Source organism: Pseudomonas sp. TMW22089 (genome assembly GCF_022496645.1).
Taxonomy (GTDB): domain Bacteria; phylum Pseudomonadota; class Gammaproteobacteria; order Pseudomonadales; family Pseudomonadaceae; genus Aquipseudomonas; species Aquipseudomonas paraversuta.
This window is the reverse complement of the sequence record NZ_SCFG01000030.1, coordinates 1-42,848: the sequence shown is the minus strand read 5'-3', so window position 1 is coordinate 42,848 and position 42,848 is coordinate 1. Positions and strand designations below refer to the sequence as shown.

General features: G+C 54.5%; 50 protein-coding genes, 4 tRNA genes and 1 pseudogene. 2 read left to right on the top strand and 53 right to left on the bottom strand.

From position 1 onward, the window contains the following. Window positions 1-268 precede the first annotated feature (268 nt). Window positions 269-388 (bottom strand): annotated as a pseudogene (locus EQV90_RS19890) (hypothetical protein); the annotation flags it as partial. A 124-nt stretch (window positions 389-512) separates the two neighbouring features. Between EQV90_RS19890 and EQV90_RS19885 the strand changes: the two are divergent. Continuing rightward, window positions 513-1,675, top strand: a protein-coding gene (locus tag EQV90_RS19885) for an IS3 family transposase (protein ID WP_240878566.1) whose coding sequence is annotated in 2 segments (ribosomal slippage) — window positions 513-765 and window positions 765-1,675 — 1,164 coding nt in all. Because the reading frame shifts where the segments join, the coding sequence is not laid out codon by codon here. Here the strand turns inward: EQV90_RS19885 and EQV90_RS19880 are convergent. The 3 genes from EQV90_RS19880 to EQV90_RS19870 form a co-directional block, all read right to left on the bottom strand. Then, window positions 1,633-1,914, bottom strand: coding sequence for a hypothetical protein (locus EQV90_RS19880; RefSeq protein WP_240878565.1), 282 nt, complete (start codon window positions 1,912-1,914; stop codon window positions 1,633-1,635). The genes EQV90_RS19885 and EQV90_RS19880 overlap by 43 nt on opposite strands. Before the next feature lie 156 nt (window positions 1,915-2,070). Beyond that, on the bottom strand, window positions 2,071-2,607 hold the full coding sequence (locus EQV90_RS19875; RefSeq protein ID WP_003444330.1) for a single-stranded DNA-binding protein: 537 nt from the start codon (window positions 2,605-2,607) through the stop codon (window positions 2,071-2,073). Between the two features lie 9 nt (window positions 2,608-2,616). Then, window positions 2,617-4,008 carry an MFS transporter gene (locus tag EQV90_RS19870; protein WP_003444333.1) on the bottom strand — a complete coding sequence of 464 codons (1,392 nt, stop codon included), beginning with the start codon at window positions 4,006-4,008 and terminating at the stop codon, window positions 2,617-2,619. 197 nt (window positions 4,009-4,205) lie between these two features. Here EQV90_RS19870 and uvrA point away from each other — a divergent pair, with 197 nt between their 5' ends. Then, window positions 4,206-7,040, top strand: coding sequence for an excinuclease ABC subunit UvrA (uvrA, locus tag EQV90_RS19865; RefSeq protein WP_003444334.1), 2,835 nt, complete (start codon window positions 4,206-4,208; stop codon window positions 7,038-7,040). 121 nt (window positions 7,041-7,161) lie between these two features. Here the strand turns inward: uvrA and bfr are convergent, their stop codons facing one another. From bfr to birA, 49 genes are all read right to left on the bottom strand, one after another. Beyond that, window positions 7,162-7,626: a bacterioferritin gene (bfr, locus tag EQV90_RS19860; RefSeq protein ID WP_003444336.1), complete on the bottom strand. Its 465-nt coding sequence runs from the start codon at window positions 7,624-7,626 to the stop codon at window positions 7,162-7,164. A gap of 155 nt (window positions 7,627-7,781) precedes the next feature. Then, the gene (locus EQV90_RS19855; protein ID WP_003444355.1) at window positions 7,782-9,230 is read right to left on the bottom strand and encodes a catalase; all 1,449 of its coding nucleotides are present in this window, start codon (window positions 9,228-9,230) and stop codon (window positions 7,782-7,784) included. A 173-nt stretch (window positions 9,231-9,403) separates the two neighbouring features. Then, window positions 9,404-9,790: a 50S ribosomal protein L17 gene (rplQ, locus tag EQV90_RS19850; protein ID WP_003444357.1), complete on the bottom strand. Its 387-nt coding sequence runs from the start codon at window positions 9,788-9,790 to the stop codon at window positions 9,404-9,406. 42 nt (window positions 9,791-9,832) lie between these two features. Continuing rightward, entirely contained in the window at window positions 9,833-10,834 is a 1,002-nt protein-coding gene (gene rpoA, locus EQV90_RS19845) for a DNA-directed RNA polymerase subunit alpha (protein WP_003176403.1), read from the bottom strand. 22 nt (window positions 10,835-10,856) lie between these two features. Beyond that, window positions 10,857-11,477, bottom strand: a complete 621-nt coding sequence (rpsD, locus tag EQV90_RS19840) for a 30S ribosomal protein S4 (RefSeq protein WP_003444359.1) — start codon at window positions 11,475-11,477, stop codon at window positions 10,857-10,859. Between the two features lie 18 nt (window positions 11,478-11,495). Next, window positions 11,496-11,885, bottom strand: a complete 390-nt coding sequence (rpsK, locus tag EQV90_RS19835) for a 30S ribosomal protein S11 (protein WP_002555466.1) — start codon at window positions 11,883-11,885, stop codon at window positions 11,496-11,498. Window positions 11,886-11,915: 30 nt separating this feature from the next. Then, the gene (gene rpsM, locus EQV90_RS19830; RefSeq protein ID WP_003444360.1) at window positions 11,916-12,272 is read right to left on the bottom strand and encodes a 30S ribosomal protein S13; all 357 of its coding nucleotides are present in this window, start codon (window positions 12,270-12,272) and stop codon (window positions 11,916-11,918) included. A 129-nt stretch (window positions 12,273-12,401) separates the two neighbouring features. Beyond that, window positions 12,402-12,518 (bottom strand): 50S ribosomal protein L36, encoded by a 117-nt coding sequence (gene rpmJ, locus EQV90_RS19825; RefSeq protein WP_002555468.1) that lies wholly within the window; start codon window positions 12,516-12,518, stop codon window positions 12,402-12,404. Window positions 12,519-12,546: 28 nt separating this feature from the next. Further along, a complete protein-coding gene (secY, locus tag EQV90_RS19820) occupies window positions 12,547-13,875 on the bottom strand; it encodes a preprotein translocase subunit SecY (RefSeq protein ID WP_003444361.1) in 1,329 nt (442 codons plus the stop codon). Then, entirely contained in the window at window positions 13,876-14,313 is a 438-nt protein-coding gene (rplO, locus tag EQV90_RS19815) for a 50S ribosomal protein L15 (RefSeq protein WP_003444362.1), read from the bottom strand. A gap of 3 nt (window positions 14,314-14,316) precedes the next feature. After that, entirely contained in the window at window positions 14,317-14,493 is a 177-nt protein-coding gene (rpmD, locus tag EQV90_RS19810) for a 50S ribosomal protein L30 (RefSeq protein WP_003444363.1), read from the bottom strand. A gap of 2 nt (window positions 14,494-14,495) precedes the next feature. Then, on the bottom strand, window positions 14,496-14,996 hold the full coding sequence (rpsE, locus tag EQV90_RS19805; protein WP_003186035.1) for a 30S ribosomal protein S5: 501 nt from the start codon (window positions 14,994-14,996) through the stop codon (window positions 14,496-14,498). 3 nt (window positions 14,997-14,999) lie between these two features. Further along, window positions 15,000-15,350 (bottom strand): 50S ribosomal protein L18, encoded by a 351-nt coding sequence (gene rplR, locus EQV90_RS19800; protein ID WP_003444364.1) that lies wholly within the window; start codon window positions 15,348-15,350, stop codon window positions 15,000-15,002. 10 nt (window positions 15,351-15,360) lie between these two features. Next, window positions 15,361-15,894: a 50S ribosomal protein L6 gene (gene rplF, locus EQV90_RS19795; RefSeq protein WP_003444365.1), complete on the bottom strand. Its 534-nt coding sequence runs from the start codon at window positions 15,892-15,894 to the stop codon at window positions 15,361-15,363. 12 nt (window positions 15,895-15,906) lie between these two features. Continuing rightward, the gene (gene rpsH, locus EQV90_RS19790) at window positions 15,907-16,299 is read right to left on the bottom strand and encodes a 30S ribosomal protein S8 (RefSeq protein ID WP_003444366.1); all 393 of its coding nucleotides are present in this window, start codon (window positions 16,297-16,299) and stop codon (window positions 15,907-15,909) included. Between the two features lie 212 nt (window positions 16,300-16,511). Continuing rightward, entirely contained in the window at window positions 16,512-16,817 is a 306-nt protein-coding gene (rpsN, locus tag EQV90_RS19785) for a 30S ribosomal protein S14 (RefSeq protein ID WP_003444367.1), read from the bottom strand. Between the two features lie 13 nt (window positions 16,818-16,830). Then, window positions 16,831-17,370, bottom strand: coding sequence for a 50S ribosomal protein L5 (rplE, locus tag EQV90_RS19780; RefSeq protein WP_003444368.1), 540 nt, complete (start codon window positions 17,368-17,370; stop codon window positions 16,831-16,833). 22 nt (window positions 17,371-17,392) lie between these two features. After that, entirely contained in the window at window positions 17,393-17,707 is a 315-nt protein-coding gene (rplX, locus tag EQV90_RS19775; protein WP_003444369.1) for a 50S ribosomal protein L24, read from the bottom strand. Between the two features lie 11 nt (window positions 17,708-17,718). Beyond that, the gene (gene rplN, locus EQV90_RS19770) at window positions 17,719-18,087 is read right to left on the bottom strand and encodes a 50S ribosomal protein L14 (RefSeq protein WP_002555479.1); all 369 of its coding nucleotides are present in this window, start codon (window positions 18,085-18,087) and stop codon (window positions 17,719-17,721) included. A 23-nt stretch (window positions 18,088-18,110) separates the two neighbouring features. Continuing rightward, entirely contained in the window at window positions 18,111-18,377 is a 267-nt protein-coding gene (gene rpsQ / locus EQV90_RS19765; protein WP_003444370.1) for a 30S ribosomal protein S17, read from the bottom strand. Window positions 18,378-18,379: 2 nt separating this feature from the next. Then, window positions 18,380-18,571, bottom strand: coding sequence for a 50S ribosomal protein L29 (gene rpmC / locus EQV90_RS19760; RefSeq protein ID WP_003444371.1), 192 nt, complete (start codon window positions 18,569-18,571; stop codon window positions 18,380-18,382). Beyond that, complete coding sequence (gene rplP / locus EQV90_RS19755) at window positions 18,571-18,984, bottom strand: 50S ribosomal protein L16 (RefSeq protein ID WP_003444372.1); 414 nt, start codon at window positions 18,982-18,984, stop codon at window positions 18,571-18,573. The genes rpmC and rplP overlap by 1 nt, the downstream gene beginning before the upstream one ends. A 12-nt stretch (window positions 18,985-18,996) precedes the next feature. Further along, a complete protein-coding gene (rpsC, locus tag EQV90_RS19750) occupies window positions 18,997-19,683 on the bottom strand; it encodes a 30S ribosomal protein S3 (RefSeq protein WP_003176422.1) in 687 nt (228 codons plus the stop codon). Window positions 19,684-19,696: 13 nt separating this feature from the next. Then, window positions 19,697-20,029 (bottom strand): 50S ribosomal protein L22, encoded by a 333-nt coding sequence (rplV, locus tag EQV90_RS19745; protein ID WP_003444373.1) that lies wholly within the window; start codon window positions 20,027-20,029, stop codon window positions 19,697-19,699. 13 nt (window positions 20,030-20,042) lie between these two features. Next, window positions 20,043-20,318 (bottom strand): 30S ribosomal protein S19, encoded by a 276-nt coding sequence (gene rpsS / locus EQV90_RS19740; protein WP_003232420.1) that lies wholly within the window; start codon window positions 20,316-20,318, stop codon window positions 20,043-20,045. 16 nt (window positions 20,319-20,334) lie between these two features. Further along, window positions 20,335-21,159, bottom strand: a complete 825-nt coding sequence (gene rplB / locus EQV90_RS19735; RefSeq protein WP_003444374.1) for a 50S ribosomal protein L2 — start codon at window positions 21,157-21,159, stop codon at window positions 20,335-20,337. Window positions 21,160-21,173: 14 nt separating this feature from the next. After that, complete coding sequence (gene rplW, locus EQV90_RS19730; protein WP_003444375.1) at window positions 21,174-21,473, bottom strand: 50S ribosomal protein L23; 300 nt, start codon at window positions 21,471-21,473, stop codon at window positions 21,174-21,176. Continuing rightward, complete coding sequence (rplD, locus tag EQV90_RS19725; RefSeq protein WP_003444376.1) at window positions 21,470-22,072, bottom strand: 50S ribosomal protein L4; 603 nt, start codon at window positions 22,070-22,072, stop codon at window positions 21,470-21,472. Before rplD ends, rplW begins: the two co-directional genes overlap by 4 nt. Window positions 22,073-22,084: 12 nt before the next feature. Continuing rightward, entirely contained in the window at window positions 22,085-22,720 is a 636-nt protein-coding gene (gene rplC, locus EQV90_RS19720; RefSeq protein ID WP_003444377.1) for a 50S ribosomal protein L3, read from the bottom strand. A gap of 81 nt (window positions 22,721-22,801) precedes the next feature. Further along, window positions 22,802-23,113 carry a 30S ribosomal protein S10 gene (rpsJ, locus tag EQV90_RS19715; protein ID WP_003186070.1) on the bottom strand — a complete coding sequence of 104 codons (312 nt, stop codon included), beginning with the start codon at window positions 23,111-23,113 and terminating at the stop codon, window positions 22,802-22,804. A gap of 143 nt (window positions 23,114-23,256) precedes the next feature. Then, the gene (tuf, locus tag EQV90_RS19710; protein WP_003444379.1) at window positions 23,257-24,450 is read right to left on the bottom strand and encodes an elongation factor Tu; all 1,194 of its coding nucleotides are present in this window, start codon (window positions 24,448-24,450) and stop codon (window positions 23,257-23,259) included. Window positions 24,451-24,485: 35 nt separating this feature from the next. Next, a complete protein-coding gene (fusA, locus tag EQV90_RS19705) occupies window positions 24,486-26,591 on the bottom strand; it encodes an elongation factor G (protein ID WP_003444381.1) in 2,106 nt (701 codons plus the stop codon). 30 nt (window positions 26,592-26,621) lie between these two features. After that, window positions 26,622-27,092 carry a 30S ribosomal protein S7 gene (gene rpsG, locus EQV90_RS19700; protein WP_003444383.1) on the bottom strand — a complete coding sequence of 157 codons (471 nt, stop codon included), beginning with the start codon at window positions 27,090-27,092 and terminating at the stop codon, window positions 26,622-26,624. 123 nt (window positions 27,093-27,215) lie between these two features. Further along, window positions 27,216-27,587, bottom strand: a complete 372-nt coding sequence (gene rpsL, locus EQV90_RS19695; RefSeq protein WP_002555494.1) for a 30S ribosomal protein S12 — start codon at window positions 27,585-27,587, stop codon at window positions 27,216-27,218. A gap of 216 nt (window positions 27,588-27,803) precedes the next feature. Beyond that, the gene (rpoC, locus tag EQV90_RS19690) at window positions 27,804-32,003 is read right to left on the bottom strand and encodes a DNA-directed RNA polymerase subunit beta' (protein ID WP_240878564.1); all 4,200 of its coding nucleotides are present in this window, start codon (window positions 32,001-32,003) and stop codon (window positions 27,804-27,806) included. 64 nt (window positions 32,004-32,067) lie between these two features. After that, window positions 32,068-36,141, bottom strand: coding sequence for a DNA-directed RNA polymerase subunit beta (rpoB, locus tag EQV90_RS19685; protein WP_003444388.1), 4,074 nt, complete (start codon window positions 36,139-36,141; stop codon window positions 32,068-32,070). Window positions 36,142-36,361: 220 nt separating this feature from the next. Beyond that, on the bottom strand, window positions 36,362-36,727 hold the full coding sequence (gene rplL / locus EQV90_RS19680; RefSeq protein ID WP_003444390.1) for a 50S ribosomal protein L7/L12: 366 nt from the start codon (window positions 36,725-36,727) through the stop codon (window positions 36,362-36,364). Window positions 36,728-36,807: 80 nt separating this feature from the next. Then, complete coding sequence (gene rplJ, locus EQV90_RS19675) at window positions 36,808-37,308, bottom strand: 50S ribosomal protein L10 (protein ID WP_003444392.1); 501 nt, start codon at window positions 37,306-37,308, stop codon at window positions 36,808-36,810. Window positions 37,309-37,503: 195 nt separating this feature from the next. Next, window positions 37,504-38,199 (bottom strand): 50S ribosomal protein L1, encoded by a 696-nt coding sequence (rplA, locus tag EQV90_RS19670; protein WP_003444394.1) that lies wholly within the window; start codon window positions 38,197-38,199, stop codon window positions 37,504-37,506. Beyond that, window positions 38,199-38,630, bottom strand: coding sequence for a 50S ribosomal protein L11 (rplK, locus tag EQV90_RS19665; RefSeq protein ID WP_003444395.1), 432 nt, complete (start codon window positions 38,628-38,630; stop codon window positions 38,199-38,201). The genes rplA and rplK overlap by 1 nt, the downstream gene beginning before the upstream one ends. A 116-nt stretch (window positions 38,631-38,746) precedes the next feature. Next, a complete protein-coding gene (gene nusG, locus EQV90_RS19660; RefSeq protein WP_003444397.1) occupies window positions 38,747-39,280 on the bottom strand; it encodes a transcription termination/antitermination protein NusG in 534 nt (177 codons plus the stop codon). 9 nt (window positions 39,281-39,289) lie between these two features. After that, window positions 39,290-39,658 (bottom strand): preprotein translocase subunit SecE, encoded by a 369-nt coding sequence (secE, locus tag EQV90_RS19655; RefSeq protein WP_003444399.1) that lies wholly within the window; start codon window positions 39,656-39,658, stop codon window positions 39,290-39,292. 45 nt (window positions 39,659-39,703) lie between these two features. After that, a tRNA-Trp gene (locus EQV90_RS19650) sits at window positions 39,704-39,779 on the bottom strand. 249 nt (window positions 39,780-40,028) lie between these two features. Continuing rightward, a tRNA-Thr gene (locus EQV90_RS19645) sits at window positions 40,029-40,104 on the bottom strand. A gap of 26 nt (window positions 40,105-40,130) precedes the next feature. Then, window positions 40,131-40,204, bottom strand: a tRNA-Gly gene (locus EQV90_RS19640). 25 nt (window positions 40,205-40,229) lie between these two features. Beyond that, window positions 40,230-40,314, bottom strand: a tRNA-Tyr gene (locus EQV90_RS19635). A 143-nt stretch (window positions 40,315-40,457) separates the two neighbouring features. Next, entirely contained in the window at window positions 40,458-40,901 is a 444-nt protein-coding gene (locus EQV90_RS19630) for a hypothetical protein (RefSeq protein WP_240878563.1), read from the bottom strand. A 7-nt stretch (window positions 40,902-40,908) separates the two neighbouring features. Continuing rightward, window positions 40,909-41,652 carry a pantothenate kinase gene (locus EQV90_RS19625; RefSeq protein ID WP_003444403.1) on the bottom strand — a complete coding sequence of 248 codons (744 nt, stop codon included), beginning with the start codon at window positions 41,650-41,652 and terminating at the stop codon, window positions 40,909-40,911. Further along, entirely contained in the window at window positions 41,642-42,589 is a 948-nt protein-coding gene (gene birA / locus EQV90_RS19620) for a bifunctional biotin--[acetyl-CoA-carboxylase] ligase/biotin operon repressor BirA (RefSeq protein WP_010655447.1), read from the bottom strand. The genes EQV90_RS19625 and birA overlap by 11 nt, the downstream gene beginning before the upstream one ends. Between the last annotated feature and the right edge of the window lie 259 nt (window positions 42,590-42,848).

The following is a 42,848-nucleotide window of genomic DNA, read 5'->3' as shown; positions in this document are numbered from 1 at the left end:
GCGGCGTCGGCGTTCCTGGCCGAGCAGCTCGCCACCCTTATCGTTGCTGTTAGTCATAAACATACCCGTTTGCCTATCCCTTATCTTAAGGGGGGAACGGTGTCCTGTCTTTCATGGGGCTCGTTCAGTCAGCACCCAAAATCTTCCCTCCTTACGCGCAAAGCGAATGTCGGACGTCCGTATGAGATGTCCATCTGCGAACCGCCCATAGCTTCTGTACCAGGCGATAGAAGGTCATGAGATCAAGCATCGAGGCCTCATCCACGACGATGATTGGCGCCGCCCCCATTTCCTTATCCGTCACCTTCCTCAAAAAGCCAGCAATTGTAGTTGCATCGCCACTGGTGGCTTCAATCATCCGTGCCGTCGCTCGACCTGACAGAGCCATCTGATACCGAGGACGACCCGTTGTGTCGAGTGCTTTGTACAGTGCCTTCAGGACGGTGGTTGTAGTGGTCTAATGAAACCGGACACTCATTTAGGCGAGAATGCTCGCCAGAACGAGGTGTCAGATGACCAAACAACGCCGTACCTTTTCCCCTGAATTCAAACGCGAGGCTGCCGACCTCGTTCTCAAGCAGGATTACAGCTTCATTGAGGCCAGCCGCTCGCTTGGTGTCGGCGAGTCGGCTTTGCGCCGATGGGTCGACCAGGTGCAGCAAGAACGCATGGGCGTCACCCCGCAGAGCAAAGCGCTGACCCCGGAGCAGCAGAAAATCCAAGAGCTGGAAGCCCGAATTACTCGCCTTGAGCGGGAAAAATCGATCTTAAAAAAGGCCACCGCGCTCTTGATGTCGGAAGATCTCGAGCGTTCGCGCTGATTGACCAGTTGAGCATCCACGAGCCGGTTGATTGGCTGTGCAAGGTGTTTGAAGTGACCCGCTCGTGCTACTACGCTCGGCGTCTCAGGCGCCGCACACCGGATGTAGAACGCCTTCGATTGCGCAGTCGGGTGAGCGAGTTGTTCACCCAAGGCCGCAGTGCTCCCGGTAGCCGTAGCATCATGGCCATGATGCAGGACGACGGCGAGCAGATCGGGCGATTCAAGGTACGCAGCCTGATGCGCGAGCTGGAGTTTGTCAGCAAACAACCGGGATCGCATGCTTACAAAAAGGCGACGGTCGAGCGGCCCGACATCCCTAATATTTTGAACCGAGAGTTTGATGTGCTCGCTCCTGACCACGTCTGGTGTGGCGATATCACTTACATCTGGGCTCAAGGGAAATGGCAGTATCTGGCGGTTGTGCTAGATCTTTTTGCCCGCCGTGTTGTGGGTTGGGCGTTGTCGGGAAAGCCGGATGCCGACTTGGTCATCAAGGCCTTGGACATGGCTTACGAGCAGCGAGGGAAGCCTCAGGTTTTGCTGTTCCACTCCGACCAGGGCTCGCAATATGGAAGCCGGAGTTTTCGCCAGCGCCTTTGGCGATATCGCATGCGTCAGAGCATGAGCCGGCGAGGAAATTGTTGGGATAATGCGCCGATGGAGCGGGTGTTCAGGAGCCTGAAAACTGAGTGGATACCGACCATGGGCTACGCGACAGTCCAACAAGCTCAGCGGGATATCAGCTATTTTTTGATGCACCGGTACAACTGGATTCGACCGCACCAATTTAATGGTGGGCTGCCACCGGCTCAGGCCGAGAAAAAACTTAACGTCGTGTCCGGGATTAGTTGACCACTACATCCTGACGAGAACAACACTTCAAGATTTATGCCTTGATCCGTCTGCCAGGCATACAGCACTTTGAGTGCCGTCAACGATGCCTGCACGGTCGATACCGAGGCACCGACGGCACGGACCTGGGTGGTGATAAACAGAGAGGGGTAGTACAGGGGAATGCCGGTCTGCGCATTGACCAACAGCTTGTGCCGCTCGCCTTGTCGAAACTGAAGGTGTCTAGTCGCTAATGTCATCAGGATCGCTCCTTGAAAACTTTACATTTCTCAAGGTAGTGCACAATCTTGAAAACCAGCAAATCAAGGATAAAAACTTTACGGCGAAAACCATAAAAAAAGCCCCTAAGGAGGGGCTTTTCAGCAGATTTTTTACATTAATGTCTCAGGTAATTCTCAGAACGGGATATCGTCATCAAAGCTGTCGAAGTCCGGTGCAGGTTGAGGTGCCTGCTGCTGCGGCGCTGGGCGCGACTGCTGCTGTTGAGGCTGTTGCTGCTGCGGCGCAGGGCGTTGAGCCTGCTGACGCGGTGCAGACTGCTGTGGCTGGTAGTTGTTACCACCGCCCTGGTTTTGTTGGTCGCCCTGCGGACGGCCGCCCAGCAGTTGCATGGTGCCTTGCATGTCGACCACGATTTCGGTGGTGTAACGCTTGATACCGTCTTTTTCCCACTCACGGGTTTGCAGCTTGCCTTCGATGTACACCTGCGAACCCTTGCGCAGGTATTCGCCAGCGATCTCGGCAACCTTGCCGAACATCGATACACGGTGCCATTCAGTCTTTTCGACTTTCTGGCCGGTTTGCTTGTCGGTCCACTGTTCGCTGGTTGCCAGACTCAGGTTGGTCACGGCATTACCGTTAGGCAAGTAGCGAACTTCGGGATCCTGGCCGCACGTGCCGACCAATATAACTTTGTTAACCCCACGGGCCATAACGTTCTCCTAGGCTTCGCACGTCGGCGCTGGGTTAACCAACTGCTCGAGTGTCGCGCGATCCAATAGTTCGGTGTCCAATTTGATATAAATGGCAGCCTCTTGTGCTACCACCACTGCATCTGTAACGCCTGTAACAGCCTTTAAACGCTCGGCCAGACCTGCTTCGCGAAGCGCTTCAGGCGATAGCGGCAAGCGCAAGCTTGTCACATAAGGCGGTTCACGCATGGTAACAGCAAAGACCAGCCAGAGTGCAGCCAGACCTGCGCATCCAAGGAACACAACCGACAAACCGCCATGCTGAAATAACCAGCCGCCGAGTATGCCGCCCAGTGCCGAACCGAGGAACTGGCTGGTGGAATAAACCCCCATCGCCGTACCCTTGCCACCCGCCGGAGATACCTTGCTGATCAACGAAGGCAATGAAGCTTCGAGCAGGTTGAACGCGGTGAAAAACACCACGGTACCTATCACCAACGCCCGCAAGCTGTCGCCGAACTTCCAGAAGAATAGCTCAGTGAGCATCAACGTCACGACGGCGCCGAGTAAAACTCGTTTCATTTTGCGTTTCTTTTCGCCGTAGATGATGAACGGAATCATGGCGAAGAAAGAAATCAGCAAGGCAGTCAGGTACACCCACCAATGTTGCTCTTTGGGCAGGCCGGCTTTTTCGACCAGCGCCAGCGGCAATGCGATGAAACTCGACATCAGCATGGCGTGCAGTACGAAAATTCCCAGGTCCAGACGCAGCAGGTCAGGGTGCCGCAAGGTCGGCAGCAATGCCTGCCTGGCAACCCCCGACTCGCGATGCTGCAAGGTACCGGTTGAGCGCGGCACCATGAACATGACGATGACGATCCCGACCAGCGCCATGCCGCCGGTGGCCAGGAACAGGCCCGACAACCCGAAGGCCCGGGTTAACAACGGGCCTACGACCATCGCCACCGCAAACGACAAGCCAATGGTCATGCCGATCATGGCCATGGCTTTGGTGCGGTGCTGTTCGCGAGTGAGGTCTGAAAGCAACGCCATTACGGCGGCAGAGATTGCGCCTGCACCCTGCAGGATCCGACCGGCAATGACGCCCCAGATCGAGTCCGAGTTGGCTGCCAGCACACTACCGAGGGCGAAGACGATCAACCCAAGGTAAATAACCGGACGCCGACCAATACGGTCAGAAATAACCCCGAAAGGAATCTGAAAAATTGCCTGAGTCAGGCCGTATGCGCCTATGGCCAGGCCGATCAGGGCTGGCGTCGCACCGGCGAGGTCCATCCCATAGGTCGCCAGAACCGGCAACACCATAAACATGCCAAGCATACGGAAGGCGAACACAAGGGCCAGACCGCTTGCTGCCCGGGTCTCGCTACCACTCATGCGGTCGCTGTGGGGATCGTGCATGGAATAACCTCATGTGAACCGGCGGCGATTCTACCAGTCCCATCGAGTAACAGCACACACACGAGAGAGGCGCGACGCTTTGTCACGTAAAAGTTATAAAGGCTCATTAATACCAACATGCCATTAAGAGCCTGCACAGCTTTCGTACAGATCCGTATACTCATTCGTTTACGTTATGCCCGCCAAGCGAGGCCGCAGTGGACAAGATCCTGATACGTGGGGCACGAACCCACAACCTGAAGAACATCGACCTGACCCTGCCCAGGGACAAGCTGATCGTCATCACCGGACTGTCTGGCTCCGGCAAATCATCCCTGGCGTTTGATACGCTGTACGCTGAAGGCCAACGCCGTTATGTCGAGTCGCTGTCGGCCTATGCCCGGCAGTTCTTGTCGATGATGGAAAAGCCTGACGTCGATACCATCGAAGGTCTGTCACCGGCGATATCCATCGAGCAGAAATCAACATCGCATAACCCGCGCTCCACTGTCGGCACCATCACCGAAATTTATGATTACCTGCGCCTGCTATATGCCCGCGTAGGCATCCCCCGCTGCCCCGATCACGACATCCCGCTTGAAGCCCAAACCGTCAGCCAAATGGTCGACCTGGTACTGGCGCAGCCGGAAGGCAGCAAGCTGATGCTCCTGGCCCCCGTGATTCGCGAGCGCAAAGGTGAACACCTTTCGGTTTTTGAAGAGCTGCGCGCTCAAGGTTTCGTGCGGGCCCGGGTCAATGGCAGACTCTGCGAACTGGACGAGCTGCCCAAGCTCGACAAGCAGAAGAAGCACACTATTGATGTAGTGGTTGACCGCTTCAAGGTTCGCCCTGACCTGCAACAGCGCCTGGCCGAGTCATTCGAGACCGCGCTGAAGCTGGCCGACGGCATTGCTCTGGTTGCACCTATGGACGACGAGCCGGGCGAAGAGATGATCTTCTCCGCGCGCTTCGCCTGCCCGATCTGCGGCCATGCCATCAGCGAACTTGAGCCCAAACTGTTTTCCTTCAACAACCCTGCCGGGGCGTGTCCGACCTGTGACGGTTTGGGGGTCAAGCAGTTTTTCGATATCAAACGCCTGGTCAATGGCGAGCTGACGCTGGCCGAAGGCGCCATACGCGGCTGGGACCGGCGTAACGTTTATTACTTCCAGATGCTCGGGGCGCTGGCCAAGCATTACGACTTCAGTCTGGAAGTGCCCTTCGGTGAACTGCCGGCCGACAAGCAAAAAGTCATTTTGTATGGCAGCGGCACCCATAACGTTGATTTCCGCTATCTGAATGATCGGGGCGATATCGTCAAGCGCTCGCACCCGTTTGAAGGCATCGTGCCCAACCTGGAGCGCCGCTATCGCGAAACCGAATCGGCCACTGTGCGCGAAGAGCTGGCCAAGTTCCTGAGCACTCAGTCTTGCCCGGATTGCCGCGGTACCCGCCTGCGTCGCGAAGCCCGTCACGTCTGGGTCGGCGAGAAAACCCTGCCGGCCGTGACCAATATGCCGATCGGGGATGCAACCGAGTATTTCAGCACCCTGAGCCTGACCGGGCGCCGCGGGGAAATCGCCGACAAGATCCTCAAGGAAATTCGCGAACGCCTGCAGTTTTTGGTGAACGTGGGCCTGGACTATCTGTCGCTGGATCGCAGTGCTGACACCCTGTCTGGCGGTGAGGCGCAACGTATCCGTCTGGCCAGCCAGATCGGCGCAGGTCTGGTCGGGGTGCTGTACATCCTCGACGAACCCTCCATCGGTCTGCATCAGCGCGATAACGATCGCCTGCTCGGCACCCTCAAGCATCTGCGCGACATCGGCAACACAGTGATTGTGGTGGAGCATGACGAGGATGCGATTCGTCTGGCGGACTATGTGGTTGATATCGGCCCGGGCGCCGGGGTGCATGGCGGACACATCGTTGCCCAAGGCACGCCTGCCGAGGTGATGGCGCATCCGGATTCGCTGACCGGCAAGTACCTGTCGGGCCGTGTGAAAATTCCCGTGCCGGCCAAGCGTACGCCGCGTAACAAGAAGATGACGCTGTCGCTCAAGGGCGCCCGCGGCAACAACTTGCGCAACGTGGATCTGGAAATCCCTCTGGGGCTGCTGACCTGTGTGACCGGGGTTTCGGGTTCGGGCAAGTCGACGCTGATCAACAACACGCTCTACCCGCTCAGTGCTACCGCCCTGAATGGCGCGACCACCCTGGAGGCCGCGGCGCACGACAGCATCAAAGGCCTTGAGCATCTGGACAAGGTGGTCGATATCGACCAGAGCCCGATCGGTCGTACCCCTCGTTCCAACCCGGCAACGTACACCGGGCTGTTCACGCCTATCCGCGAGTTGTTTTCCGGCGTACCGGAATCCCGCTCCCGGGGCTACGGGCCAGGGCGTTTCTCCTTCAACGTGAAGGGCGGACGCTGCGAGGCATGTCAGGGCGATGGCCTGATCAAGGTGGAAATGCACTTTCTGCCCGACATCTATGTTCCTTGTGACGTGTGCAAGAGCAAGCGCTACAACCGTGAAACCCTTGAAATCAAATACAAGGGCAAGAGCATTCACGAAGTGCTGGAGATGACGATCGAAGAAGCCCGTGTGTTCTTCGACGCGGTGCCTGCGCTGGCGCGCAAGCTGCAGACACTGATGGATGTAGGTCTGTCGTACATCAAGCTGGGGCAGTCCGCCACGACGCTGTCAGGCGGCGAGGCGCAACGGGTCAAACTGTCCCGCGAGCTGTCCAAGCGCGATACCGGCAAGACCCTGTATATCCTCGATGAACCTACAACAGGCCTGCACTTTGCTGACATCCAGCAATTGCTGGATGTGCTGCATCGACTACGAGACCACGGCAATACGGTGGTGGTGATCGAACACAACCTGGACGTCATCAAGACTGCTGACTGGCTGGTGGATCTTGGGCCAGAAGGCGGCTCCAAAGGTGGGCAGATCATAGCGGTCGGCACACCGGAAGACGTGGCTGAGATGGCGCAATCCCATACAGGCTTCTATTTGAAGCCGCTGCTGATCCGCGACAGGGATTAAATCCCGGGCATGAAAAAGCCCCTGCCATTGTGAAGTGGCAGGGGCTTTTTCATGGGTCAGACTTCTGCTCGCAATCTTTTAACGGCTCGCGGGCAAGTGCGCGCCTACAGATCGAGGTCGGTCAAAACTGCGATTGCAGGTAGTTCTGCAGGCCGATGGCCTTGATCAGGCCCAACTGCTTTTCCAGCCAGTAGGTGTGATCTTCTTCAGTGTCTGCCAGCTGAATGCGCAACATGTCGCGACTCACATAGTCCTTGTGCTGCTCGCACAGAGCGATGCCCTTACAGAGCGCTGCACGAACCTTGTACTCAAGACGCAAGTCGGCAGCAAACATCTCAGGCACTGTGGTACCGACATCCAGATCATCCGGGCGCATGCGCGGAGTGCCTTCGAGCATCAGAATCCGGCGCATCAACGCATCAGCGTGTTGTGCCTCTTCTTCCATTTCGTGGTTGATACGTTCGTACAGCTTGGCAAAGCCCCAGTCCTCGTACATACGGGAATGGACAAAGTATTGGTCACGTGCAGCCAGCTCGCCGGTGAGCAACGTGTTGAGATAATCGATTACGTCCGGGTGCCCTTGCATCGCCGCACATCTCCCTGCTTGAAAGACTGTAGTTTGAACCAAGCTGACCGGGAGGTCACGACTCAATCGCTATAAAATCCTGCATTTGTAGAGAAAACAGAGCTAAATAACGCAAAAACCGCCCAATTGAGGGCGGTTCTGCTTCTCACTTAGACTTACTTAGCCTTTACACCCAGTGCTTTGGCAACACCGTCACCGTAAGCCTGATCGGCGTTGTAGAAATGCTGCAGCTGACGCTGCACAACATCTGGCGTAACCCCGTCCATGGCGCCTGCAATATTGTTTATCAGCAGGGTTTTCTGCTGGTCATTCATCAGACGGAACAGCGCACCGGCATGGCTGTAGTAATCGCTGTCAACCCGATGATCGTAACGATCGGCCGCGCCACTCAGGGCCAAAGGCGGCTCTGCATACTGCGGCGCCTGCTTGGGTGCATCGGCATAGCTGTTGGGTTCATAGTTGGGTGCAGCGCCACCGTTGTTGCCAAAAGCCATCGAGCCATCGCGCTGGTAGTTATGCACAGGCACCCGCGCAGCGTTGATCGGCAAGTGCTGGTGGTTGGTGCCTATACGGTAACGATGGGCATCCGCGTAAGCGAACACACGGCCTTGCAGCATGCGATCTGGCGACAGACCGACACCCGGAACCATGTTGCTTGGACCAAATGCAGCCTGCTCCACCTCGGCAAAGTAGTTAAGCGGATTGCGATTCAACTCCAGCTCGCCAATTTCAATCAGCGGGAACTCTTTCTGCGACCAGGTTTTGGTCACGTCAAACGGGTTTTCGTAGTGGGCCGCAGCCTGGGCTTCAGTCATGACTTGCATGCATACGCGCCATTTCGGGAAGTCGCCCCGCTCGATTGCATCAAACAGATCACGCTGCGCGTAGTCCGGATCACTGCCTGCAAGACGCTCGGCTTCCGCTGGCGGCAGGTTCTTGATGCCTTGCATGGTTTTATAGTGCCATTTGACCCAGTGACGCTCACCGGCCGCATTGATCAGGCTGTAGGTGTGGCTGCCGAACCCGTGCATGTGGCGATAGCCATCCGGGATGCCACGATCGGAAAACAGGATGGTGACCTGGTGCAGGGATTCAGGGGAATGCGACCAGAAATCCCACATCATCTGTGCACTTTTCAGATTGCTCTGCGGAAGGCGTTTTTGGGTGTGGATAAAGTCAGGAAACTTCAACGGATCACGAATGAAGAATACCGGGGTGTTGTTACCCACGATGTCCCAGTTGCCTTCTTCGGTATAGAACTTGAGGGCAAAACCACGTGGATCACGGGCAGTGTCTGCCGAGCCGCGCTCGCCGCCTACGGTAGAGAAACGCAGAAAGGTCGGGGTTTGCTTGCCTACGGTATCGAACAGCTTGGCGCTGCTGAGTTGAGCCATGTCACGGGTCAGCGTGAAGGTGCCATGTGCACCCGAACCCTTGGCGTGGACACGACGCTCCGGAATGTTTTCACGGTTGAAGTGAGCAAGCTTTTCGATCAGATGAAAATCATCGAGCAACAATGGGCCACGGGGGCCAGCAGAACGAGAATTCTGGTTGTCAGCAACTGGAGCGCCGCTGGCGGTCGTAAGCGTTTTGGTCTGGCTCATGCTTTTGCTTCCTCAGTAAGTCTTTGTACTGCCGGCTAATCGGCTGAGGAGGAGTATTGACCATGAACTCTACGCGGGCAAATTCATTAATTGATCGCGATCAATAGAAAATAATAATTAATCAGACACAAAAAACCGGGCACTAGGCCCGGTTCTTTGTAGAGACTGACGTCTTACTCAGCGGATACAGCTTCACCGCCAACTGGACGATCAACCAACTCGACGTACGCCATAGGCGCGTTGTCGCCAGCACGGAAACCGCACTTGAGGATGCGCAGGTAGCCACCCTCACGAGTTGCATAACGCTTGCCCAGATCGTTGAACAGCTTACCAACGATGGCTTTCGAACGCGTACGGTCGAATGCCAGACGGCGGTTAGCCAGACAATCATTCTTGGCCAGAGTAATCAGCGGCTCAGCAACGCGACGCAATTCTTTGGCTTTCGGCAGAGTCGTTTTGATCAGCTCGTGCTCAAACAACGACACTGCCATGTTTTGAAACATAGCCTTGCGGTGGGAGCTAGTGCGGCTCAGGTGACGACCACTTTTACGATGACGCATGGTTCATTCCTTACCAAACACAACGTTCGGTGATTACGACGATCAGGCAGTCGCCTTGTCGTCCTTCTTAAGACTTGCAGGCGGCCAGTTGTCGAGGCGCATGCCGAGGGACAGACCACGGGAGGCCAGAACGTCCTTGATTTCAGTCAAGGATTTCTTGCCCAGGTTCGGAGTCTTCAACAGTTCTACTTCGGTGCGCTGAATCAGGTCACCGATGTAGTAAATGTTCTCCGCCTTAAGGCAGTTGGCCGAACGCACGGTCAGTTCCAGATCGTCAACCGGACGAAGCAGGATCGGATCGATCTCGTCTTCCTGTTCGATAACCACTGGTTCGCTGTCACCTTTGAGGTCGACGAATGCAGCCAACTGCTGTTGCAGGATGGTTGCAGCACGACGAATAGCCTCTTCAGGATCCAGTGTACCGTTGGTCTCCAGATCAATAACCAGCTTGTCCAGGTTAGTACGCTGTTCGACACGGGCGTTTTCCACCACGTATGCGATACGGCGAACCGGGCTGAACGAAGAGTCAAGCTGCAAGCGACCAATGCTGCGGCTTTCGTCTTCATCGCTCTGACGCGAGTCTGCTGGTTCATAACCACGACCACGAGCTACAGTGAGCTTCATGTTCAAGGCGCCGTTAGACGCCAGGTTGGCGATTACGTGATCGGGATTAACGATCTCGACATCATGATCCAGCTGAATATCGGCAGCGGTAACCACCCCCGAACCCTTCTTCGACAAGGTCAGCGTAACTTCGTCACGGCCGTGCAGCTTGATAGCCAGACCTTTAAGGTTCAACAGGATTTCAATTACGTCTTCCTGTACACCTTCGATGGCGCTGTACTCGTGGAGCACACCATCAATCTCGGCCTCGACTACTGCACAGCCTGGCATTGAGGACAACAGGATGCGTCGCAGCGCGTTGCCCAGGGTGTGGCCAAAACCACGCTCGAGAGGCTCGAGTGTGATTTTAGCGCGGGTTGGACTGACAACTTGCACATCAATATGGCGAGGTGTCAGGAACTCATTTACCGAAATCTGCATGGATGCACCTATTTTCTAGCCCTTACTTGGAGTAGAGCTCGACAATCAGGCTTTCGTTGATGTCGGCGGACAGATCACTGCGAGCAGGAACGTTCTTGAAAACGCCCGACTTCTTCTCAGTGTCTACTTCTACCCATTCTACGCGGCCACGTTGGGCACACAGATCGAGAGCTTGGACAATGCGAAGCTGGTTCTTTGCTTTCTCGCGGATAGCGACCACGTCACCAGCACGTACCTGGTAAGACGGAACGTTAACGGTCTGACCGTTTACGCTGATCGACTTGTGCGATACCAACTGACGGGATTCGGCACGAGTAGAACCGAAACCCATACGGTATACGACGTTATCCAGGCGGCATTCGAGCAGTTGCAACAGGTTTTCGCCAGTTGCACCTTTCTTGCCAGCAGCTTGTTTGTAGTAGCCGCTGAACTGACGCTCGAGAACGCCGTAGATACGACGGACCTTCTGCTTTTCACGCAGTTGGGTGCCGTAGTCGGATTGGCGACCGCGGCGTTGGCCGTGGATGCCTGGAGCAGCTTCAATATTGCACTTCGATTCGATAGCGCGCACACCACTCTTCAAGAAGAGATCGGTGCCTTCACGACGTGCCAGTTTGCATTTTGGACCAATGTAACGAGCCATTCTTTACAGTCTCCTGGATTACACGCGGCGCTTCTTCGGCGGACGGCACCCGTTGTGCGGGATTGGCGTCACGTCGGTGATGCTGGCGATCTTATAGCCACAGCCGTTCAAAGCACGGACAGCGGACTCACGACCTGGACCTGGACCTTTAACGTTAACGTCAAGGTTTTTCAGGCCATATTCCAGCGCAGCTTGACCAGCACGTTCAGCAGCTACTTGAGCAGCGAACGGGGTGGACTTGCGAGAACCGCGGAAACCCGAACCACCGGAGGTAGCCCAAGAAAGCGCGTTACCCTGACGGTCGGTGATGGTCACGATTGTGTTGTTGAAAGACGCGTGGATGTGGGCGATGCCATCAACCACTGTCTTTTTGACTTTTTTACGAGGACGAGCAGCAGGTTTTGCCATGACTAAATTCCTGTCGATTCGCTGGTGCGATTACTTGCGGATCGGCTTACGCGGACCTTTGCGAGTACGCGCGTTGGTCTTGGTACGCTGACCGCGTACTGGAAGACCACGACGATGGCGCAGACCGCGGTAGCAGCCCAAATCCATCAAGCGTTTGATTTTCATGTTGACTTCACGACGCAGGTCACCTTCAGTGGTGAACTTTGCCACTTCGCCACGCAGCAACTCAATCTGCTCGTCGCTCAGATCTTTGATCTTAGCGGCTGGGTTTACCCCAGTCTCTGCGCAAATTTTCTGCGCAGTAGTGCGACCAACACCAAAGATGTAGGTCAGCGAGATAACAGTGTGCTTGTTATCTGGAATGTTAACGCCTGCAATACGGGCCATTCAGTGGGACTCCAATTGACAGCTACCTACGCCCCGGAAGCCAAGAAATAGGGCGCGAGATAATATCGCTGTAATAACAAATAATCAACCCAGCAGCGCACTAGCTGCTGGGCTTCAAACAGATCACACTCAGCCTTGGCGCTGTTTGTGACGTGGTTCCGCGCTGCAAATTACCCGAACAACACCTTCGCGGCGAATAATCTTGCAGTTGCGGCACAGCTTTTTCACCGATGCACGAACTTTCATCACCAACTCCTCTCACCTTATGGGTACTTCAGCGAAGCATGCCGCTGCCGTAGCCCTTCAGGTTGGCTTTCTTCATCAGGGATTCGTACTGGTGCGAAACGAGGTGCGATTGTACTTGGGACATGAAGTCCATAACAACCACGACCACGATCAGCAACGAGGTCCCGCCAAGGTAGAACGGAACGTTTGCCGCAACCACCAGGAACTGGGGCAACAGACATACGGCCGTCATATAAAGAGCACCGAACAGAGTCAAACGAGTCAAAACGCCATCAATATAGCGCGCCGACTGCTCACCTGGACGGATACCCGGAATAAAGGCACCGGACTTCTTCAGGTTTTCCGCTACGTCTTTCGGATTGAACATCAACGCCGTATAGAAGAAGCAGAAGAAAATAATCCCTGCACTAAACAGCAGAATATTCAACGGCTGACCAGGAGCGATCGACTGCGAGATGTCCTGCAACCAGCCCATACCTTCAGACTGACCGAACCAGGCACCCAGCGAAGCCGGGAACAGCAAAATGCTGCTCGCAAAAATAGCCGGAATAACACCGGCCATATTCACTTTCAGCGGTAGGTGGCTAGTCTGCGCAGCAAACACCTTGCGGCCCTGCTGACGCTTGGCGTAGTGAACAGCAATACGACGCTGACCACGCTCAATGAACACCACGAAACCGATAATCGCTACTGCCAGCAAACCGATAGCAACCAGAGCGAAGATATTGATATCGCCCTGACGCGCAGACTCGAAAGACTGCCCAATTGCTCTCGGAAGACCGGCGACGATACCCGAAAAAATCAACATCGAGATACCGTTGCCAACACCACGCTCAGTAATCTGCTCACCCAGCCACATCATGAACATTGCACCAGCCACAAAAGTGGTTACTGCAACGAAATGGAAGCCCAGGTCACCAGTGAACGCTACGCCTTGCCCTGCCAGACCTATGGACATGCCAATAGCCTGAACAAGAGCAAGAGCGACAGTGAGGTAGCGGGTGTACTGGCTTATCTTGCGACGACCAGCTTCACCTTCCTTCTTCAACTGCTCCAGCTGCGGGCTGACAGCGGACATAAGCTGCATGATGATCGATGCCGAAATGTACGGCATGATCCCCAGCGCAAAAATACTCATCCGCTCCAGCGCGCCGCCGGAAAACATGTTGAACAAGCTAAGAATGGTCCCCTCATTCTGTCGAAACAGGTCCGCCAACCGGTCCGGGTTAATACCTGGAACTGGGATGTGTGCGCCTATTCGGTAGACGATAATCGCCAGGAATAGAAAACGCAGACGAGCCCAGAGCTCGGATAACCCGCCTTTGCTGAGCGCTGAGAGAGCACCTTGCTTAGCCATTTATTCCTCGAACTTGCCGCCAGCTGCTTCGATAGCCGAACGCGCACCTTTGGTGGCGCCGATTCCCTTGCCGATTGTGACAGCGCGAGTAACTTCACCGGACAGCATGATTTTCACACGCAGTACGTTGACGTTGATCACGTTGGCATCTTTCAGGGTCTGCACAGTAACGATGTCGCCTTCCACTTTAGCCAGCTCGGACAAACGCACTTCTGCGCGATCCATGGCTTTCAGGGAAACGAAACCGAACTTAGGCAGACGGCGATGCAGCGGCTGTTGACCGCCTTCAAAGCCTGGAGCAATTGTGCCACCGGAACGGGAGGACTGACCTTTGTGACCACGGCCACCAGTCTTACCCAAACCGCTACCGATACCACGGCCCGGACGATGCTTTTCGCGACGGGAACCCGGCGCTGGACTCAGATCATTGAGTTTCATCGATTAACCCTCTACACGCAGCATGTAGTAAGCCTTGTTGATCATCCCGCGATTCTCGGGAGTATCAAGTACTTCTACAGTGTGACCGATGCGACGCAGACCCAGACCCTTAATGCACAGTTTGTGATTAGGGATGCGGCCGGTCATGCTTTTGATCAGCGTTACTTTAACGGTAGCCATGATCAGAAGATCTCCTTAACGCTTTTGCCACGCTTAGCGGCAATAGACTCAGGAGACTGCATAGCCTTCAAACCCTTGAAAGTGGCGTGAACCACGTTTACCGGGTTAGTCGAGCCGTAGCACTTGGCCAGAACGTTCTGAACGCCAGCAACTTCGAGGACAGCACGCATAGCGCCGCCAGCGATGATACCGGTACCTTCAGAAGCAGGCTGCATGTACACCTTCGAAGCGCCATGAGCGGACTTCATTGCGTACTGCAGAGTTGTGCCGTTCAGGTCAACTTGGATCATGTTGCGGCGAGCAGCTTCCATTGCCTTCTGGATCGCAGCAGGCACTTCACGTGACTTGCCACGGCCGAAGCCAACGCGCCCTTTACCATCACCAACCACGGTCAACGCGGTGAAAGTGAAGATACGGCCGCCTTTAACGGTTTTGGCTACGCGGTTAACTTGAACCAGCTTCTCAATGTAGCCTTCGTCGCGCTTTTGGTCGTTATTTGACATAACTTAGAACTCCAGCCCAGCTTCACGAGCAGCCTCAGCCAGCGCTTTCACGCGGCCGTGGTACTTGAAGCCAGAGCGGTCGAAAGCCACCTGCGAGACGCCAGCGGCTTTTGCACGCGTAGCGACCAGCTGGCCAACCTTTGTGGCCGCGTCGATGTTGCCAGTAGCAGCATCACGCAGTTCTTTGTCCAAAGTCGAGGCACTTGCCAGGACTTTGCTGCCGTCGGCCGAGATGACCTGGGCGTATATATGCTGCGACGAGCGGAACACGCAGAGACGCACGACTTCGAGTTCGTGCATTTTCAGACGTGCTTTGCGAGCGCGACGCAGGCGAGTAACTTTTTTGTCGGTCATTTGCTATGCCCTACTTCTTCTTGGCTTCTTTACGACGGACGACTTCGTCCGCGTAACGTACACCCTTACCTTTATAAGGCTCTGGCGGACGGAAACCGCGGATCTCAGCGGCCACCTGACCTACCAGCTGCTTATCAATACCCCGGATCAGGATATCGGTTTGGCTAGGAGTCTCAGCGGTGATGCCTTCCGGCAGTTCGTAATCCACTGGGTGCGAGAAGCCAAGAGCCAGGTTCAGCACTGTGCCTTTTGCTTGCGCTTTGTAACCAACACCGACCAGCTGGAGCTTGCGCTCGAAGCCTTGGCTTACGCCTTGGACCATGTTGTTTACCAACGCACGAGTGGTACCAGCCATTGCGCGAGTTTGTTGATCGCCATTGCGAGCAGCGAAACGCAGCTCACCAGCTTCTTCAACGATCTCAACGGACGAATGGATGTTCAGTTCTAGAGTGCCCTTGGCACCCTTCACCGAAAGCTGTTGGCCGGCGAATTTTACTTCGACACCAGCTGGCAGCTTAACGGGGTTCTTAGCGACGCGTGACATGCTTATCCCCCCTTAGAACACAGTGCAAAGAACTTCGCCGCCGACACCGGCAGCGCGCGCAGCACGATCCGTCATCACACCTTTGCTGGTGGAGACGATAGACACACCAAGACCGCCACGAACTTTCGGCAGATCTTCGGAGGACTTGTACTGACGCAGGCCTGGACGGCTAACGCGCTTCACTTCTTCGATAACCGAACGGCCTTCGAAGTATTTCAGCTCGATAGACAGCAGTGGTTTGATTTCGCTGCTGATCTGATAATCCGCGATGTAACCTTCGTCTTTGAGAACTTTGGCTACAGCTACCTTCAACGTGGAAGATGGCATGCTTACGACGGACTTTTCAGCCATCTGGGCATTACGGATTCGAGTTAGCATGTCCGCTAACGGGTCCTGCATACTCATGGGCTAGACGCTCCTGTTACAAAAATAATTAGCCTCGCGGCTACATCTGTCGCCGAGTGACTCAATGCTTAAAAAGCACGGGCTCAGGCGAGCCGGTCATTCTAGACACACGCCAGAAATGAATCAAGCCCCAATAGGGGCTTGATTCATATTCAAGGTCACCGACTGTCAGGATCTTGCGATCCTGACAGTGACAACTTTGCCTGTACGCCTTACCAGCTGGCTTTAACCAGACCTGGTACGTCACCGCGCATTGCTGCTTCACGCAATTTGTTACGGCCAAGGCCGAACTTGCGGTAAACACCATGCGGACGACCAGTCAGGCGGCAGCGGTTACGCATGCGCGCAGCGCTTGCGTCACGTGGCTGCTTCTGCAGAGCTACCTGAGCTTCCCAACGTGCTTCTGGACTTGCGTTCAGATCCACAATGATGGCTTTCAGTGCTGCACGCTTCTTGGCGAACTTGGCAACCGTGAGCTGACGCTTCAGCTCGCGGTTTTTCATGCTCATCTTGGCCATTTTCCTACTCCAATCAGTTGCGGAACGGGAATTTGAAAGCACGCAACAAGGCGCGACCTTCATCATCTGTCCGAGCAGTGGTGGTCAGGGTAATGTCCAGACCGCGAAGGGCATCGATCTTGTCGTAGTCGATTTCCGGGAAGATGATCTGCTCTTTCACGCCCATGCTGTAGTTACCACGACCATCGAAGGACTTGGCATTCAGGCCGCGGAAGTCGCGTACCCGAGGCAGGGAGATCGACAGCAGACGATCCAGGAATTCGTACATACGCTCACGGCGCAGAGTAACTTTAACGCCGATCGGCCAGCCTTCGCGAACTTTAAAGCCTGCGATGGACTTGCGAGCGTAGGTCACAACACATTTTTGACCCGTGATCTTTTCCAAATCAGCTACAGCGTGCTCGATGATTTTCTTATCACCGATCGCTTCGCCCAAACCCATGTTCAGGGTGATTTTGGTAACGCGCGGAACTTCCATCACGTTCGAAAGCTTAAGTTCTTCCTTAAGTTTCGGAGCGATTTCCTTCCGGTAAATCTCTTTTAGTCGTGCCATGGTCTTATCTACCTAGCAGTGTTCAAGCATCAACCGCTTTTTGGGTCGACTTGAAGACACGAATTTTCTTGCCTTCTTCTACTTTGAAACCAACGCGGTCAGCCTTGTTGGTTTCGCCGTTGAAGATGGCGACGTTAGAAGCGTCCAGTGGAGCTTCTTTTTCGACGATACCGCCTTGCACGCCCGACATAGGGTTAGGCTTGGTATGACGCTTAACCAGGTTCAGACCGCCAATAACCAAACGGTTGTTAGCGAGAACCTTAAGCACCTTACCGCGCTTACCTTTGTCTTTGCCGGCGATCACGATGATCTCGTCGTCACGACGAATCTTTTGCATGTCGGATCTCCTTACAGCACTTCTGGGGCGAGCGAGACGATCTTCATGAACTTCTCAGTACGAAGTTCACGGGTCACTGGCCCAAAGATACGGGTGCCGATCGGCTCTTGCTTGTTGTTCAGAAGAACAGCAGCGTTGCCATCAAAGCGGATAATGGAGCCATCAGCACGACGTACGCCGTGACGAGTGCGGACTACAACAGCAGTCATCACTTGGCCTTTTTTCACTTTACCGCGAGGAATTGCTTCCTTCACGGTAACTTTGATGATGTCACCGATACCAGCGTAACGACGATGGGAGCCACCCAGCACCTTGATGCACATAACGCGGCGTGCGCCGCTGTTATCGGCCACATCGAGCATGGATTGAGTCTGAATCATATAATTTCTCCGACCCCTAGTCCTTAGACTTCCACAGCGCGTTCGAGAATATCAACCAATGCCCAAGACTTGGTCTTGGCCAGCGGACGAGTTTCACGAATAGTGACCTTGTCGCCGATGTGGCACTGATTGGTTTCGTCGTGCGCGTGCAGCTTAGTCGAACGCTTAACATATTTACCGTAGATCGGGTGCTTAACGCGACGCTCGATCAGTACGGTGATGGTCTTGTCCATCTTGTCGCTGACAACACGGCCAGTCAGCGTACGGACAGTTTTTTCGGCTTCAGCCATGATTACTTACCTGCCTGCTGTTTGAGCACAGTCTTCACGCGAGCGATGTCACGCTTAACTTGCGAGAGCAGATGCGACTGCCCCAACTGGCCAGTTGCTTTCTGCATGCGCAGATTGAACTGGTCGCGCAGCAAGCCGAGCAGTTGCTCGTTCAGCTGCTGTGCGGATTTTTCACGAAGTTCATTCGCTTTCATCACATCACCGTCCGTTTAACAAAGGAGGTGGCGAGCGGCAGCTTTGCAGCAGCCAGGGCGAAAGCCTCACGCGCCAGCTCTTCAGTAACACCCTCGATTTCATACAGGACTTTGCCTGGCTGAATCTGGGCAACCCAATATTCCACGTTACCCTTACCTTTACCCATCCGAACTTCGAGTGGCTTTTTGGTTACAGGCTTGTCCGGGAATACACGGATCCAGATCTTACCGCCACGCTTAACGTGACGGGTCAGTGCACGACGCGCTGATTCGATCTGACGAGCGGTGAGACGACCACGAGCAACAGACTTCAGCGCATATTCGCCGAAGCTGACTTTGCTACCGCGCAATGCCAAGCCACGGTTGTGGCCTGTCATCTGCTTGCGGAACTTCGTACGCTTAGGTTGTAACATTTGGCGTACCCCTTACTTAGCAGCTTTTTTACGAGGCGCTGGTGCTTGTGGCTTCAGTTCTTCTTGGCGACCACCAATTACTTCGCCTTTGAAGATCCAAACCTTTACACCGATCACACCGTAAGTGGTGTGAGCTTCGTAGTTGGCATAGTCGATGTCGGCACGCAGGGTGTGCAGTGGCACACGACCTTCGCGATACCATTCAGTACGTGCGATTTCAGCACCGCCGAGACGACCGCTCACTTGGATTTTGATGCCTTTGGCACCAATGCGCATAGCGTTCTGTACAGCGCGTTTCATCGCGCGACGGAACATTACACGACGCTCCAGCTGCTGAGCTACGCTCTGCGCAACCAGCATACCGTCGAGTTCCGGCTTGCGGATCTCTTCGATATTGATGTGCACAGGCACACCCATTTGCTTGGTCAGGTCCTGACGCAGTTTCTCAACATCTTCACCTTTCTTCCCGATAACGATACCAGGACGAGCAGTGTGGATGGTGATACGTGCAGTCTGAGCCGGACGATGGATATCGATACGGCTTACGGACGCGCTTTTTAGTTTGTCTTGGAGGTATTCACGCACCTTCAGATCAGCGAACAAATAGTCCGCATAAGTCCGGCCGTCTGCGTACCAGACGGAGGTGTGCTCCTTGACGATTCCCAGGCGAATGCCAATGGGATGTACTTTCTGACCCATCTCTTCGACTCCGTTACTTGTCAGCAACCTTGACAGTGATATGGCAAGACCGCTTGACGATGCGATCAGCGCGGCCTTTGGCACGCGGCATGATGCGCTTCAGCGAACGCCCTTCGTTGACGAAAACGGTAGCGACTTTAAGGTCGTCAACGTCTGCGCCTTCGTTATGCTCGGCGTTGGCTACGGCCGACTCCAGCACTTTCTTGATGATCTCGGCGGCTTTCTTGTTGCTGAAAGCCAACAGGTTGAGCGCTTCGCCCACCTTCTTCCCGCGGATCTGGTCGGCGACCAAGCGGGCTTTCTGGGCGGAGATTCGAGCGCCCGACAACTTAGCGGCTACTTCCATCGTTCCTTACCCCTTAACGCTTGGCTTTCTTGTCTGCCACGTGCCCACGATAAGTGCGGGTACCGGCAAACTCGCCTAGTTTATGGCCAACCATGTCTTCGTTCACAAGAACTGGGACATGAAGACGACCGTTATGCACAGCGATGGTCAGACCGACCATTTGTGGCAGGATCATAGAACGGCGCGACCAGGTTTTCACCGGTTTGCGATCGTTCTTTTCCGCCGCCACTTCGATCTTCTTCAGTAGGTGAAGATCAATAAAAGGACCTTTTTTCAGAGAACGTGGCACTGTCGTATCCCTCTATTTACTTGCGACGACGGACGATCATTTTGTCGGTACGCTTATTACCACGAGTCTTCGCGCCCTTAGTCGGGAAGCCCCATGGCGATACCGGATGACGACCACCAGAGGTACGACCTTCACCACCACCATGTGGGTGGTCAACCGGGTTCATGGCAACACCACGAACGGTTGGGCGAACGCCACGCCAGCGTTTGGCACCAGCTTTACCCAGGGAACGCAGGCTGTGCTCGGAGTTCGAGACTTCGCCAAGCGTTGCACGGCATTCAGCCAATACTTTACGCATTTCACCAGAGCGCAGACGCAGGGTCACATAGACACCATCACGAGCGACCAGCTGAGCCGAAGCACCAGCGGAACGTGCGATTTGCGCGCCTTTACCCGGCTTCAATTCGATGCCGTGTACGGTGCTACCAACTGGAATGTTGCGCAGTTGCAGAGCGTTGCCCGGCTTGATCGGTGCCAAAGCACCTGCGATCAGCTGGTCACCGGCACTCACGCCTTTAGGGGCGATGATGTAGCGGCGCTCGCCGTCTGCGTACAACATAAGAGCAATGTGAGCAGTACGGTTTGGATCGTATTCGATACGCTCAACAGTGGCTGGAATGCCATCTTTGTCGTTGCGACGGAAGTCGACCAAACGATAATGCTGCTTATGACCACCACCGATGTGACGCGTGGTAATACGGCCATTGTTGTTACGACCACCAGTCTTCGATTTCTTCTCGAGCAGCGGTGCGTGAGGAGCGCCTTTATGCAGCTCCTGGTTGACCACCTTGACCACATGACGGCGGCCAGGGGAAGTCGGTTTGCATTTAACGATTGCCATGATGCACCCCTTCCTTACTCAGCACTGCTGCTGAAATCGAGATCTTGGCCTGGCTGAAGGGAGATTACTGCCTTCTTCCAGTCATTACGCTTGCCCACGCCGCGAGCGGTGCGCTTGCTTTTACCCAGAACATTCAGGGTAGTAACACGCTCAACTTTCACGCTGAACAGGCTTTCGACGGCCTTCTTGATTTCCAGCTTGGTTGCATCAGTAGCAACCTTGAAAACGAACTGGCCTTTCTTGTCTGCCAGAACCGTAGCCTTCTCGGAAACGTGCGGGCCAAGCAGAACTTTAAATACGCGTTCCTGGTTCATCCCAGCAGCTCCTCGAATTTCTTCACGGCCGACACGGTGATCAACACCTTGTCGTATGCGATCAGACTAACTGGATCGGAACCTTGCACGTCACGTACATCAACGTGTGGCAGGTTGCGAGCAGCCAGGTACAGGTTCTGATCAACAACTTCGGACACGATCAGGACGTCTGTCAGACCCATGCCATTCAGTTTGTTCAGCAGATCTTTGGTCTTCGGTGCTTCAACTGCGAAGTCCTGAACCACGATCAGACGATCAGTACGAACCAGTTCAGCAAGGATGGAACGCATTGCTGCGCGGTACATCTTCTTGTTGAGCTTCTGAGAGTGATCCTGTGGACGAGCTGCGAAAGTGGTACCGCCGCCACGCCAGATTGGGCTACGGATAGTACCGGCACGAGCACGGCCAGTACCTTTCTGACGCCATGGGCGCTTACCGCCACCACGAACATCGGAACGGGTCTTTTGCTGCTTGCTACCTTGACGGCCGCCGGCCATGTAGGCCACGACTGCTTGGTGAACCAGCGTCTCGTTGAACTCGCCGCCAAATGTCAGTTCGGAAACTTCGATCGCTTGAGCGTCATTTACGTTTAATTGCATGTCAGCTTCCCCTTAACCGCGAGCCTTGGCCGCCGGACGTACAACCAGGTTGCCGCCAGTAGCGCCAGGAACAGCACCTTTGACCAACAACAGATTGCGTTCAGCGTCGACGCGCACTACTTCGAGGGACTGCACGGTCACGCGCTCAGCGCCCATATGACCGGACATTTTTTTGCCCTTGAATACACGACCAGGAGTCTGGCACTGGCCAATAGAGCCCGGGACGCGGTGGGAAACGGAGTTACCGTGAGTGTTATCTTGGCCACGGAAATTCCAACGCTTGATCGTACCCTGGAAGCCTTTACCTTTGGACTGACCGGTCACATCGACCATCTGACCTGCGGTGAAGATTTCAGCGTTGATCAGATCGCCTGCCTGGTACTCGCCTTCTTCAAGGCGGAATTCCATTACGGTACGACCAGCTGCAACGTTTGCTTTAGCGAAGTGACCCGCTTGAGCAGCAGTTACACGCGAAGCGCGACGCTCGCCGACAGTGACTTGCACTGCACGATAGCCATCGGTTTCTTCAGTTTTGAACTGGGTGACGCGATTCGGTTCGATCTCAATGACCGTGACCGGAATGGAGACACCTTCTTCGGTGAAAATACGGGTCATACCGCATTTACGACCGACTACACCAATAGTCATGTTGTAAACCTCATGAGTGTACGGGGCTTTCACCCGCTATGGCCGCCCATTTCAGAGCGTTACACGACTAAGACCCAAGTCTTAGCCGAGGCTGATCTGCACTTCCACACCGGCCGCAAGATCAAGCTTCATAAGTGCATCAACGGTTTTATCCGTTGGCTGGACGATGTCCAGTACGCGCTTATGAGTACGGATCTCGTACTGGTCACGCGCGTCTTTGTTGACGTGCGGGGAGACCAGAACGGTGAACCGCTCTTTACGGGTAGGCAGTGGAATTGGACCACGCACTTGAGCACCAGTACGTTTCGCGGTTTCCACGATTTCCTGGGTTGATTGGTCGATCAGGCGATGGTCAAAAGCCTTCAACCTGATACGGATTTGCTGATTTTGCATTGGATTTCAGACTCCAGATTGCTATTCCCACCGAGCGCAATACGCCCGTTAAAAGGAGGCGCAATTCTATAGACGACCCCAGTAGGTGTCAACTCAATAAAAAAAGCCCCCGCTGAGCGGGGGCTTTTTCAGGCAATCATCACTTACGCGATGATTTTGGCTACAACGCCAGCGCCAACGGTACGACCGCCTTCACGGATTGCGAAACGCAGACCGTCTTCCATTGCGATGGTTTTGATCAGGGTGACAACCATTTTGATGTTGTCGCCTGGCATTACCATTTCAACGCCTTCCGGCAGTTCGCAGTTACCGGTCACGTCAGTGGTCCGGAAGTAGAACTGTGGACGGTAGCCTTTGAAGAACGGAGTGTGACGACCGCCTTCTTCTTTGCTCAACACGTACACTTCAGCTTCGAAGGTAGTGTGTGGCTTAACCGAACCCGGCTTAACCAGAACCTGGCCACGCTCTACGTCGTCACGCTTGGTGCCGCGCAGCAGCACGCCGCAGTTCTCGCCAGCACGACCTTCGTCGAGCAGCTTACGGAACATTTCAACGCCGGTGCAGGTGGTAACAGTAGTGTCACGCAGACCAACGATTTCCAGCGGATCTTGAACGCGAACGATACCGCGCTCGATACGACCAGTTACAACAGTACCGCGACCCGAAATCGAGAATACGTCTTCGATTGGCATCAGGAACGGCTTGTCGATAACACGAACTGGATCCGGAATGTAAGTATCCAGAGTTTCAACCAGTTTACGAACGGCAGTGGTGCCCATTTCGTTGTCGTCTTTGCCTTCCAGCGCCATACGAGCAGAACCGATGATGATCGGAGTGTCGTCGCCCGGGAAGTCGTAAGTGCTCAGCAGATCGCGCACTTCCATCTCAACCAGTTCCAGCAGCTCAGCGTCGTCTACCAGGTCAGCCTTGTTCAGGAAGACCACGATGTACGGAACGCCAACCTGACGGGACAGCAGGATGTGCTCACGAGTTTGTGGCATCGGACCATCAGCGGCCGAACAAACCAGGATCGCGCCGTCCATCTGGGCAGCACCGGTGATCATGTTCTTCACATAGTCAGCGTGACCTGGGCAGTCAACGTGAGCGTAGTGACGGATCAGCGAGTTGTATTCAACGTGCGCAGTGTTGATGGTGATACCACGAGCTTTTTCTTCTGGCGCGCTGTCGATTTTATCGAAGTCAACGATGGCCGAACCGAAAATCTCGGAGCAAACACGAGTCAGAGCTGCGGTCAGCGTGGTTTTACCATGGTCAACGTGACCGATAGTGCCAACGTTGACGTGCGGTAGGGAACGATCAAATTTTTCTTTAGCCACGACAATTAACTCCTTGCCTAAAGGACTGAACTAAATCAGCCTTGTTTTTTAGTAACAGCTTCGACGATGTGCGACGGAGCTGTATCGTATTTTTTGAATTCCATAGAGTAGCTTGCGCGACCCTGAGACATGGAACGAACGTCGGTCGCATAACCGAACATTTCACCCAACGGAACTTCAGCACGAATTACTTTGCCGGAGACCGTATCTTCCATACCCTGGATCATGCCGCGACGACGATTCAAGTCGCCCATCACGTCACCCATATAGTCTTCAGGTGTAACAACCTCTACCGCCATGATCGGCTCAAGCAACTCACCGCCGCCTTTGGAGGCCAGTTGCTTGGTAGCCATGGAAGCAGCCACCTTAAACGCCATCTCGTTGGAGTCGACGTCGTGGTAAGAACCATCAAACACGGTAGCCTTCAGGCCGATCAGCGGATAGCCGGCAACAACACCGTTCTTCATCTGCTCTTCGATACCCTTCTGGATAGCCGGGATGTATTCCTTAGGAACCACACCACCTACCACTTCGTTCACGAATTGCAGACCTTCCTGACCTTCGTCAGCAGGAGCAAAACGGATCCAGCAGTGACCAAACTGGCCACGACCGCCGGACTGACGAACGAACTTGCCTTCGATCTCACAGCTCTTCGTGATGCGCTCACGATACGAAACCTGAGGCTTACCGATGTTGGCTTCGACGTTGAACTCACGGCGCATCCGGTCAACCAGGATGTCCAAGTGCAGCTCGCCCATGCCAGAAATGATCGTTTGACCAGTTTCTTCATCAGTTTTTACGCGGAAAGATGGATCTTCCTGAGCAAGTTTGCCCAGAGCGACACCCATTTTTTCCTGGTCATCTTTGGTCTTTGGCTCAACGGCAACCGAAATAACCGGCTCCGGGAAGTCCATACGAACCAGGATGATTGGCTTGTCAGCGTTGCACAAGGTTTCACCAGTGGTGACGTCCTTCATGCCGATCAAGGCCGCGATGTCACCAGCGCGTACTTCCTTGATCTCTTCACGGGCGTTTGCGTGCATTTGCACCATACGACCCACGCGCTCTTTCTTGCCTTTAACCGAGTTGATTACGCCGTCGCCGGAGTTCAACACGCCCGAGTAAACTCGAACGAAGGTCAAGGTACCCACGAATGGGTCGGTAGCGATCTTGAACGCCAGAGCCGAGAACGGCTCGCTGTCGTCTGCATGACGCTCCAGTTCGATAGTCTCGTCATCCGGGTCAGTACCCTTGATGGCAGGAATATCGGTAGGTGCAGGCAGGAAGTCGATAACGGCGTCGAGAACCAGGGGAACACCCTTGTTCTTGAAGGAAGAACCGCAAACAGCCAAGACGATCTCACCAGCGATAGTACGCTGACGCAGAGCAGCCTTGATTTCTTCGATGGTGAATTCTTCACCTTCGAGGTACTTGTTCATCAGCTCTTCATTGGCTTCGGCAGCAGCCTGAACCATGTTGTCGCGCCATTCGTCAGCCAGTTCCTGCAGTTCAGCAGGGATAGGCTTACGAACAGGAACCATACCTTTGTCAGCATCGTTCCAGTAAACAGCTTCCATGTTGATCAGATCAATCTGACCCTGGAAGTTGTCTTCAGAACCGATAGCCAGCTGGATTGGAACCGGAGTGTGACCAAGACGCTTCTTGATCTGCTCAATCACGCGCAGGAAGTTAGCACCGGCACGGTCCATCTTGTTTACGTAAACAAGACGCGGAACGCCGTATTTGTTGGCTTGACGCCATACGGTTTCCGACTGAGGTTCAACACCCGAAGTACCGCAGAACACAACAACCGCGCCATCGAGTACACGCAGGGAACGTTCAACTTCAATAGTGAAGTCAACGTGGCCCGGGGTATCGATTACGTTGAAGCGATGCTCGTCTTTGTACTGCTTGGCAGAACCTTTCCAGAAGGCGGTAATAGCAGCAGAAGTAATGGTAATACCACGCTCCTGCTCCTGAACCATCCAGTCTGTGGTCGCGGCGCCATCATGCACCTCGCCCATCTTGTGACTTTTGCCAGTGTAAAAAAGGACGCGCTCGGTGGTGGTGGTTTTACCAGCATCCACGTGAGCAACGATACCAATGTTACGGTAGCGGTTAATCGGTGTAGTACGAGCCATAAAGCCCTCGCAAAATGAGTAGCGCTGAAATTAGAAGCGGTAGTGCGAGAAAGCTTTGTTAGCTTCAGCCATACGGTGCACGTCTTCACGCTTCTTAACTGCTGCGCCCTTGCCTTCAGCAGCATCCAACAGTTCGCCAGCCAAGCGCAGAGCCATAGACTTCTCGCCGCGCTTGCGGGCGAAGTCTACCAACCAGCGCATTGCCAGGGCGTTACGACGGGACGGGCGAACTTCGACCGGAACCTGGTAAGTAGCACCGCCTACACGGCGCGACTTCACTTCGACCAGCGGAGCGATGGCGTCGAGAGCTTTCTCGAAGATTTCCAGGGGATCGCTGTTCTTGCGTTCTTTAACCTTGTCCAGCGCGCCATAAACGATACGCTCGGCAACGGCTTTCTTGCCGCTTTCCATCACGTGGTTCATGAACTTGGCCAGGATTTGGCTTCCGTATTTTGGATCGTCAAGCACATCGCGCTTGGCTGCTACGCGTCTTCTTGGCATGGATAAGCCCTCAAACGGTCTTCAGGTTAGCTCGGAACCATTACACCCAGAGGATGCACGTCCGACCTTACTCTTATCGACTCAGAAAAAAAGAAATCTGCATTATTTACAAGCGACCGAAAACTACTTCGGCTTCTTGGTACCGTACTTCGAACGACCCTGGTTACGACCTTTAACACCGGAAGTATCCAACGAACCGCGAACGGTGTGATAACGAACACCTGGCAAGTCTTTTACACGACCGCCACGAATCAGTACCACGCTGTGTTCTTGCAGGTTGTGACCTTCACCACCGATGTACGAGGAAACCTCGAAACCGTTGGTCAGGCGCACACGGCATACTTTACGCAGTGCCGAGTTAGGTTTTTTCGGCGTAGTTGTATACACACGGGTGCATACGCCACGACGTTGCGGGCAGTTTTGCAGCGCAGGCACGTCGGATTTCTCGACGATACGCTTACGCGGCTGACGTACCAGCTGGTTGATAGTTGCCATCTACTAGCTCCACTGTTGTCTTGCGACGCTATTGTCTTGCAAGAAAAGCAAAATGGCAGGAACGAATTCCCGCCAAATTTAGGGGTACAAGAGTCTAAAGAGGATCTTGTCCCCAGTCAAGGCAAGGCCCCGACCTTCCCACTCATCTAACCAAGACAAAATGTCTCGATTCGATGAACGGAACGACCGGGGCCTACCTTTCAATCAGCTCAGAACTCAGTTACCGCTCGAGTTCAGTGCTTCGGTCAGTGCAGCTTCCACTTCACTGGCGCTTACGCGCAACGGTTTGTCAGCCTCACGACGACGCTTGCGCTCGCTGTGGTATGCCAGACCGGTACCAGCCGGGATCAAACGACCCACGACCACGTTTTCTTTCAGGCCGCGCAGGTAATCGCGCTTGCCGGTTACCGCTGCTTCGGTCAGTACGCGGGTGGTCTCTTGGAAAGAGGCCGCGGAGATGAACGATTCAGTCGACAACGACGCCTTGGTGATACCCAACAGAACGCGAGTGAACTTGGACACGAACTTGTCTTCGTTGCCCAGGCGCTCGTTCTCGACCAGTACATGCGTCAACTCCATCTGGTCGCCCTTGATGAAGGTGGAATCGCCAGACTCGGCAATCTCAACTTTACGCAGCATCTGACGCAGAATGGTCTCGATGTGCTTGTCGTTGATTTTTACGCCTTGCAGACGGTAAACGTCTTGAATTTCGTTAACGATGTACTTGGCCAACGCACTCACACCCAGCAAACGCAGGATGTCGTGTGGATCGCTCGGACCGTCGGAGATAACTTCGCCGCGGTTCACTTGTTCGCCTTCGAAGACGTTCAGGTGACGCCACTTTGGAATCAGCTCTTCGTACGGATCAGTACCGTCGTTCGGAGTAATGACCAGACGGCGCTTGCCCTTGGTCTCTTTACCGAACGCGATGGTGCCGCTGACTTCAGCCAGAATCGAGGCTTCTTTCGGACGACGGGCTTCGAACAAGTCAGCAACCCGTGGCAGACCACCGGTGATGTCTCGAGTTTTCGAAGTTTCTTGCGGAATACGAGCGATAACGTCACCGATCGCGATTTCCGGACCATCCGCTACACCGACCAGGGCGTTCGCCGGCAGGAAGTACTGAGCCGGTACGTCGGTACCTGGCAACAGCAGATCCTTGCCATCAACACCAACCATCTTGACGGCTGGACGGATGTCCTTGCCGGCAGCTGGACGGTCTTTGGCATCAAGTACTTCAATGTTGGTCATACCGGTCAATTCGTCAGTCTGACGCTTGATCGTGATGCCTTCTTCCATGCCCACGTAGGTCACGGTACCTTTCATTTCGGTAACGATTGGGTGAGTGTGCGGATCCCACTTGGCTACGATAGAGCCAGCGTCGACCTTGTCACCTTCTTTAACCGAAATCACGGCACCGTACGGCAGCTTGTAGCGCTCGCGCTCACGACCGTAGTCATCAGCGATTGCCAGCTCACCGGAACGGGATACTGCTACCAGGCAACCATCTACCCGCTCAACGTGCTTCAGGTTGTGCAGACGGACAGTACCGCCATTCTTCACCTGAACGCTGTCAGCAGCAGAGGTCCGGCTAGCCGCACCACCGATGTGGAACGTACGCATGGTCAGCTGTGTACCCGGCTCACCGATCGACTGGGCAGCGATTACGCCGACAGCTTCACCGATGTTCACCTGGTGACCACGGGCCAGATCGCGACCGTAGCACTTGGCACAGATACCGAAGCGGGTTTCGCAGCTGATTGGCGAGCGTACGATTACTTCGTCGATGCTGTTCAGCTCGATGAATTCAACCCACTTCTCGTCGACCAGGGTGCCAGCAGGAACGATGATTTCATCGGTACCCGGCTTGAATACGTCACGGGCGATTACTCGACCCAGTACGCGTTCACCCAACGGCTCAACAACGTCACCGCCTTCAATGTGCGGAGTCATCAGCAGACCGTGTTCGGTCCCGCAGTCGACTTCAGTCACAACCAGATCCTGCGCAACGTCTACCAGACGACGCGTCAAGTAACCGGAGTTAGCAGTTTTCAAGGCGGTATCCGCCAGACCCTTACGAGCACCGTGAGTAGAGATGAAGTACTGAAGTACGCTCAAACCTTCACGGAAGTTCGCAGTAATCGGCGTTTCGATGATGGAGCCATCCGGCTTGGCCATCAGACCACGCATACCGGCCAGCTGACGGATCTGCGCTGCAGAACCCCGTGCGCCGGAGTCGGCCATCATGTACATCGAGTTGAACGACTCTTGCTCAACCTCAACGCCGTGACGGTCAATAACCTTCTCTTTCGAGAGGTTCGACATCATTGCCTTGGAGACTTCGTCGTTAGCTTTCGACCAAAGGTCGATTACTTTGTTGTACTTCTCGCCCTGTGTTACCAGGCCCGAGGCGTACTGACTTTCGATCTCTTTCACTTCATCGGTTGCAGCCGCGATGATGCGGGCTTTTTCATCCGGGATAACGAAGTCGTTAACACCGATGGAAACGCCGGAAATGGTCGAGTAAGCAAAACCGGTGTACATCAACTGGTCAGCGAAAATCACGGTCTCTTTCAAACCAACCACGCGGTAGCACTGGTTGATCAGCTTGGAGATCGCCTTTTTCTTCATCGGCAGGTTGACGACATCGTACGACAGACCTTTTGGCACAACCTGGTACAACAAGGCACGGCCGACAGTGGTGTCGACAATACGAACGTTGCTCACGCTGCCGCCGTCACGGTCGTTGACGGTTTCGTGGATACGCACTTTGACCTTGGCGTGCAGTGCGGCTTCGCCGGCACGGAACACACGGTCAACTTCCTGCAGATCCGCGAACACACGACCTTCGCCTTTGGCGTTGATCGCTTCACGCGTCATGTAGTACAGACCCAATACAACGTCCTGCGACGGAACGATGATTGGCTCACCGTTGGCTGGCGACAGAATGTTGTTGGTCGACATCATCAACGCACGCGCTTCCAGCTGGGCTTCCAGCGTCAGCGGTACGTGCACGGCCATTTGGTCGCCGTCGAAGTCGGCGTTGTACGCAGCACAGACCAACGGGTGCAGCTGGATAGCCTTACCTTCGATCAGTACCGGTTCAAACGCCTGGATACCCAGACGGTGAAGGGTCGGTGCACGGTTGAGGAGAACCGGGTGTTCGCGAATGACTTCTGCGAGAACGTCCCAAACCTCTGGCAATTCGCGCTCAACCATTTTCTTGGCGGCTTTGATGGTGGTCGCGAGACCGCGCATTTCAAGCTTGCCGAAGATGAACGGCTTGAACAGCTCGAGAGCCATTTTTTTCGGCAGACCGCACTGGTGCAGACGCAGGGTCGGACCTACGGTAATTACCGAACGACCCGAGTAGTCAACACGCTTACCGAGCAAGTTCTGACGGAAACGACCCTGCTTACCCTTGATCATGTCAGCCAGGGATTTCAGAGGACGCTTGTTGGAACCGGTGATAGCGCGGCCACGACGGCCGTTGTCGAGCAATGCGTCGACCGCTTCTTGCAACATACGCTTTTCGTTACGCACGATGATGTCCGGAGCGGACAGATCAAGCAGGCGCTTCAAGCGGTTGTTACGGTTGATCACTCGACGATACAGATCGTTGAGGTCGGAAGTCGCGAAACGACCACCATCCAGCGGAACCAAAGGACGCAGATCTGGCGGCAGAACCGGCAGAACGGTCAGTACCATCCACTCCGGAAGGTTGCCGGAGCCCAGGAAGGCTTCCATCAACTTCAGGCGCTTGGACAGTTTCTTGATTTTGGTTTCGGAGTTGGTTTGCGGAATCTCTTCGCGCAGACGGCCAATCTCGTGTTCCAGATCGATAGCGTGCAGCAGTTCACGGACAGCTTCAGCACCCATACGGGCATCAAAGTCGTCGCCGAACTCTTCCAGCGCTTCGAAGTACTGCTCATCGTTCAGCAGCTGACCTTTTTCCAGAGTGGTCATGCCCGGATCGATAACGACATAGCTCTCGAAGTAGAGAACGCGTTCGATATCACGCAGGGTCATGTCCATCAGCAAGCCGATACGGGACGGCAGCGATTTCAGGAACCAGATGTGAGCAACCGGCGATGCCAGTTCAATGTGAGCCATGCGCTCGCGACGGACCTTGGCCAGTGCGACTTCAACGCCACACTTCTCACAGATCACACCGCGGTGCTTCAAGCGCTTGTACTTACCGCACAGGCACTCGTAATCCTTAACCGGGCCAAAGATTTTGGCGCAGAACAGGCCGTCACGCTCAGGCTTGAACGTACGGTAGTTGATGGTTTCCGGCTTTTTAACTTCACCGAACGACCACGAACGGATCATCTCAGGCGATGCCAATCCAATACGGATGGCGTCGAACTCTTCGACTTGACCCTGGTTTTTCAGCAAATTCAGTAGGTCTTTCAAGGCCTTTCCTCCTGGCGGAGCAGAGAGCGGGCAATACCGCCCCACTCTCGATTCACGTCACGTGTTATTCGGTTTCCAGATCGATATCGATGCCGAGGGAACGAATTTCTTTGATCAACACGTTAAAGGACTCGGGCATGCCCGGCTCCATACGGTGATCGCCGTCCACGATGTTTTTGTACATCTTGGTACGACCGTTCACATCATCCGACTTCACTGTGAGCATTTCTTGCAGAGTGTATGCCGCGCCGTAAGCTTCCAGCGCCCAAACCTCCATCTCCCCGAAACGCTGACCACCGAACTGTGCCTTACCACCCAGCGGCTGCTGGGTAACCAAGCTGTAAGAACCGGTAGAACGAGCGTGCATCTTGTCGTCTACCAAGTGGTTCAGCTTCAGCATGTACATGTAGCCAACAGTAACCGGACGTTCAAACTGGTTGCCGGTACGGCCGTCAGTCAGCGTCATCTGGCCGCTGTCCGGCAGATCTGCCAGGCGCAACATTGCCTTGATTTCGCTTTCCTTGGCACCGTCGAACACCGGGGTAGCCATCGGCACACCGCCACGAAGGTTCTTCGCCAGGTCCAGGATTTCCTGGTCGGAGAAGTCATCCAGGCTTTCTTGACGACCGCCAATCTCGTTGTAGATCTCATGCAGGAACTTGCGCAGGTCAGCAACCTTGCGCTGCTCTTCAATCATGAGGTTGATCTTCTCGCCCAAACCTTTGGCTGCGAGGCCCAGGTGAGTTTCGAGAATCTGACCAACGTTCATACGCGAAGGTACGCCCAACGGGTTGAGGACCACATCCACCGGGGTGCCATTGGCATCGTACGGCATGTCTTCAACCGGCATGATCACGGAGACCACACCTTTGTTACCGTGACGACCAGCCATCTTGTCACCCGGCTGGATGCGACGACGGATTGCCAGGTAAACCTTGACGATTTTCAGCACGCCCGGAGCCAGGTCATCGCCCTGCTGCAGTTTGCGCTTCTTGTCTTCGAACTTGTCGTCCAGCAGACGACGGCGATCGATGATGTAAGCCTGGGCTTTTTCAAGCTGCTCGTTCAGAGCATCTTCAGCCATGCGCAGTTTGAACCACTGACCATGCTCAAGACCGTCCAGGACCTCATTGGTGATTTCCTGGCCTTTCTTCAGACCGGCTCCACCTTCGGCAATACGGCCGACCAGTGCAGAGCGCAGACGTTCGAAAGTGGCGCCTTCAACGATGCGGAACTCTTCGTTCAGATCCTTGCGGATCTCGTCCAGCTGGGTCTTCTCGATGGACAGTGCACGAGCATCACGCTCAACGCCGTCGCGAGTGAAGACCTGCACGTCGATGACAGTACCTTTGGTACCGGTAGGTACACGCAGGGAGGTGTCTTTAACGTCGCTGGCTTTTTCACCGAAGATTGCACGCAACAGCTTCTCTTCCGGAGTCAGCTGGGTCTCGCCTTTCGGAGTGACCTTACCTACCAGAATGTCGCCCGCGCCAACTTCAGCACCAACGTAAACGATACCGGCTTCGTCCAGTTTGTTCAGTGCAGCTTCACCCACGTTCGGGATGTCTGCAGTGATCTCTTCAGGCCCAAGCTTGGTGTCACGTGCCACACAGGTCAGTTCCTGGATGTGGATCGTGGTGAAGCGATCTTCTTGAACAACCCGTTCCGACAAGCAGATGGAGTCTTCGAAGTTGTAACCGTTCCAGGCCATGAACGCGATGCGCATGTTCTGACCCAGAGCCAGCTCACCCATATCGGTGGACGGACCGTCGGCCATGATGTCGCTGCGCTGCACTCGATCACCCTTGCGAACCAGCGGACGCTGGTTAATGCAGGTGTTCTGGTTGGAGCGGGTGTATTTGGTCAGGTTGTAGATGTCGACACCGGCTTCGCCAGTTTCTACTTCGTCATCTGCAACACGTACCACGATACGGCTTGCATCAACGGAGTCGATCACGCCACCACGACGAGCCACGACGCAAACGCCGGAGTCACGGGCTACGTTACGCTCCATGCCGGTACCAACCAGCGGCTTGTCAGCGCGCAGGGTAGGTACAGCTTGACGCTGCATGTTCGAACCCATCAACGCACGGTTGGCGTCATCGTGCTCGAGGAACGGAATCAACGACGCTGCAACCGACACAACCTGCTTCGGCGAAACGTCCATCAGGGTGACGTCTTCCGGCGCCTTGACGGTGAATTCGTTCAAGTGACGAACAGCTACCAGCTCGTCGATCAGGACTTTCTTGTCGTTCATCGTGGCCGAGGCCTGAGCGATCACGTGATCAGCTTCTTCGATGGCGGACAGGAATACGATCTCGTCGGTGACCAGAGCGTCTTTCACCACGCGGTACGGGCTCTCAAGGAAGCCGTACTGGTTGGTGCGCGCATAGGCGGCCAGGGAGTTGATCAGACCGATGTTCGGACCTTCCGGCGTTTCAATCGGGCATACACGACCGTAGTGAGTCGGGTGTACGTCACGAACTTCAAAGCCTGCACGCTCACGCGTCAGACCGCCCGGGCCCAGTGCAGATACACGGCGCTTGTGGGTGATCTCGGACAGCGGGTTGTTCTGGTCCATGAACTGCGAGAGCTGGCTGGAACCGAAGAACTCTTTCACCGCCGCAGCCACTGGCTTGGCGTTGATCAGGTCTTGCGGCATCAGGCCTTCGCTTTCAGCCATCGACAGACGCTCTTTGACCGCGCGTTCAACACGCACCAGGCCAACGCGGAACTGGTTTTCAGCCATTTCGCCTACACAGCGAACACGACGGTTACCCAGGTGGTCGATGTCATCGACGATGCCTTTACCGTTACGGATGTCGACCAGAGTCTTCAGTACCGCGACGATGTCTTCTTTGCACAACACGCCCGAACCTTCGATCTCGGTACGACCGATACGACGGTTGAACTTCATCCGGCCGACCGCAGACAGGTCATAGCGCTCAGGGCTGAAGAACAGGTTGTTGAACAGAGTCTCGGCAGCGTCTTTGGTTGGCGGCTCGCCTGGACGCATCATGCGATAGATCTCGACCAGCGCTTCCAATTGGTTGCTGGTGGAGTCGATCTTCAGAGTGTCGGAGACGAACGGACCGCAGTCGATATCGTTGGTGTACAACGTTTCGATACGAACAACCTGGCTCTTGGCGACTTTCGCCAGAATCTCGGTGGTCAGCTCGGTGTTGCACTCAGCAATGATTTCGCCGGTAGCCGGATGCACGATAGCCTTGGCCGTTGTGCGACCCAGGACATAGTCCAGAGGCATAACGAGCTCTTTGATACCGGCTTTTTCCAGCTGGTTGATGTGACGAGCAGTAATACGACGACCTTGCTCGACAATCACCTTGCCTTTGTCATCGGTAATATCGATGGCCGCAATTTCACCGCGCAGGCGATGAGGTACCAGTTCCAGGCTGATGCTTTCGCCCTGAACGTGGAATACGTTGGTGGTGTAGAACGCGTCCAGCACCTGCTCAGTTGTATAACCCAGCGCGCGCAGCAGTACCGATGCAGGCAGCTTGCGACGACGGTCAATACGGACGAACACGCAGTCTTTCGGATCGAACTCGAAGTCCAACCACGAACCGCGGTAAGGAATGATACGCGCGGAATAAAGCAGTTTACCGGAGCTGTGCGTCTTGCCGCGGTCGTGGTCAAAGAACACGCCCGGGGAACGGTGCAACTGGGAAACGATTACACGCTCGGTACCATTGATTACAAAGGTACCGTTTTCAGTCATCAGGGGGATTTCACCCATGTAGACTTCTTGCTCTTTGATGTCCTTGATCGCTTTGTTCGACGATTCTTTGTCGAAAATGATCAAACGAACTTTTACCCGCAAAGGTACGGCGTAAGTTACACCGCGCAACACGCATTCTTTAACATCAAATGCCGGCTCGCCCAAGCGATAACCGACGTACTCCAGCGCAGCATTGCCGGAGTAGCTGATGATCGGGAAAACGGATTTGAAGGCCGCATGCAGGCCCACGTCGCGGAACTGATCTTTAGTCGCTCCCGCCTGCAAGAATTCACGATACGAATCCAGCTGGATTGCCAAGAGATACGGCACATCCATGACGTCCGGCAACTTGCTAAAGTCCTTGCGGATACGTTTTTTCTCAGTATATGAGTAAGCCATCAGCGTTCCCCAGCTTGGTCACCTGCTTGTTTGGCCTCTCCCGACGGGAGCAGCCAGAAAATCGTGCAAACCCCTTGGTTTGCTCCACCGCACAGGGTGGTTACAGCACGTTAGAGGCGCCGACCCAGTCGGCAGCCAATAACGGAAAAAGGCCGGTGGCAAGAGCCACCAGCCATCAGCCTTCTGCTTAACGCTTGGGCTGGAGACGCAAGGTCGAGGCTTACTTCAGCTCGACTTTAGCGCCTGCTTCTTCCAAGGCAGCCTTGGCTTTGTCAGCTGCGTCTTTCGCAACAGCTTCCAGAACAACGCTAGGAGCGCTGTCTACTACTGCCTTGGCTTCTTTCAAGCCCAGACCAGTCAGCTCGCGAACAGCCTTGATCACGTTAACTTTCTTCTCGCCAGCTTCCAGCAGCATGACGTTGAATTCAGTTTGCTCTTCAACAACAGCAGCGGCAGCAGCAGGACCAGCAGAAGCAGCAGCAGCGGAAACGCCGAATGCTTCTTCCATTGCCTTGATCAGCTCAACGATTTCCAGAACGGATTTCGAACCGATTGCGTCGATGATTTCTTGAGTAGTCAGAGACATGACTATAAATTCCTGTATTGGGGTGACAGCCTAGGCGGCTATCGAAATAAACAATAAACGCTGAAAGGAGTAGCTCAGCCTTAGGCTGCAGCAGCTTCTTTCTGGTCGCGAAGTGCCGCCAGAGTACGAGCCAATTTGCTGGTAGCGCCTTGAATCACGCTCATCAGCTGAGAAATTGCTTCGTCACGGGTCGGCAGACTTGCCAGTACGTCGATCTGATTAGCTGCGAGGAACTTGCCCTCGAACGCAGCTGCCTTGATCTCGAACTTATCCTGACCTTTAGCGAACTCTTTGAACAAACGGGCAGCAGCACCTGGATGTTCGTTGGAGAATGCGATCAAGGTCGGGCCGGTGAACACGTCGTTGAGAACACTGTATTCAGTGTCAGCAACAGCGCGCTTGAGCAGGGTGTTACGTACAACACGTACGTAAACGCCAGCTTCACGAGCCTCTTTACGGAGTCCGGTCATAGCGCCTACTGTCACGCCGCGGGCATCAGCCACAACAGCAGACAGGGCAACTTTGGCAGCCTCGTTGACTTCAGCGACGATGGCCTTCTTGTCTTCGAGTTTAATTGCCACGGGTTTAACTCCTGCTTGTTACCGTTTCATCTGGCCTGAGCCGGATGTCGTTTTGGTGTCTGATTCGGTAAGGAACCGGGAGCACCATCTGCGTAGGCTTGAGGTTTAAGGCTTTCGCCGCCTACGGTCTTGGATAGCCCCCGCCAGGCAGGGACCCCAATCTTTCATTGGCGCGGCAAGCCACGCCAATTTGTCTTACGCGTCCAGAGAACCCTGGTCGATGACCAGGCCCGGGCCCATAGTGGTGCTCAGGGTAACGCGCTTAACGTAAATACCTTTCGAGGAAGCTGGCTTGATACGCTTCAGATCAGCGATCAGGGCTTCAACGTTTTCCTTCAGCTTGACGGCATCAAAGCCGATCTTGCCAACGGAAGTGTGAATGATACCGTTTTTGTCAGTGCGATAACGAACCTGACCAGCTTTTGCGTTCTTAACCGCAGTAGCTACGTCTGGAGTTACAGTACCAACCTTAGGGTTAGGCATCAGACCACGTGGACCAAGGATCTGACCCAGCTGACCTACAACACGCATTGCGTCCGGGGATGCAATAACTACGTCATAGTTCAGGTCGCCGCCTTTCATTTCGGCAGCCAGGTCGTCCATACCAACGCGATCAGCGCCGGCAGCCAAAGCAGCTTCAGCAGCTGGACCCTGGGTGAACACAGCTACACGTACAGTCTTGCCAGTGCCGTGTGGCAGCACAGTAGCGCTACGAACAACCTGGTCAGATTTACGTGGGTCTACGCCCAGGTTAACAGCGATGTCAAAAGACTCGCTGAACTTGACAGTGGACAGCTCAGCCAGCAAAGCAGCAGCGTCTACAAAGTTGTAAGACTTGCCAGCTTCAATTTTACCGGCGATTGCCTTTTGACGCTTAGTCAGCTTAGCCATTACACACCCTCCACGTTAAGGCCCATGCTACGAGCAGAACCGGCGATGGTACGCACGGCTGCTTCCATATCAGCTGCAGTCAGATCCGCGTTTTTGGTTTTCGCGATTTCTTCCAGCTGAGCACGGGTAACAGTGCCAACCTTAACGGTGTTTGGACGAGCGGAACCGCTAGTCAAACCGGCAGCCTTCTTCAGCAGAACCGAAGCAGGAGTCGATTTGGTTTCGAATGTGAAGCTACGGTCGCTGTATACAGTGATGATCACTGGAGTCGGCAGGCCAGCTTCAATACCCTGAGTACGGGCGTTGAAAGCCTTGCAGAATTCCATGATGTTCACACCGTGTTGACCCAAAGCTGGGCCGACAGGTGGGCTTGGGTTGGCCTGAGCGGCCTTCACTTGCAGCTTGATGTAAGCGGTAATCTTCTTGGCCATGAGGCACTCCAATTACGGGTTCAGACGCCTAGAAAGGCTCCCCGGTTACTTGCGCGTTTATCCCAGTGACGACAAAACCCCACAGCCTAAGCCATGGGGTTGGGATTCGTGTTCAGCTAGACCTTTTCGACCTGGCTAAACTCTAGCTCTACCGGAGTAGAGCGACCGAAAATGAGCACTGCCACTTGGATGCGACTCTTTTCGTAGTTAACTTCTTCGACGGTGCCATTGAAATCAGCGAACGGGCCATCGGTGACACGAACAACTTCACCTGGCTCGAACAGTGTTTTCGGCTTGGGCTTGTCGCTACCATCAGCAACACGACGCAGAATTGCTTCTGCCTCTTTATCGGTGATTGGCGCCGGTTTATCGGCGGTACCACCAATGAAGCCCATTACGCGAGGGGTATCCTTGACCAAGTGCCAAGTCCCTTCGCTCATGTCCATTTGTACCAGCACATAGCCAGGGAAGAACTTGCGTTCGCTTTTGCGTTTCTGGCCATTACGCATTTCAACCACTTCTTCAGTGGGAACCAGAATTTCGCCGAAGCCTTCTTCCATGCCTGCCAGCTTAATACGCTCAATCAAAGAGCGCATAACATGCTTTTCGTAACCCGAATAAGCATGCACTACGTACCAACGCTTAGCCACGGGACACCCTTAGCCAACAATCAAGGAAACGAGCCAGCCGAGCAGGGAATCTAAACCCCACAACAGCAACGCCATAACTAGAACAACAGCCACCACGATCAACGTGGTCTGCGTAGTTTCTTGGCGAGTTGGCCATACGACTTTACGAATCTCAGTACGAGCTTCCTTCACCAAGACAGAGAACGACTTGCCTTTTGCCGTTTGCAAGCCCACATAGGCAGCAACAGCAGCAATCACAAGAAGTGCAATGACACGATACAGGATCGGCGAACCAGAATAATACTGATTCCCAACAACGCCAACCACCACAAGAGCAACCACTACAAGCCACTTGAGGAGATCGAAGCGAGAGCCTTGAACTTCAGCCTTGGGAGTCATCTAAGAGGATCCTGTGAAAAGAAAGCCAGACGCAATGAGCGAATCTGGCAGGTCAGGAGGGAATCGAACCCCCAACCTACGGTTTTGGAGACCGTCGCTCTGCCAATTGAGCTACTGACCTAAAACATTATCGAGCCGCGAATTATGCAGGCACGAGAGAGACTTTTCAACAACCAATGCAATTACTTTTGCCTCAAGCCTGGCAACACCAAACTTACGACCCTGTGAACAGCAGAATGCGAGCTGATCACAACAGTAACACCAACCAGAGCAGCGACACCCAAAACACCTGGCACCACCGGCAAACACTCCGGACAGGCTATGCACCTGTTAAAACAAAGGCAGATATTTTCATATCTGCCTTGTTATATGGAGCTCTTGAGCGGATTTGAACCGCTGACCTCACCCTTACCAAGGGTGTGCTCTACCAACTGAGCTACAAGAGCAAAACACATCGCAAAAACAGCAAGACTGGAGCGGGTGGCGGGAATCGAACCCGCATCATCAGCTTGGAAGGCTGAGGTTCTACCACTAAACTACACCCGCAAATCTTGCTATTCGAGCTTAAATATGGTGGAGGGGGAAGGATTCGAACCTTCGAAGTCGTAGACGTCAGATTTACAGTCTGATCCCTTTGGCCGCTCGGGAACCCCTCCTAAGCGAGGCAGAATTCTACATCATTCTACCCTTCTGTCAAGCACTTTCTTCAAGTAATTCAGGAAGTTAGCAACTTGACTCACTTCACACTTCAAAGCCTGTTTGGCGTTCACTGTGGAGCGGGCGCCATTCTATGCAAAGATCAGGGTAGCTGCAAGCCCTCACAGTGCATTTTTTTGAGTTTTAACTCATTGAATTCATTGGCAAGGTTCTGCAACAGCATTTCATTGACCCTGGCGCTGCTCTCGGGATTGATTTGAATGGCATATCCAGCCAAATCCCCCGCAGCGACATCAGCTCTTTGCGTACGGATATCCATATCGGCGAGCCTGCGCTGGACCCTGTCCAGCTGATCCTCACTGGAGATATTCCCCAGGTAGACACACTCCGCACCCGCCCCAGATGTAGCCTGGGGCTCAGCGACGGCTAACGAGGGGCGAGCCTCGCTGAGCAGACTGATACCCTGCTGACTCCCCTTGTACAACGACAATGAAACAACCTCCTTGGCTCTGACAGGCGCCTCTTGCTGATGCCATATGTAATAGAAAACATTCAGAACAACCAGCAACAGAAACAGCCAACGCATAAGAACCTCAGGAGAAGGGACAAGCTACAGCCAAGCCGACAAATACAAGATCCGGCACCAATCGGGCGCCCGGGACCATATCGCTCACCAGGCTAGCGTCACCTCCCGTGAGAAAAACCTCAAACTCTTGCCCCCAGTAATCACGCGCCAATTCCAACTGGGTCAAGACAAATCCCCGCATCATCAACAAGCAGCCACGCTCCACGGCCTCAGCCGTTGTACGACCAGGAGCCCGTAAAAGCAGTGCCTGCTCGGCAGAAAAATCGTCATATCTGATTCGTCGCGTGTGCGTGCGCAGCTGATCACGCATCAAGGGCATTCCCGGGCAAATAAAGCCACCTAAATGGCTGCCATCTGGCGCGACAAAATCTGCCGTTACAGCAGTGCCAAAATCCAGGACCAGACACGCACCCTTTGCCAACTCATATCCACCGACGAGAGCAAGCCAACGATCCAGCCCCAAGCGGGAAAAATCTTCGTAACCATTGCTCACACCCGAAACGCTCCTGGCCGGCATGGCGCATGCAACCCCGACCCCGAAAGCCGAGGCTATGCCAGCTACCAGGCTGGCGGTCTCTTCATCGGTACGCACGCTGACCAGGCGACACTGGACGACATTCAATGCAGGAACAGCTCGCACCGAAGCTATCAGACCGATATCGGAATCTACGACCCCTCCACCAGCGACTCTGCCACCATCGAGCACACGCCACTTTATAAAGCTGTTGCCGCAGTCCAGTTCAAGAATCATGGCGCAACCTCAGGCTAAGCTCGCCACCGCTAAACACCTTCTCCTCGCCCTCTACGCGCAAGCGAAGCGCACCCTGCTGATCAATACCCATGACCGTCCCATCCACCTGATGCACTCCAGCAATCAACGACACTTCACGCCCTTGCCACAAATGATTGCTCTCCCACTCTGCCTGGATCGCTGCAAACCCGGACGACTCATGGCGCTTAAGGTATGTGAGCAAACTCTGATTAAGGCTGGACACCAGCGAATTACGGTTTATGGCTTTGCCAGACTCCAGAAAAACCGAGGTCCATGCCTGATCCACCTCACTGGCGACCCGCATATTGGCATTGATACCAATACCAATCACCAGGTGACAGACATCGGCAGGATCACCCACCAGCTCAAGCAAAATTCCGGCGATCTTTTTATTTCCGACCAACACGTCATTTGGCCACTTGAGCCCCGCCCTCTCGATACCCATTTCTCGAAGAGCACTCAAAACTGCCAAGCCGACCACCAGGCTGAGGCCTTCTAGCTGGCGCATGCCGCCGTCCATCCGCAGAACCAGACTGTAATAAATATTCTCTGCGAAAGGGCTGACCCACTTGCGCCCCCTACGTCCCCGCCCAGCAAGTTGACGCTCAGCCAGAATGACAAAGGGAGCAGTCTGACCGCGATCAATGGCGCGCAAGGACTCGGCATTCGTTGAGTCAAGGGATTCATGGATAGAGACTGGCCAGGGACCGGCAGCCATTTGTTCGTGCTCGAGCAGCTCGAGAGGAGCTGCCAGCTGGTAGCCACGACCACGAACCTTGTGAATCGACAAGTTCAATTCTGACTCCAGGTGCTGAAGCTGTTTCCACACAGCACTACGGCTGACGCCGAGCGCAGCTCCCAGCGCCTGCCCTGAATGAAATCGACCATCTTTGAGTAGTTTCAACAACGTCAGCATGCAAGTACCGCCTCACAATCAGGCACGCATAATAGCCATGAGCAGCGCTATTGCATAGAAAGCCCGAGAGTTGTCGCAAGCCAAAATCCACCTGTAGAAACGCTTTGTGCAGGCGTTGCACCGATGTTTTTTTCGGCACAAAAACAAACCCCCTGTCTGCGTGAGCAGACAGGGGGTTTGGAATTTAATCTTGACGATGACCTACTCTCACATGGGGAAACCCCACACTACCATCGGCGATGCATCGTTTCACTTCTGA

Bases quoted from the DNA above. Each gene is read 5' to 3' on its own strand.
- birA (WP_010655447.1), bottom strand. From the start codon at position 42,589: ATGCTGACGTTGTTGAAACTACTCAAAGATGGTCGATTTCATTCAGGG.
- rpsM (WP_003444360.1), bottom strand. From the start codon at position 12,272: ATGGCCCGTATTGCAGGCGTTAACATTCCAGATAACAAGCACACTGTT.
- rpsK (WP_002555466.1), bottom strand. From the start codon at position 11,885: ATGGCAAAACCTGCTGCTCGTCCTCGTAAAAAAGTCAAAAAGACAGTG.
- rplC (WP_003444377.1), bottom strand. From the start codon at position 22,720: ATGACTATTGGTGTAGTCGGTCGTAAATGCGGTATGACCCGTATTTTC.
- rpsE (WP_003186035.1), bottom strand. From the start codon at position 14,996: ATGTCAAATAACGACCAAAAGCGCGACGAAGGCTACATTGAGAAGCTG.
- EQV90_RS19875 (WP_003444330.1), bottom strand. From the start codon at position 2,607: ATGGCCCGTGGGGTTAACAAAGTTATATTGGTCGGCACGTGCGGCCAG.
- rplK (WP_003444395.1), bottom strand. From the start codon at position 38,630: ATGGCCAAGAAGATTACCGCTTACATCAAGCTGCAAGTGAAGGCCGCT.
- rplE (WP_003444368.1), bottom strand. From the start codon at position 17,370: ATGGCACGACTAAAAGAGATTTACCGGAAGGAAATCGCTCCGAAACTT.
- rplF (WP_003444365.1), bottom strand. From the start codon at position 15,894: ATGTCACGCGTCGCTAAGAACCCCGTTAAGCTGCCAGCTGGTGTCGAA.
- secE (WP_003444399.1), bottom strand. From the start codon at position 39,658: ATGACTCCCAAGGCTGAAGTTCAAGGCTCTCGCTTCGATCTCCTCAAG.
- EQV90_RS19855 (WP_003444355.1), bottom strand. From the start codon at position 9,230: ATGAGCCAGACCAAAACGCTTACGACCGCCAGCGGCGCTCCAGTTGCT.
- rplN (WP_002555479.1), bottom strand. From the start codon at position 18,087: ATGATTCAGACTCAATCCATGCTCGATGTGGCCGATAACAGCGGCGCA.
- rplW (WP_003444375.1), bottom strand. From the start codon at position 21,473: ATGAACCAGGAACGCGTATTTAAAGTTCTGCTTGGCCCGCACGTTTCC.
- rpsC (WP_003176422.1), bottom strand. From the start codon at position 19,683: ATGGGTCAGAAAGTACATCCCATTGGCATTCGCCTGGGAATCGTCAAG.
- bfr (WP_003444336.1), bottom strand. From the start codon at position 7,626: ATGCAAGGGCACCCGGACGTAATCGATTATCTCAACACGTTGCTCACC.
- EQV90_RS19625 (WP_003444403.1), bottom strand. From the start codon at position 41,652: ATGATTCTTGAACTGGACTGCGGCAACAGCTTTATAAAGTGGCGTGTG.
- EQV90_RS19630 (WP_240878563.1), bottom strand. From the start codon at position 40,901: ATGCGTTGGCTGTTTCTGTTGCTGGTTGTTCTGAATGTTTTCTATTAC.
- rpmJ (WP_002555468.1), bottom strand. From the start codon at position 12,518: ATGAAAGTTCGTGCATCGGTGAAAAAGCTGTGCCGCAACTGCAAGATT.
- secY (WP_003444361.1), bottom strand. From the start codon at position 13,875: ATGGCTAAGCAAGGTGCTCTCTCAGCGCTCAGCAAAGGCGGGTTATCC.
- rpmD (WP_003444363.1), bottom strand. From the start codon at position 14,493: ATGGCTACCGTTAAAGTAACGCTGATCAAAAGCATGACCGGCCGCATC.
- rplO (WP_003444362.1), bottom strand. From the start codon at position 14,313: ATGAAACTCAATGATCTGAGTCCAGCGCCGGGTTCCCGTCGCGAAAAG.
- rplL (WP_003444390.1), bottom strand. From the start codon at position 36,727: ATGTCTCTGACTACTCAAGAAATCATCGACGCAATCGGTTCGAAATCC.
- rplR (WP_003444364.1), bottom strand. From the start codon at position 15,350: ATGACCGACAAAAAAGTTACTCGCCTGCGTCGCGCTCGCAAAGCACGT.
- rplV (WP_003444373.1), bottom strand. From the start codon at position 20,029: ATGGAAGTAGCCGCTAAGTTGTCGGGCGCTCGAATCTCCGCCCAGAAA.
- fusA (WP_003444381.1), bottom strand. From the start codon at position 26,591: ATGGCTCGTACTACACCGATTAACCGCTACCGTAACATTGGTATCGTT.
- EQV90_RS19870 (WP_003444333.1), bottom strand. From the start codon at position 4,008: ATGCACGATCCCCACAGCGACCGCATGAGTGGTAGCGAGACCCGGGCA.
- rpsD (WP_003444359.1), bottom strand. From the start codon at position 11,477: ATGGCTCGTTACATTGGTCCAAAATGCAAACTGGCACGTCGTGAAGGC.
- rpsL (WP_002555494.1), bottom strand. From the start codon at position 27,587: ATGGCAACTATCAACCAGCTGGTACGTCAGCCGCGTAAGCGTATCGTC.
- rplB (WP_003444374.1), bottom strand. From the start codon at position 21,159: ATGGCAATCGTTAAATGCAAACCGACTTCCCCTGGCCGCCGTCATGTG.
- rpsG (WP_003444383.1), bottom strand. From the start codon at position 27,092: ATGCCAAGAAGACGCGTAGCAGCCAAGCGCGATGTGCTTGACGATCCA.
- EQV90_RS19880 (WP_240878565.1), bottom strand. From the start codon at position 1,914: ATGACATTAGCGACTAGACACCTTCAGTTTCGACAAGGCGAGCGGCAC.
- rplP (WP_003444372.1), bottom strand. From the start codon at position 18,984: ATGTTACAACCTAAGCGTACGAAGTTCCGCAAGCAGATGACAGGCCAC.
- rplQ (WP_003444357.1), bottom strand. From the start codon at position 9,790: ATGCGTCATCGTAAAAGTGGTCGTCACCTGAGCCGCACTAGCTCCCAC.
- rpoB (WP_003444388.1), bottom strand. From the start codon at position 36,141: ATGGCTTACTCATATACTGAGAAAAAACGTATCCGCAAGGACTTTAGC.
- rplX (WP_003444369.1), bottom strand. From the start codon at position 17,707: ATGCAAAAGATTCGTCGTGACGACGAGATCATCGTGATCGCCGGCAAA.
- rpsH (WP_003444366.1), bottom strand. From the start codon at position 16,299: ATGAGTATGCAGGACCCGTTAGCGGACATGCTAACTCGAATCCGTAAT.
- rplD (WP_003444376.1), bottom strand. From the start codon at position 22,072: ATGCAATTAAACGTAAATGACGCTCAAGCGATCGAAGTTTCCGAACTG.
- rpsN (WP_003444367.1), bottom strand. From the start codon at position 16,817: ATGGCCAAGATGAGCATGAAAAACCGCGAGCTGAAGCGTCAGCTCACG.
- rpsJ (WP_003186070.1), bottom strand. From the start codon at position 23,113: ATGCAAAATCAGCAAATCCGTATCAGGTTGAAGGCTTTTGACCATCGC.
- rpsQ (WP_003444370.1), bottom strand. From the start codon at position 18,377: ATGGCTGAAGCCGAAAAAACTGTCCGTACGCTGACTGGCCGTGTTGTC.
- rpoA (WP_003176403.1), bottom strand. From the start codon at position 10,834: ATGCAGATTTCGGTAAATGAGTTCCTGACACCTCGCCATATTGATGTG.
- rplA (WP_003444394.1), bottom strand. From the start codon at position 38,199: ATGGCTAAGCTGACTAAGCGTCAAAAGGCAATCGCCGGTAAAATTGAA.
- rpmC (WP_003444371.1), bottom strand. From the start codon at position 18,571: ATGAAAGCGAATGAACTTCGTGAAAAATCCGCACAGCAGCTGAACGAG.